The organism is Methylobacterium sp. BI1 (assembly GCF_056680125.1).
In genome coordinates this window covers 2,972,613-3,027,719 of sequence record NZ_CM155267.1, presented here as the reverse complement: position 1 = coordinate 3,027,719, position 55,107 = coordinate 2,972,613, and the positions used below count along the sequence as shown (strand labels likewise).

Annotated in this window: 52 protein-coding genes (2 of these 52 running past the window's edge); 21 read left to right on the top strand and 31 right to left on the bottom strand. The window is 73.1% G+C overall.

Translation table 11 applies throughout. The annotated features are described in order from the left end of the window. From tmk to AC1MGR_RS14215, 5 genes are all read right to left on the bottom strand, one after another. Nucleotides 1-358: the start of a dTMP kinase gene (tmk, locus tag AC1MGR_RS14235; protein WP_480232018.1), read on the bottom strand. 371 nt of this gene lie to the left of the window's left edge; the window shows 358 of its 729 coding nt (coding positions 1-358); the start codon lies at nt 356-358; its stop codon lies beyond the left edge, outside the window. Then, a complete protein-coding gene (locus AC1MGR_RS14230; protein WP_108036147.1) occupies nt 355-1,569 on the bottom strand; it encodes a D-alanyl-D-alanine carboxypeptidase family protein in 1,215 nt (404 codons plus the stop codon). The genes tmk and AC1MGR_RS14230 overlap by 4 nt, the downstream gene beginning before the upstream one ends. A gap of 171 nt (nt 1,570-1,740) precedes the next feature. Continuing rightward, nucleotides 1,741-3,255 carry a septal ring lytic transglycosylase RlpA family protein gene (locus AC1MGR_RS14225; protein WP_108036149.1) on the bottom strand — a complete coding sequence of 505 codons (1,515 nt, stop codon included), beginning with the start codon at nt 3,253-3,255 and terminating at the stop codon, nt 1,741-1,743. Between the two features lie 359 nt (nt 3,256-3,614). Continuing rightward, nucleotides 3,615-3,932, bottom strand: a complete 318-nt coding sequence (locus tag AC1MGR_RS14220; protein WP_480232017.1) for a ribbon-helix-helix domain-containing protein — start codon at nt 3,930-3,932, stop codon at nt 3,615-3,617. Further along, nucleotides 3,916-4,554, bottom strand: a complete 639-nt coding sequence (locus AC1MGR_RS14215) for a ParA family protein (protein ID WP_055949176.1) — start codon at nt 4,552-4,554, stop codon at nt 3,916-3,918. The genes AC1MGR_RS14220 and AC1MGR_RS14215 overlap by 17 nt, the downstream gene beginning before the upstream one ends. Before the next feature lie 344 nt (nt 4,555-4,898). On the opposite strand from AC1MGR_RS14215, the gene AC1MGR_RS14210 reads away from it, so the two are divergent. Then, nucleotides 4,899-5,591 (top strand): PAS domain-containing protein, encoded by a 693-nt coding sequence (locus AC1MGR_RS14210; protein ID WP_480232016.1) that lies wholly within the window; start codon nt 4,899-4,901, stop codon nt 5,589-5,591. A 42-nt stretch (nt 5,592-5,633) separates the two neighbouring features. On the opposite strand, the gene AC1MGR_RS14205 is transcribed toward AC1MGR_RS14210, so the two are convergent. Both AC1MGR_RS14205 and cobF read right to left on the bottom strand, forming a co-directional pair. After that, nucleotides 5,634-6,989, bottom strand: coding sequence for a hypothetical protein (locus tag AC1MGR_RS14205; RefSeq protein ID WP_480232015.1), 1,356 nt, complete (start codon nt 6,987-6,989; stop codon nt 5,634-5,636). 216 nt (nt 6,990-7,205) lie between these two features. Continuing rightward, nucleotides 7,206-7,967, bottom strand: coding sequence for a precorrin-6A synthase (deacetylating) (gene cobF / locus AC1MGR_RS14200; protein WP_480232014.1), 762 nt, complete (start codon nt 7,965-7,967; stop codon nt 7,206-7,208). Between the two features lie 244 nt (nt 7,968-8,211). Between cobF and AC1MGR_RS14195 the strand changes: the two genes are divergently transcribed. The 7 genes from AC1MGR_RS14195 (at nt 8,212) to AC1MGR_RS14165 (ending at nt 18,079) form a co-directional block, all read left to right on the top strand. Beyond that, on the top strand, nt 8,212-8,667 hold the full coding sequence (locus AC1MGR_RS14195) for a hypothetical protein (protein WP_480232013.1): 456 nt from the start codon (nt 8,212-8,214) through the stop codon (nt 8,665-8,667). A gap of 90 nt (nt 8,668-8,757) precedes the next feature. Then, nucleotides 8,758-10,482, top strand: coding sequence for an efflux RND transporter periplasmic adaptor subunit (locus AC1MGR_RS14190; RefSeq protein WP_480232012.1), 1,725 nt, complete (start codon nt 8,758-8,760; stop codon nt 10,480-10,482). 11 nt (nt 10,483-10,493) lie between these two features. Further along, nucleotides 10,494-13,637, top strand: coding sequence for an efflux RND transporter permease subunit (locus tag AC1MGR_RS14185; RefSeq protein ID WP_480232011.1), 3,144 nt, complete (start codon nt 10,494-10,496; stop codon nt 13,635-13,637). A 62-nt stretch (nt 13,638-13,699) separates the two neighbouring features. Continuing rightward, nucleotides 13,700-14,170: a CopM family metallochaperone gene (copM, locus tag AC1MGR_RS14180; RefSeq protein ID WP_480234799.1), complete on the top strand. Its 471-nt coding sequence runs from the start codon at nt 13,700-13,702 to the stop codon at nt 14,168-14,170. Nucleotides 14,171-14,245: 75 nt separating this feature from the next. Next, nucleotides 14,246-14,764 carry a (2Fe-2S)-binding protein gene (locus AC1MGR_RS14175; RefSeq protein WP_480232010.1) on the top strand — a complete coding sequence of 173 codons (519 nt, stop codon included), beginning with the start codon at nt 14,246-14,248 and terminating at the stop codon, nt 14,762-14,764. Then, a complete protein-coding gene (locus tag AC1MGR_RS14170; protein WP_108036165.1) occupies nt 14,761-15,855 on the top strand; it encodes an FAD binding domain-containing protein in 1,095 nt (364 codons plus the stop codon). Before AC1MGR_RS14175 ends, AC1MGR_RS14170 begins: the two co-directional genes overlap by 4 nt. Further along, nucleotides 15,848-18,079 (top strand): xanthine dehydrogenase family protein molybdopterin-binding subunit, encoded by a 2,232-nt coding sequence (locus AC1MGR_RS14165; protein ID WP_480232009.1) that lies wholly within the window; start codon nt 15,848-15,850, stop codon nt 18,077-18,079. Before AC1MGR_RS14170 ends, AC1MGR_RS14165 begins: the two co-directional genes overlap by 8 nt. 27 nt (nt 18,080-18,106) lie before the next feature. Here the strand turns inward: AC1MGR_RS14165 and AC1MGR_RS14160 are convergent, their stop codons facing one another. The 3 genes from AC1MGR_RS14160 to serA form a co-directional block, all read right to left on the bottom strand. Beyond that, on the bottom strand, nt 18,107-18,886 hold the full coding sequence (locus AC1MGR_RS14160) for an anti-sigma factor (RefSeq protein ID WP_480232008.1): 780 nt from the start codon (nt 18,884-18,886) through the stop codon (nt 18,107-18,109). After that, nucleotides 18,883-19,416: a sigma-70 family RNA polymerase sigma factor gene (locus tag AC1MGR_RS14155; protein WP_108036389.1), complete on the bottom strand. Its 534-nt coding sequence runs from the start codon at nt 19,414-19,416 to the stop codon at nt 18,883-18,885. The genes AC1MGR_RS14160 and AC1MGR_RS14155 overlap by 4 nt, the downstream gene beginning before the upstream one ends. 225 nt (nt 19,417-19,641) lie before the next feature. Then, entirely contained in the window at nt 19,642-20,889 is a 1,248-nt protein-coding gene (serA, locus tag AC1MGR_RS14150; RefSeq protein ID WP_108036171.1) for a phosphoglycerate dehydrogenase, read from the bottom strand. A 269-nt stretch (nt 20,890-21,158) separates the two neighbouring features. Here serA and AC1MGR_RS14145 point away from each other — a divergent pair, with 269 nt between their 5' ends. From AC1MGR_RS14145 to tcuC, 4 genes are all read left to right on the top strand, one after another. Continuing rightward, nucleotides 21,159-22,562 (top strand): FAD-binding oxidoreductase, encoded by a 1,404-nt coding sequence (locus tag AC1MGR_RS14145; protein WP_480232007.1) that lies wholly within the window; start codon nt 21,159-21,161, stop codon nt 22,560-22,562. Nucleotides 22,563-22,680: 118 nt separating this feature from the next. Next, entirely contained in the window at nt 22,681-23,655 is a 975-nt protein-coding gene (locus tag AC1MGR_RS14140; RefSeq protein ID WP_108036175.1) for a S1C family serine protease, read from the top strand. 62 nt (nt 23,656-23,717) lie between these two features. Beyond that, on the top strand, nt 23,718-25,136 hold the full coding sequence (gene trmFO / locus AC1MGR_RS14135; RefSeq protein WP_108036177.1) for a methylenetetrahydrofolate--tRNA-(uracil(54)-C(5))-methyltransferase (FADH(2)-oxidizing) TrmFO: 1,419 nt from the start codon (nt 23,718-23,720) through the stop codon (nt 25,134-25,136). Between the two features lie 137 nt (nt 25,137-25,273). Continuing rightward, on the top strand, nt 25,274-26,596 hold the full coding sequence (gene tcuC, locus AC1MGR_RS14130; RefSeq protein WP_480232006.1) for a tricarballylate/proton symporter TcuC: 1,323 nt from the start codon (nt 25,274-25,276) through the stop codon (nt 26,594-26,596). Here tcuC and AC1MGR_RS14125 read toward each other — a convergent pair. Continuing rightward, the gene (locus AC1MGR_RS14125; protein WP_480232005.1) at nt 26,577-27,107 is read right to left on the bottom strand and encodes a GNAT family N-acetyltransferase; all 531 of its coding nucleotides are present in this window, start codon (nt 27,105-27,107) and stop codon (nt 26,577-26,579) included. The two genes, tcuC and AC1MGR_RS14125, sit on opposite strands and share 20 nt — an antisense overlap. Before the next feature lie 162 nt (nt 27,108-27,269). Continuing rightward, entirely contained in the window at nt 27,270-28,988 is a 1,719-nt protein-coding gene (locus tag AC1MGR_RS14120; RefSeq protein ID WP_108036183.1) for an L-lactate permease, read from the bottom strand. A gap of 279 nt (nt 28,989-29,267) precedes the next feature. Between AC1MGR_RS14120 and AC1MGR_RS14115 the strand changes: the two genes are divergently transcribed. Further along, nucleotides 29,268-30,191, top strand: coding sequence for a manganese catalase family protein (locus AC1MGR_RS14115; RefSeq protein WP_108036185.1), 924 nt, complete (start codon nt 29,268-29,270; stop codon nt 30,189-30,191). 146 nt (nt 30,192-30,337) lie between these two features. On the opposite strand, the gene AC1MGR_RS14110 is transcribed toward AC1MGR_RS14115, so the two are convergent. The 5 genes from AC1MGR_RS14110 to yajC form a co-directional block, all read right to left on the bottom strand. Beyond that, the gene (locus tag AC1MGR_RS14110; RefSeq protein WP_480232004.1) at nt 30,338-31,219 is read right to left on the bottom strand and encodes a phytoene/squalene synthase family protein; all 882 of its coding nucleotides are present in this window, start codon (nt 31,217-31,219) and stop codon (nt 30,338-30,340) included. A gap of 13 nt (nt 31,220-31,232) precedes the next feature. Next, entirely contained in the window at nt 31,233-31,622 is a 390-nt protein-coding gene (locus AC1MGR_RS14105; protein WP_480232003.1) for an Mth938-like domain-containing protein, read from the bottom strand. A 9-nt stretch (nt 31,623-31,631) separates the two neighbouring features. Beyond that, a complete protein-coding gene (gene secF / locus AC1MGR_RS14100) occupies nt 31,632-32,579 on the bottom strand; it encodes a protein translocase subunit SecF (protein ID WP_480232002.1) in 948 nt (315 codons plus the stop codon). 328 nt (nt 32,580-32,907) lie between these two features. Continuing rightward, nucleotides 32,908-34,518 carry a protein translocase subunit SecD gene (gene secD, locus AC1MGR_RS14095; protein ID WP_480232001.1) on the bottom strand — a complete coding sequence of 537 codons (1,611 nt, stop codon included), beginning with the start codon at nt 34,516-34,518 and terminating at the stop codon, nt 32,908-32,910. Nucleotides 34,519-34,612: 94 nt separating this feature from the next. Next, a complete protein-coding gene (gene yajC, locus AC1MGR_RS14090) occupies nt 34,613-34,948 on the bottom strand; it encodes a preprotein translocase subunit YajC (protein WP_480232000.1) in 336 nt (111 codons plus the stop codon). 258 nt (nt 34,949-35,206) lie between these two features. Here yajC and AC1MGR_RS14085 point away from each other — a divergent pair, with 258 nt between their 5' ends. The 3 genes from AC1MGR_RS14085 to AC1MGR_RS14075 all read left to right on the top strand — a co-directional run bounded on the left by AC1MGR_RS14085 (nt 35,207) and on the right by AC1MGR_RS14075 (nt 36,812). Beyond that, complete coding sequence (locus AC1MGR_RS14085; protein WP_480231999.1) at nt 35,207-36,100, top strand: ATP-binding protein; 894 nt, start codon at nt 35,207-35,209, stop codon at nt 36,098-36,100. 138 nt (nt 36,101-36,238) lie between these two features. Continuing rightward, nucleotides 36,239-36,532 (top strand): BrnT family toxin, encoded by a 294-nt coding sequence (locus AC1MGR_RS14080; RefSeq protein WP_480231998.1) that lies wholly within the window; start codon nt 36,239-36,241, stop codon nt 36,530-36,532. Beyond that, nucleotides 36,510-36,812: a BrnA antitoxin family protein gene (locus AC1MGR_RS14075; RefSeq protein WP_480231997.1), complete on the top strand. Its 303-nt coding sequence runs from the start codon at nt 36,510-36,512 to the stop codon at nt 36,810-36,812. Before AC1MGR_RS14080 ends, AC1MGR_RS14075 begins: the two co-directional genes overlap by 23 nt. 123 nt (nt 36,813-36,935) lie before the next feature. Here AC1MGR_RS14075 and AC1MGR_RS14070 read toward each other — a convergent pair whose 3' ends face one another. Then, nucleotides 36,936-37,349, bottom strand: coding sequence for a DUF3597 domain-containing protein (locus AC1MGR_RS14070; RefSeq protein ID WP_108036199.1), 414 nt, complete (start codon nt 37,347-37,349; stop codon nt 36,936-36,938). 366 nt (nt 37,350-37,715) lie between these two features. Here AC1MGR_RS14070 and AC1MGR_RS14065 point away from each other — a divergent pair, with 366 nt between their 5' ends. After that, nucleotides 37,716-38,753: an ABC transporter substrate-binding protein gene (locus AC1MGR_RS14065; protein WP_480231996.1), complete on the top strand. Its 1,038-nt coding sequence runs from the start codon at nt 37,716-37,718 to the stop codon at nt 38,751-38,753. A gap of 19 nt (nt 38,754-38,772) precedes the next feature. On the opposite strand, the gene AC1MGR_RS14060 is transcribed toward AC1MGR_RS14065, so the two are convergent. Beyond that, nucleotides 38,773-40,335 (bottom strand): helicase HerA domain-containing protein, encoded by a 1,563-nt coding sequence (locus AC1MGR_RS14060; RefSeq protein ID WP_480231995.1) that lies wholly within the window; start codon nt 40,333-40,335, stop codon nt 38,773-38,775. A gap of 416 nt (nt 40,336-40,751) precedes the next feature. On the opposite strand from AC1MGR_RS14060, the gene AC1MGR_RS14055 reads away from it, so the two are divergent. Next, nucleotides 40,752-40,958, top strand: coding sequence for a hypothetical protein (locus AC1MGR_RS14055; protein ID WP_108036205.1), 207 nt, complete (start codon nt 40,752-40,754; stop codon nt 40,956-40,958). A gap of 38 nt (nt 40,959-40,996) precedes the next feature. After that, complete coding sequence (locus AC1MGR_RS14050) at nt 40,997-41,281, top strand: hypothetical protein (protein WP_108036207.1); 285 nt, start codon at nt 40,997-40,999, stop codon at nt 41,279-41,281. Nucleotides 41,282-41,318: 37 nt separating this feature from the next. On the opposite strand, the gene AC1MGR_RS14045 is transcribed toward AC1MGR_RS14050, so the two are convergent. The 7 genes from AC1MGR_RS14045 to AC1MGR_RS14015 form a co-directional block, all read right to left on the bottom strand. Then, the gene (locus tag AC1MGR_RS14045) at nt 41,319-42,347 is read right to left on the bottom strand and encodes a P1 family peptidase (protein ID WP_480231994.1); all 1,029 of its coding nucleotides are present in this window, start codon (nt 42,345-42,347) and stop codon (nt 41,319-41,321) included. Nucleotides 42,348-42,405: 58 nt separating this feature from the next. Continuing rightward, the gene (gene rarD, locus AC1MGR_RS14040) at nt 42,406-43,263 is read right to left on the bottom strand and encodes an EamA family transporter RarD (RefSeq protein WP_480231993.1); all 858 of its coding nucleotides are present in this window, start codon (nt 43,261-43,263) and stop codon (nt 42,406-42,408) included. Between the two features lie 169 nt (nt 43,264-43,432). Further along, nucleotides 43,433-43,882: a hypothetical protein gene (locus AC1MGR_RS14035; protein WP_480231992.1), complete on the bottom strand. Its 450-nt coding sequence runs from the start codon at nt 43,880-43,882 to the stop codon at nt 43,433-43,435. A 111-nt stretch (nt 43,883-43,993) separates the two neighbouring features. Continuing rightward, the gene (locus AC1MGR_RS14030) at nt 43,994-44,779 is read right to left on the bottom strand and encodes an amino acid ABC transporter ATP-binding protein (protein WP_480231991.1); all 786 of its coding nucleotides are present in this window, start codon (nt 44,777-44,779) and stop codon (nt 43,994-43,996) included. Further along, nucleotides 44,776-45,912 carry an amino acid ABC transporter permease gene (locus AC1MGR_RS14025; RefSeq protein ID WP_480231990.1) on the bottom strand — a complete coding sequence of 379 codons (1,137 nt, stop codon included), beginning with the start codon at nt 45,910-45,912 and terminating at the stop codon, nt 44,776-44,778. The genes AC1MGR_RS14030 and AC1MGR_RS14025 overlap by 4 nt, the downstream gene beginning before the upstream one ends. A gap of 31 nt (nt 45,913-45,943) precedes the next feature. Then, complete coding sequence (locus AC1MGR_RS14020) at nt 45,944-47,092, bottom strand: amino acid ABC transporter permease (protein ID WP_480231989.1); 1,149 nt, start codon at nt 47,090-47,092, stop codon at nt 45,944-45,946. A gap of 9 nt (nt 47,093-47,101) precedes the next feature. After that, a complete protein-coding gene (locus AC1MGR_RS14015; RefSeq protein ID WP_480231988.1) occupies nt 47,102-48,133 on the bottom strand; it encodes an amino acid ABC transporter substrate-binding protein in 1,032 nt (343 codons plus the stop codon). Nucleotides 48,134-48,365: 232 nt separating this feature from the next. Here AC1MGR_RS14015 and metC point away from each other — a divergent pair, with 232 nt between their 5' ends. Beyond that, nucleotides 48,366-49,553, top strand: a complete 1,188-nt coding sequence (gene metC / locus AC1MGR_RS14010) for a cystathionine beta-lyase (protein ID WP_480231987.1) — start codon at nt 48,366-48,368, stop codon at nt 49,551-49,553. 637 nt (nt 49,554-50,190) lie between these two features. Here the strand turns inward: metC and AC1MGR_RS14005 are convergent. The 5 genes from AC1MGR_RS14005 to AC1MGR_RS13985 form a co-directional block, all read right to left on the bottom strand. Then, nucleotides 50,191-50,784: a pyridoxamine 5'-phosphate oxidase family protein gene (locus tag AC1MGR_RS14005; RefSeq protein ID WP_480231986.1), complete on the bottom strand. Its 594-nt coding sequence runs from the start codon at nt 50,782-50,784 to the stop codon at nt 50,191-50,193. Then, the gene (locus AC1MGR_RS14000) at nt 50,781-51,122 is read right to left on the bottom strand and encodes a lipid-A-disaccharide synthase N-terminal domain-containing protein (protein ID WP_480231985.1); all 342 of its coding nucleotides are present in this window, start codon (nt 51,120-51,122) and stop codon (nt 50,781-50,783) included. The genes AC1MGR_RS14005 and AC1MGR_RS14000 overlap by 4 nt, the downstream gene beginning before the upstream one ends. A gap of 3 nt (nt 51,123-51,125) precedes the next feature. Further along, nucleotides 51,126-51,851: a glycosyltransferase family 2 protein gene (locus AC1MGR_RS13995; protein ID WP_480231984.1), complete on the bottom strand. Its 726-nt coding sequence runs from the start codon at nt 51,849-51,851 to the stop codon at nt 51,126-51,128. A gap of 28 nt (nt 51,852-51,879) precedes the next feature. Beyond that, on the bottom strand, nt 51,880-53,691 hold the full coding sequence (locus AC1MGR_RS13990) for an ArnT family glycosyltransferase (protein ID WP_480231983.1): 1,812 nt from the start codon (nt 53,689-53,691) through the stop codon (nt 51,880-51,882). 125 nt (nt 53,692-53,816) lie between these two features. After that, the gene (locus AC1MGR_RS13985; protein ID WP_480231982.1) at nt 53,817-54,944 is read right to left on the bottom strand and encodes a GlxA family transcriptional regulator; all 1,128 of its coding nucleotides are present in this window, start codon (nt 54,942-54,944) and stop codon (nt 53,817-53,819) included. Between the two features lie 58 nt (nt 54,945-55,002). Here AC1MGR_RS13985 and AC1MGR_RS13980 point away from each other — a divergent pair, with 58 nt between their 5' ends. After that, nucleotides 55,003-55,107: the 5' end (the start) of a DJ-1/PfpI family protein gene (locus tag AC1MGR_RS13980; RefSeq protein ID WP_480231981.1), read on the top strand. The gene runs 603 nt beyond the window's last position; the window shows 105 of its 708 coding nt (coding positions 1-105); the start codon lies at nt 55,003-55,005; its stop codon lies beyond the right edge, outside the window.

Sequence of the window (55,107 nt, the reverse complement as noted above, 5' to 3'; positions counted from 1 at the left end):
GGTCCAGGCCGCCGGCCGCGCCCTGATAGGCCCGGGTCGAATCGGCGAAGCGGTCGCAGAGCACGATCTCGCCCCGCGCCAGGGCCGGGCGGATCAGGGTGTCGAGGTGGTCGATCCGGGCGGCGGAGAACAGCAGCGCCTCCGCGAAGGGGCCGTAGGGCTTGGCCAGCCCGGCGAGCAGGGCCTCGCGGATGCGCTCGGCCTTGGCCGAACCGCCGGGCTCGCGCGTCGTCAGTACGGGGCGGCCGGATTCGGCCCGGAGCTGCGCGGCGAGGCGGCGGATCTGCGTCGACTTGCCGGCCCCCTCCCCGCCCTCGAAGGTGATGAAGGTCCCGCCCCGCGTCCCGGGCGCCGTCACGACTTCGCGCCGGCCTTCTCGAACGCCTTGCGGAACAGGCCGGTGCCGACCTCCCAGGCCGCGTCGAGGGCCCGCTGCGGAAGCGTGCCGGCCTCGACGGTCTCGCCGGCATAGAGCGGCTGGTCGAGGGCCTGGGTGTCGCCGCGGGTGATGCGCAGGCGGCCGACCTCGCGGCCCTGCTCCACCGGCGCGACCAGGGGGCCCTGGTAGACCACCCGGGCGGTGATCTTGTCGCCGGAGCCGCGCGGCAGCAGCACCCGCACGGCCTTCTTGGCGACGAGGGGCACGCTGCCGGCCGCGCCGCCATAGACCGAGGCCTCCGCCACGGTCTCGCCGGCGGTGAAGACCTGGCGCGGCTCGAAGGCGCGGAAGCCCCACTCCATCAGCTTGCGCGATTCCGCCGCCCGGTCGCGGGCGGTCTTCAGGCCGCTCACCACCATGATCAGGCGCTGCCCGTTCTGCACCGCCGAGCCGGTCAGGCCGTAGCCGGATTCCTCGAGGTAGCCGGTCTTCAGCCCGTCGGCGCCGATGTCGAGGGTGAGCAGCGGGTTGCGGTTCTGCTGCTTGATCTTGTTCCAGGTGAACTCGCGCTCGGCGAAGATCTTGTACAGGTCCGGGTAGGTCTCGATCAGGTGCAGGGCGAGCTTGGCGAGATCGCGGGCGGTCACCTTCTGGTCGGGGGCCGAGTAGCCGGTCGCGTTGCGGAAGGTCGAGCGCGTCAGCCCGATCTCGCGCGCCCGGGCCGTCATCATCCGCCCGAAATTCTCCTCCGAGCCGGCGATGCCCTCGCCGATGGCGATGGCCGCGTCGTTGCCCGACTGCACGATGAGGCCGCGCAGGAGGTCGGACAGCTTGATGCGGCTGTTGAGCTGCGCGAACATTGAGGAGCCGCCGCCCCCCGCTCCGCCCCGGCGCCAGGCGTCCTCGGTGATCTGGAACTCCGAGTCCATGGTGAGCCGGCCCTGCCGGATCTCGTTGAACACGATCTCGGTGGTCATCAGCTTGGCCATGCTGGCCGGGGAGAAGAGCTCGTCGGCTCCCTTCTCGAACAGCACCGAGCCGGAATCGGCATCGATCAGGATCGCGTGGGGCGCGGCCGTCTGGAAGCTCTGGGCCAGGGCCGACCCCGCCGCGAACAGGCTCAGCGCCGCGGCCAGGACGAGGCCCGACACCGCCGCGCGGCCCGTACCGTTCCGACCCGCGAGGACCATTCTCACACTCATACCCTGTCTCACGCCCTGCCCCACGCCGACCCGCTCATCGCCCCCACGATCAAGCGTGACGTTACAGGCATTCGCCGCCGAGATCGAACGCAAATCGCGCGCGCGTCCTGGTCGCGCGTCGATGCGTCCCGACGGCCACGGGCCACGGCGCCGCGCGGTTCAGCGGGCCTCGGCGAACTGGGCGCGGGTCCGGGCGGGAGCCTTGGCCGCCACCGCCGAAGCCTTGGCCGCTGTCGGAGCCTTGGCCGCTGCCGGAGCCTTGGCCACCACCGCCGTCCGCGCCGCGGGCGCGGCCTTGGCCGACGGCGTCCCCTGGGCCAGCACGGCGGCCTTGCCGGCCGGACCAGCCTTCGCGACCGCGACGGCCTTCGGCGCTCCCTTGACGTCCGAAGCGATCCTGGCCTCCGAAGCCGTTCTCGTGCTCGCCATCCGGGCCGGGACGGGCTGGACGGCGGATTTGGGTCCGGCCGCCGCCAGCCGGGCGGGGGCCGCCTTCGCGGCGGGCGCCGGGATCGCGGCGGCGAAGCGGGCGGTGGCGGCGCGGGGATCGGCCTTGGCCGGCGACGCATCGGAGCGGGCGACCTTCGCCGGCCCCTTGCCGGCCGGCGGCGATGCGGCGGCGAGGCGGGGCGCAGCGGCGTGCGGCTCGGGCCGCGCCCCGGCCAGCCGCAGCGGCGGCGGGGTCAGGCTGAGGGGCGCGGGCCGGGCGGCGGCCAGGGTCTGGTGCGGCTCCGACGATCCATGGCGCACGGGCCGGAACCCCTCGGCCCGGACCGCCGTCGGCTGCAGCGCGGCCGGGACCGCGACGGTGGCGGCGCTCGCCACCAGGATGGGGGCGGGCTTGGCCAGATGGGGCGCCGGCGCCGCCTCGGTCGCGGCGACCGGGGCGGCCTCGGCGGCGGGCTGGTCGTCGGCCTCCTTGAAGGCCAGGGCCGGGCGGCTCGCCCGGGCGAGGCGCTCGGCGGAGACCTGCGGCGTGTCCGGGCCGAGATCGGCCAGCATGATCGGCGCGGGGCCGCGGATGGCGGCGGGCTGGCCGTCGGTGCGCAGGGTGGCGAGGAGCTTGCGGTCGTCGCTGCCGGCGGTGGAGGCCTTGCCGGCATACTCGACGCGGACCCGGGCGGTGCCGCTGCGGCGGAATTCGAGCGCCTCGGCCACCTCCTCGGAGACGTCCATCAGGCGGTTGGCGTGATAGGGGCCGCGATCGTTCACCCGCACGATCATCGAGTGGCCGTTGGCGAGGTTGGTGACGCGGGCGTAGCTCGGCAGCGGCAGGGTCGGGTGCGCCGCGGCGATGGAGTGGCGGTCGAACACCTCGCCGTTGGCGGTCATGCGCCCGTGGAAGGCCGAGCCGTACCAGGAGGCCAGGCCCTCGCGGACATAGCCCTTGGCGTCCTCGCGCGGGACGTAGGTGCGCCCGGCCACCACGTAGGGCTTGCCCGAGAAGCGGCGGCCGCCGCCCTTCGGGATGACGTCGCCCTCGTTGTAAAGGCGCGGGCTGGCCTTGACGCCGTATTTCGGATCGAGGCTGGAGCCGCTTCCGGAGGCGCCGGCGAGCTTCTGGGGGTTCTGCGCGCAATTGGCGGTGGTGAGCGCCACGGCCGAGACCGCCAGCAGCCGCCAGAGCGGCAGCGGGGCCGGTCCCGGATGTCCCGGCTTCGTCTTACGCGCCATCGCGATGATCCGCCCCAGCCCCCGCCCCGATCCACACAACACGCTGAAGAGGGGTCGCCGGCGGGCGAGAGCAGGACCGGACGAGCCCCCGGGAGCGGCGCCGTGCGCCCCTCCCGAGACGGGCAAGATTGTCCGAATGCCGTAAAGGAAGGCTGAACGCGGGGGGCGTCCCGCCGAGGGACCGGGCCGGGTCCGGGGCTCGCGGTCCGAGCGGATGCGCCGCATGCGGATCACCCGCCAAGTCCCGGGCGGATCGACGGAAACTCTTCACTCAATCGGGCGCGGTCAGGCGCGATGCGCGGCTAATCCGTAACATCGAAAAGCCCCGGCAACCGCTTGCCGGAGCTCTCTTTTTCGTCTCAGCGTCCGTCCGGCTCGTTGAGCTGGTCGATCGAGCGGGCGCCGCGCTGCTTGAACAGCAGATCCAGGGCCTCGAGCATCAGGCCGTGCATCTTGGCCCGCTCCGCATGGGCGATGTCGCGCAGCTGATCGTAGACCGGCGGCTCCAGGTAGACCGACATCTGGCGGGCACGCTGCTTCAGGGTGGCGGCGGGGCGCCGCAGCGGGGGCGCGCCGGTGTCGAGCTGGACGATCTCGGCGGTCTGCTGGTGGGGTTTGCCCGATGGGATCGAGGCGGCAACGATGGAGGCGAGACTGAGTTTAGGCGGCTTTGGCATGCTTGCTCACCTGCATGCGCTTCTCGATCCAGCTCCAGAGCTTGCGCACCTCGAAGGCGGCCTGGCCCTTGGGGTTGAACTCGGTGACGCCCTGGCCGACGCCGATGGCGTCCTGGTGGTCGGTGCGGGCGACGATGTTCACGTCCGGCAGGATGCCGAGCACGGCGAGGCCGTCGGCGGCGTCGCGGATGCGGTAGGAGCGCGGCGGGGTCTGGTTCAGCACGAAGGCGAACTTCTTCTCCAGCCGGTAGATCGCCGCCAGGGTCGGCTTGAAGGCGCGCAGATCCGCCGGGGTGGGGCGGCACGGGATGATGCAGAGATCGGCCGCGCGGATCGCCGAGAGGGTGCCGGCGGAATCGACGCCGGGGGTGTCGATGAAGACGTAGTCGTAGGCGGACTCGCGCAGCTGGGCCATCACGCCCTCGATCTGCGTCGCGTCGATCTGCGCCACCTCCGGGCCCTCGGCGGTGCGATGGTCGAGCCAGTCGCTGATCGTGGCCTGGCGGTCCATCTCGAGGATGCAGACCGAGAGGCCGCGCTCCTGGGCGGCGACCGCCAGGGAAATGCAGAGCGTGCTCTTGCCGCTCCCCCCCTTCTGGGTGACGAACGTGATGGCTTTCATCCTGGCATCCCTTCGCGAGCGTCGACGAGTTCGGGTGACGGTGGGGGCGGACGGATCCGGCAGTCTGGATCGCCGGTGGACGAGGCGGTGGCCTTCCGTCCTGTGACCCAAGGATGCTGCGATCCCGGATGTCGCCCATCATGGTTAACCAACGGTTAAGCCCGGCGCGACGGCGGAATCGCGATCAGGCAATCTCAGGTTGCTATTTCGGCCAAGATTCGGCCCGAGACCCTTTCCGCACCCGAACTTCCGCTCTAGGGTGTCCGCACGCCGAGCCCTGGGCGCGGACGGCATGTCAACCTCAGGTCGTCTACACGGATCCGATCCCGCCGGTGCGGAGGCCCATGATGCGATCCCCGCCGCCGGAGACGGAGGCCGATATTCCCGGCGGCCTGCAGGCGGCCCTCGCCGCGTCGGGCGTGGTCGGCGCCTGGGTGCACGACATCTGGGCGGACCGCCTCGTCGTCTCGGCGCCGGTGGCCCGGGCCCTGGGATGGTCGCCGGAGGCGGGCGGGCGCGGCGTGCCGCTGGCGCGCCTCCTCGCCCGCATCCATGACGCGGACCGCGCGCGGGTCGACAACGCCCTGCACGCGGCGATCGCCCGGGGCGGCGCCTTCGCGGTGGCCTTCCGCACCCGCGGACCACGCCGGCGGGATCTTCGCGGGGGGGATCTTCGCGGGGGGGATCTTCGCGGGCTCGACCTGCGCGGACGCATCGAGACCGACGCCGCGGGGCAGCCGGCCCGGGCGCGCGGCATCGTCCTCGCCTGGGCTGAAGATTGGGTCGAAGATCCCGCCAAAGATCCCGCCGAAGATTCTACCGAAGATTCTGCCAGGAACCGCGCGGGCGGGAGCCGGGGCCAGCATGCGGTGAACCGGATGGCCGAGCATGCCATCGCCCTGCGCGGCCTCGCCGACGACCTCGCCGACGACCTCGCCCGGCCCGGCCTGTCGCGGCTCCTCGATCGCCTGATGGTGGAGATCGGCCACGAGCTCGCCCGCCACCTGCGGGAGAGCCCGGACGGCCGGCGGCACTGAACCCGCCCCCACCGGCTCTCGCGCCGGGACCTTGCGCCGGGATCAGCGGGGCAGGGCCGTGGCCTCCCGCGTCGGGGGGACCCGGTGGTTCGCCAGCCCCCGCAGGATCGCGCCGGCTCCGGGCCGCGCCAGGGCCCCGGCATAGGCCGCGATCAGGCCGGCGCAGTCCCGGGCGAGGCGGGCCGGAGGCGCGGGCGCGGCGCTCTCGGCGCGCCCGCCCTGCCCGGCCGCCCGGGCGAGCACGGTCGCGGCCGCGTCGTCGGCGAGAACGTCCTGCGCCGCCAGGAGGTCGCCCTCCCCGCCGATGGCGAGGCAGGCCTGCGGGTCGGCGCTCCGCATCGCCCGCAGGAGGACGCGGCCGGTCGCGACCCAGGTGGCGTCGTCGGCGCCGCGCAGGATGCGGGCGATGGCGCGCCCGGCCCCGGATCGCAGGCGGTCGAGGGCCGCGCCCTCGGGCAGGCCGGCCCGGTAGCCGTCGAGATAGGCGGCCGCGAGGGCGTCGAGGACGTCCCCACGCCCCGCGAGGCCGTTACGCCCCGCGAGGCCGCCCTGCCCCGCGAGGCCGCCCTGCCCCGCGAGGCCCCCGAGAAGCGGCAGCGCGCGCAGGATCGCCGCCCGGGCGCCGGCGGGGCTCGGATCGTCGTCCAGGGTGGAATCGGGGAAGCGGTCGGTGTCGACGAGGGCGGTGGCGACCCGCGCCCGGACCAGGCGGGCGGGCTCGGGGACCCACAGGCTGTCGGAGGCCACGGCGAGGGCCTCGGCGGCGAAGGCCGGGTCGACGCCCGCGGCCACGTAGGCCGCCCGCTCGGCCGAGGCGTCGGCCTGCACGACCTGCCCGAACAGGCCGGGATCGTAGGGCGCATGGAAGCCGAGGCGGCCGTTCGTCAGGAGGTAGCGCTCGGCCCCGCGCACGAAGGCGAGGGTGCAGGCGGAGACGCAGTAATCCGGCACGTAGGTGGCGAGGCCCCGGGCGGCGATGAGGTCGCCGATCGCCGTCGCCTCCTCCACGAGGCCGCCCTCGCTGGTCAGATGGATGCGGGTCACCGCCGGATGGGCGGCGAGGAGGGCGGCGAGGCGCGCGGCCGTCCCCGCCCCGATCTCCCCGGAGAACCGGATGTCGCGTCCCTGCGGGCCGAGGGCGATGCGCGCCGGAGGCCCGGGCACCTGGGTGTGGAAGCGGTCCTCCAGGCGCAGGGACAGGGCGGTGTAGGCCGAGCCGAGGGCCGGAAGCGCCCCGGCCGCTGCCAGAACGGCGCAAAGGGCGGAGCAGCAGGCGGCGGTCAGCAGCATCGCACAGAGCATTCGCGCCAGCCCCTGCCGCCCGGTCCCCTGCCCGCCGAACCTGTCCGCCCGAACCCCGTCCGCCGCCATCCGCAAGCCCTCCCGATCCTGGCGCACGACAGTCATCGTCGCGGCAGGACCGGCCGATTATTGCTCTCGCGAAGTCTCACGCAAACACCCTGCCAGTCCCGGGACAGTCACGCGCCGCGGCAGACTTGGAGGAAAGGGATTTTTGTTGATGTGTCCTGCCCGCAACGGGGGAGGATCACCTGTCGGCCGAGCCGGAGCCCGGACGATCCTTCCCGCGACCGGTCGACGATGTCGCAGGCGGCCTCAGTCCTGTTCGGGCGACCGCAGGAGGTAGGTGTCCATGATCCAGCCGTGCCGGGCGCGGGCGGCCTCGCGGACGGCGCCGATCTCGGCGGCGACGTCGCCGAGGCGGCCCGAGACCAGGATCTCGTCGGCGGTGCCGAGGAAGGCGCCCCAGTAGATGGTCAGGTCCGGGTCGAGGTGGTCGAAGCGGGGCCGGCCGTCGAGCATCACCACGGTGGCGTCGGCGCCCGGGGGCAGGCCGCCGGCGATCTGCCGGCCGGTGGTGATGGTGATCGGCCCGCCGATGCGGTTGAGGGGGATGCGGTGGCCGGCCGCGAGCGCCTGCACGCTGGTGATGCCCGGGATCACCCGGACGGCGAGGTCCAGGGTTCCACGGGCCAGGATGCGGTCGATGATCCGCAGCGTGCTGTCGTAGAGGGAGGGATCGCCCCAGACCAGGATGGCGCCGCAGCCCTCCGGGCCGAGCTCGCGCGCGATCATCGTCGCGTAGAGCGCCGCCCGCGAGGCGTGCCAGGCCTCGACGGTGGCCCCGTAATCGGACGGGTTGCGGTCGCGCTCGGGATCCTGCGCCTCCACGAAGCGGTAGGGCTTCTCCGTGAGGTAGCGGGCGCAGATCTCCCGGCGCAGGTCGACGAGGTCGGCCTTCGCGCGGCCCTTGTCGAGGGCGAAGACCACGTCGGCGGTGTTGAGGGCGCGGATCGCCTGGATCGTCATGTGCTCGGGGTTGCCGGTGCCGATCCCGATCACCAGGAGAGTTCTCATCGCGCGCCGTCCTCCGCTGCCGCCGTCAGGCGGTGCCGCCCGAAGGCGGTGCCTCCGGGCCGCCCGCTTAGAGCATGCGGCGGGGCAGGGGAACCGCCGGCACGAAACCCCGTGCGTTCCCAGGCCCTTAGGGAGTGCCCGGATGTCGCCGGGGTATCGCCCGGCACGCGCTGGGTGAAAACCGGCCTGTCGCCGCCCCGCTGCGTGTGCTATGCCCGCCCTCGACATGACTCGCGTCCGGCACATGGCACTCTGGCTCGCGGCGGTGATCGTCCTGATCGCCGTCGGCCTCATGCCGTCCGGTGCCGAGGCCCATGGCGGCCATCCGCACGCCGCGGGCGCCGCCGCGACCGCCCTCCCCCCGGCCGCTTCGGCCGAGATCCGGCAGCGCGAGACCCGGGCGCTCCTCCCCCAGGCTTCCCTCTCCCAGGCTTCCCTTTCCCAGGCCCCCCTCGGGACGGTCGTTGCGCTGACGGCCTCCCCGAACCGGGGGCTGACCACCGGCGCCTGCGACGGCACCTGCTGCAATGCCGGCTGCCGCAGCCCGAATTCCTGCTGCACCGGGGCCGGGCTCGCCCCGGCCGGCGACGACGCGGCCGGCCCGCGCAAGCCCGGCGACCGTGCCCTGGCGCGCGCCCTCCCCGCCCGGACGGACGTCGTCCCGGAAGCCCTCCCCGAACCGCCCAGATTCGACGCCTGACGCTGCCACGCGTCTCGGCGCCCGCGCCTCCCCAGGGAGGCGCGGGGCCGGAACGCCGTTCCGTGCTCCTCGGCGAAAGAATCCCGGTCCATGTTCCGTTTCCTCGCGACCGCCCTGCGCGCGCTCGCCCTCCTGGTCGCCCTCGCGCTCCCTGCCCTGCCCGTCCTGTCCGGGGCCGCCCTCGCCCATGAGGGCCACGATCACGGCGCGGAGCCGCCGCCGGCACCGGCCGCCACCGCCCCGCGGGCGGAGGCCGTCTCCGAGCGCTTCGAGCTCGTCGCCGTCGTGCAGGGCACCGACCTCGTCCTCTACCTCGACGCCTTCGCCACCAACGCGCCCGTCCCGGAGGCGAGCGTCGCCGTGATGACGCCCGACGGCCGGCGCAAGGCCGCCGAGACCGCGCCCGGCACCTACCGCCTCGCGGCCCCCTGGCTCGCGACCGGGGACGACCACGACCTCGTGGTCGGCGTTTCGGCCGAGGGCCGCACCGACATCCTCAACCTCGATCTCCACCTGCCCGCCCCGGCGGAGGGTCCGGCCGCCGCGCCGTCGGCCTCGAGCGCCGCCACCGGGCTGGCCGACCGCCTCGCCCGGCAGAACCCGGCGGCGCTGGCGGCCGGCGGCTTCCTGATGGGGCTCGGGGTGTTCGCCCTGGCGCGCCGGCGGCGCGCGGGCCAGGTCCTGGTCGCCCTCCTGGCGGTCGGGGCGACGCTGGTGCTCGCCCTGCTCCTCGGCGGCGCGGCGCAGGCCCACGAGGGCCACGGCTCCGACGAGACGGCGCCGCCCGTCACCCCGGCGGCGCTCACCGGCGGCACCCTGATGGAGCGGGCGCGGCGCCTGCCCGACGGCTCGGTCTTCGTGCCGAAGTCGCTCCAGCGCCTGCTGGCCCTGCGCACCGGCCTGACCGCCGAGGCCTCCGTCACCCGCAGCGTCGAACTGCCGGGCCGGATCATCCCCGACCCGAACGCCAGCGGCGTGGTGCAATCCTCCGTCGGCGGCCGGCTGGCGCCGCCGGAGCGGGGCTTTCCCCGCCTCGGCACGCGGGTGGCGCGCGGCGAGGTGCTCGCCACCGTGACCCCGCCGGTCCAGGCGGTGGACGTCTCCGACATGCGCCAGCGCCAGGGCGAGCTCGACCAGCAGATCGCCATCCTGGAGCGCCGGGTCGGGCGCTTCGAGCGGCTCTCCACCACCGGCGCGGTGGCGCAGACCCAGCTGGACGACGCCCGCTCGGAACTCGCCGGCCTGCGGGACCGCCGCAGCGCCCTCGACGCCATCCGGCGCGAGCCCGAATCCCTCGTCGCCCCCGTGGACGGCGTCATCGCCGAGGCGAACGCGGTGGCGGGCGCCATGGCGGCCCCCGGCACGGTGGTCTACCGCATCGTCGATCCGGACAAGCTCTGGGTCGAGGCCCTGAGCTTCGAGGCGCTGGCCGAGGGCAGCCGGGCCACCGCGCGGACGGGCGACGGCGGCACCCTGCAGCTCGCCTATCGCGGCACGGGCCTCGCCGACCGCAACCAGGCGGTGCCGGTCCAGTTCGCGATTCAAGGCGACGGGCGGGGCCTGCGCCTGGGCCAGTTCGTCACCGTGCTGGCCCCCGTGGGCCGGGTCCGCCCCGGCCTGCCTCTGGCGCGCTCCGGCGTCGTGCGGGCGGAGGGCGGCAGCCTCGTCTACGAGCATGTCAGCGCCGAGCGCTTCATGGGCCGCCCGGTGCGGGTGGCGCCCCTGGATGCCGACCGGATGCTGGTGGATGACGGGATCGCGGCCGGGCGCCGCGTCGTCGTCCAGGGCGCCGAACTCCTCGACCAGATCCGCTGAAGGGCCGCCCGATGTTCGAGACCATCGTCGCGCAGTCCCTGCGCAACCGCCTGCTCGTGCTGGCGCTGGCCGCCGCCCTGGTGCTGACCGGGCTCCTCGCCCTCACCCGCCTGCCCGTGGACGTGCTGCCGGACCTGAACCGGCCCACCGTCACGGTGATGACGGAGGCCGAGGGGCTCGCTCCCCCGGAGGTCGAGCAGCGCGTCAGCTACCCGATCGAGACCCGGATGAACGGCCTGCCCGGCGTCACCCGGGTGCGCTCGGTCTCGGGCATCGGCCTGTCCATCGTCACCGTCGAGTTCGCCTGGGACGCCGACCTCTACCGGGCGCGCCAGTTCGTGGCCGAGCGGCTGGCGCTCGCCCGCACCGAACTCCCCGCCGGCGTGATGCCCCAGATGGGGCCGATCTCGTCGATCATGGGCGGCATCCTGCTGGTGGCGGTGACCTCCGAGACCGCGAGCCCGATGAGCTTGCGCGAGACCGCCGACTTCACCATCCGGCCGCGCCTCCTGGCGATCCCCGGGGTGGCGCAGGTCATCCCCATCGGCGGCGAAGTGCGCCAGTTCCGGGTGGCGCCGAACCCCGCCGCCATGCGGGCGCTGGGCGTCACCCATGCCGCCCTGACCCAGGCGCTCGAAGGCTTCGGCACCAATGCGGGCGGCGGCTTCACCGATGCGGGGGCCCGCGAGGTGCTGATCCGCGCCATCGGCCGGACCATCGACCTCGACGACCTGCGCAACCTCGTGGTGGGCACCCCGGGCGGGCCGGTCTACCTGCGGCAGGTGGCGGAGGTGGATTTCGCGCCCCGGCCCCGGCGCGGCGATGGCGGCTACATGGGCAAGTCCGCCGTGATCGTCTCGGTGGAGAAGCAGCCGGGGGTCGACACCGTGCGTCTGACCCGGACCGTGGAAGACGCGCTGGCCCAGCTCGGCCCCAGCCTGCCGCCCGGAATCAAGGCCGACAAGGTGCTGTTCCGGCAGGCGGATTTCATCGAGACCTCCCTGCACAACGTGGTGCAGGTGCTGCTCGAGGCCGTCGCCGTGGTGGCGGTGGTGCTGTTCGCCTTCCTGATGAACGCGCGCACCACCCTGATCTCGCTCACGGCGATCCCGGTCTCGATCCTCGCCACGGCGGCGATCTTCTCCGCCCTGGGGCTGTCCATCAACACGATGACCCTGGGCGGCCTCGCCATCGCCATCGGCGAGCTCGTCGACGACGCGGTGGTGGATGTCGAGAACATCCTGCGCCGCCTGCGCGAGAACCGGCACGAGACCCTGAAGGGGGGGTCGCCCCGCTCGTCCTTCGCGGTGATCGTGGCGGCCTCCAACGAGGTCCGCTCCGGCATCGTGTACGCCACGGTGATCATCTGCCTGGTCTTCGTGCCGCTCTTCGCGCTGTCGGGCATCGAGGGGCGCCTCTTCGCGCCCCTCGGCCAGGCCTACATCATCGCCATCCTGTCGAGCCTTCTCGTCTCGCTCACCCTGACGCCCGCCCTCGCCTCCTGGCTGCTCCCCGGCCTGAAGACCCTGGAGGCGCCGGAGGGCCGGCTGATCCGCTGGCTCAAGGCCGGCAACGGCCGCCTCGTCGGGTTCGCCTTCGGCCACCCGCGCGCCGTGATGGCGGCGGCCGTGCTCGGCGTCGGCGTGGCGGCCTATGCCGCCACCACGCTGCCGCGGGCCTTCCTGCCGCCGTTCAACGAGGGCTCCTTCACCGTCAACCTCGCCTTCACGCCGGGCATCTCGCTCGCCGAATCGAGCCGGATCGGCGCCATCGCCGAGCGGCTGGTGATGGACATCCCGGAGGTGGACCGGGTCGGGCGCCGCACCGGCCGGGCCGAACTCGACGAGCATGCCGAGGGCGTCCATTCCTCGGACCTGGAGGTCGGCCTGAAGCCCGGCGGGCGGCCGCGCGCGGCGATCGTGGCGGACCTGCGGGCCCGCCTCGGGGTGCTGCCGGTCTCGATCAATGTCGGCCAGCCCATCTCGCACCGCCTCGACCACATGCTCTCGGGCGTGCGGGCCGAGATCGCCCTCAAGCTGTTCGGCGAGGACCTCGACGGCCTGCGCCGCACGGCCGAAGCCCTCACGGCCGCGTTCGAGACGATCCCGGGCATCGCCGACCTGTCCATCGAGAAGCAGGTCCGGATCCCGCAGCTGGAGGTCCGGGTCGACTCCGGACGCGCCGCCCTCTACGGCATCGCCCCCGGCGCCGTGGTCGAGGCGGTGAGCCGGCTGGCCAACGGCCGGGTGGTCTCGACCCTGGTGGACGGCCTGCGCCGCTACGACGTCACCCTGCGCCTGCCCGAGTCCGGCCGCTCGGTGGCGGCCCTCCGCGAACTCCTGATCGAGACACCCACCGGCTGGGTCCCGGCCCACGCGCTGGCCGACATCGCCGAGCGCGACGGCCCCAACCAGATCCTGCGCGAGAACGGCCGTCGCCGGCTGGTCGTGCAGGCCAACACCCAGGCGGGCGCGGACGGCTCGGCGGTGGCCGCCGCCATGGTCGAAACCCTGGCGCGGACCACCCTGCCCCAGGGCATCACCGCGAGCCTGGAGGGCGCGTTCCAGGCGCAGGGAGAGGCCACCCGCACCATCGGGCTCCTCAGCCTGGTCTCGCTGGCCCTGGTCTTCGCCCTGCTGGCGAGCCGCTACCGCTCCGGCGTGCTGGCTCTCATCGTCATGGGCAACGTGCCGCTGGCCCTCATCGGCAGCGTCGCGGCGCTCTTCGTCGCCGGGCTGCCCCTCTCGGTGGCCTCGATGATCGGCTTCGTGACGCTGACCGGCATCGTCGCCCGCAACGGCATCCTGAAGATCAGCCACATCCTCAACCTCGGGCTGACCGAGGGCCTGCCCTTCGGACCGGCCCTGGTGCTTCGGGCCAGCAACGAGCGGCTGGTGCCGGTGCTGATGACGGCGCTCGCCGCCGGCATCGCCCTGGTGCCGCTCCTCGTGGACGGCACGGCGCCCGGCAAGGAGATCCTCCACCCCGTCGCGGTGACGATCTTCGGCGGCCTGTTCAGCGCCACCCTCCTCGACGCGGTGCTCACCCCCGTCCTCGTCCTGCGCTTCGGCCAGGGTGCCTTCGCCCGCCTGCAGGCGGCGCAGGCCCCCGCCCCGGCCACGGCCGCGGGCGCCCCCGCCCCGGCCCTCTTCTGACCCCCCGCGAGTCCCCGACGGAGACGAACCCCATGAAGACGAACGCGATGAAGACGAACGCGATGAAGACGCGCTTGACGAAGGCCCGGACGAACGCCGCGGCCGCCTGCTTCGCCGCCCTCGTGGTCCTCGCCGTGGCGGGCGCCGCCCCGGCCGCGGAGGACCACCATCACGACGGCGACGGGCACGACCACGCCCACGGCACGCCGGGCCACCAGCACGCCGCGAAGCCCGCCGGCGCGGCCAAGGCCGGAGCCTCGCCCTCCACCAAGGCGTTCCAGGAAGCCGCCATGCGCATGCACGGCGACATGGAGATCCGGTATTCCGGCGACGTCGACCGCGACTTCGCCGCCGGCATGATCCCGCACCATGCGGGCGCCATCGCCATGGCCCGGGTCGCCCTGCAATACTCGAAGGACCCGGAGGTCCGCGCGCTGGCCGAGAGCATCGTCAAGGCACAGGACACCGAGATCGCGCAGATGAAGGCCATCCTGGCGCGCAAGGAGGCGGAGGCGAAGGCCGCCGCACGCTGAGGACGCCCCCTGGTCGGGCACCGCTCCGGTTCTATCTGGACTCCTTCCAGACAAGCCGGACGGAGGCGTCCCCGCATGAGCTTTCCCATCACGTTGACCGTGAACGGCGCGAGCCGCAGCGTCGTCCTGGAGGATGCGCGCGTCACGCTCCTCGACCTCCTGCGCGAGCGCCTCGACCTCACCGGAGCCAAGAAGGGCTGCGACCGGGGCCAGTGCGGCGCCTGTACCATCCTGCTCGACGGCGTCCGGGTGAATGCCTGCCTGGCGCTGGCCGTCAGCCACGACGGGGCGTCGATCACCACGATCGAGGGCCTCGCCGCGGGCGACGCCCTGCACCCGGTCCAGGCCGCCTTCCTGGAGCATGACGGCTTCCAGTGCGGCTTCTGCACCCCGGGCCAGATCCTCAGCGCGGTCGGGCTGATCCAGGAGGGCCAGACCGGGGGCGACCCCGAGCGGGTGCGCGAGGGCATGAGCGGGAATCTCTGTCGCTGCGGCGCCTATGCGGGCATCACGGAGGCGGTGCTCACCGCCCACACGGCGATGACGGGGCCGGACGTCCTGCCCGGCCGCCAACTCGCGGAGGATGCGGCGTGAAGGCCTTCGACTACATCCGCGCGACCAGCGTCGCCGAGGCGGTGGCCGCCGCCGCCCGGCCGGGGGCCGCCTACCTCGCCGCCGGCACCAACCTCGTCGACCTGATGAAGGGCGGGATCAGCCGGCCCGACGTCCTGGTGGACGTCACCCGCCTGCCCGGCCTCGACCGCATCGAGCGCGGCGCCGACGGATCGACCCGGATCGGCGCCCTGGTGCGCAACGCGACCCTGGCCCACGATCCCGTCATCGCCAAGCGCTACCCGGCGATCGCCGAAGCCCTGCTCTCGGGCGCCTCGGGCCAGCTCCGCAACGCCGCCACCACGGCCGGGAACGTGCTGCAGCGGACCCGCTGCCAGTATTTCTATGACACCGCCAGCGGCTGCAACAAGCGCGACCCCGGCGCCGGCTGCGCGGCGCTGGGCGGCGTCACCCGGAGCCACGCGGTGCTCGGCTGGAGCGCGCACTGCATCGCCACCCACCCGTCCGACTTCTGCGTGCCGCTGGCCGCTCTCGACGCGACCGTCGAGATCGCGGGGCCCGGCGGCACCCGCTCCGTGCCCCTGGAGGCGTTCCACCGCCTGCCGGGCGACACGCCCGAGCGCGAGACCGTGCTGGAAGCGGGCGACCTCGTCGTCGCCGTCACCCTGCCGCCCGAGGCGGAGGCCTTCGCCGGCCACAGCCGCTACCTCAAGGTCCGCGAGCGCACCTCCTACGCCTTCGCGGTGGTCTCGGCGGCGGTGGGTCTGCGGATGGACGGGGACCGGATCGGGCAGGCCCGCATCGCCCTGGGCAGCGTCGCCCTGAAGCCCTGGCGCGCCCGGGCGGCGGAGGACCTGCTGGCCGGTGCCGCCCCCACGCCCGAGGCCTTCGCGAAGGCCGCCGAGGCGGCTCTGGCCGAGGCCAGAGCCTCGGGGGACAACGCCTACAAGATCGAGCTCGCCCGCCGCATCGTGGTCCGCGCGCTCACCCTGGCGGCGGCCGGCACGCCGGACCGCGTCCCCGCGCTGCCGGCGAGCCCCTTCGCCCCGAACCCTTCCGCGCCCAATCCTTCCGCCCCCAGCCCTCTCGCCGGAGCCCCCGTGCATGCCTGAGCGTCAGCGCCACGGCGCCTCCATCGGCCAGCCGCTCACCCGGCGCGACGGCCATGCCAAGATCACCGGAGCGGCCCGCTACAGCGCGGATGTCCGGCCCGAGGGCCTGGCCCACGCCGTGATGGCGGTGAGTTCGGTCGCCCGCGGCCGGGTCACCCATCTCGACGTCGCGGCGGCGGAGGCCCATCCCGGCGTCGTCGCGGTGATGACGCCGCGGAACGCCCCGGCCCTCGCCAAGTCGCCGGACCTGAAGGACAATCCCTTCGCGTTCCGCCTCGACCTCCTGCAGAACGACGGCGTGCGCTACGCCAACCAGCCGATCGCGGTGGTCATCGCCGAGACCCTGGAGGCCGCCACCGAGGGCGCGGCCCTGCTGGCGCCCCGCTACGAATCCGAGAGCGTCAGCGTCGCCCTGGGGGCCGGCGAGATCTTCCGCCCCGAGACCATCGGGGCCGGCTCGGCCACCGACGAGGGCTCGGGCGACCTCGCCGCCGGCATGGCGGCGGCCGAGACCCGGATCGAGGCGACCTACGACACGGCGGCGCAGTACCACAACGCCCTGGAGCCCCATGCCAGCGTGGCGCAGTGGGACGGCGACCGCCTGACCCTCCACACGCCGACCCAGGCGCTCTGGATCGCCAAGGGCCGGCTCGCCGGCCTGTTCGGCATCCCGCAGGAGAAAATCCACGTGGTCTGCCACTATCTCGGCGGCGGCTTCGGCTCGAAGGGCTTCATCGCGGCGCCGCAGATCCTCGGGATCATGGCGGCGAAGCTCGTGGGGCGCCCGGTCAAGCTGGTGACCCGGCGCGAGCAGATGTTCGGCCCGGTCGGCCACCGCGCCGCCACGCGCCAGACCCTGAAGCTCGGCGCCAGCCGGGACGGCACCCTCACGGCCCTCGACCACCACACCCTGACCCTGACGAGCCGGCACGACGACTTCGTGGAGCCCTCCGGCATCCTCTCGCGCCACCTCTACGCGGCGGGGGCGATCGCCACGACGCACGCGGTCTCCCGGGCCGATATCGGCACCCCGATCTTCATGCGGGCCCCCGGCGAGGCCTCGGGCAGCGTCGCGGTGGAGAGCGCGCTGGACGAGCTGGCCCTGGCGCTCGACCTCGACCCCCTGGAGATCCGCCTGCGCAACTACGCGGAGGTCGAGCCGATCACCCACCGGCCCTTCTCCTCGAAGGCCCTGCGCGAATGCTACGCGCAAGGGGCCGCGCGTTTCGGTTGGGCCGCCCGCCCGCGCCAGCCACGCCAGATGCGCGACGCCGACGGGCTCCTGGTCGGCTGGGGCCTCGGCACCGCCACCTACCCGGCCGGAATGATGCAGGGCGAGGCCCGGGCCACGATCCGGGCCGACGGCAGCGCGCTGATCGAGACCGCCGCCCAGGACATGGGCCAGGGCGCCTGGACGGTGCTGGCGCAGATCGGCGCCGACGGGCTCGGCCTCCCGATCGAGCGGGTCGAGCTGCGCATCGGCGATTCGAACCTGCCGAACGGCGGCCTGGCCGGCGGCTCCACCGGCACCGCCACCAGCGGCACGGCGGTGGACAACGCCGCCCGGGGCGCCATCGCGGCCCTGGCGGAGCTCGCCGTCAACGACCGCGCCTCGCCCCTGTACGGGGCCGGCAATGCCGGCGTCACCGCCACCGACGGCCGCCTCGCCCGCCGGGACGACCCCGCCCGCTCCGAATCCTTCGGCGAGATCCTGGCCCGCGCCGGCAGGACCTCCGTGGAGGCCAAGGGCCAGGGCCAGGGCGACCCGGCCGCGCAGAAGACCTACGCGATGCACGCGCACGGGGCGGTCTACGCAGAGGTCAAGGTCGATCCCGACCTCGGCCAGATCCGGGTGACGCGCCTCGTGGGCGCCTTCGCGGCCGGGCGGATCATCAACCCGCACCTCGTGCGCAGCCAGTATTACGGCGGCATGATCTGGGGCGTGTCCCTGGCCCTGCACGAGCACGCGCTGCTCGATCCGCGCTCCGGCCGGGTGATGAACGGGAATCTCGCCGAGTACCACATCCCGGTGAACGCCGATGTGCCCGCCATGGAGGCGATCCTGGTGGAGGAGCACGACCCGCACGTGAACCCGCTGGGCGTCAAGGGGGTGGGCGAGATCGGCATCACCGGCACGGCCGGCGCCATCGCCAACGCGGTCTGGCACGCCACCGGCGTGCGGGTGCGCGACATCCCCATCACCCTCGACCGGCTGCTGGGGTGAGGCGGCGGGCGCCGGGGCCCCCGGCGCCTATTCGCGGATCAGCGTGCCGGAATAGACCACCGGTCCGGTCGGCTGGCCGGTGGGCGAACCGCCCGCCGGCTCGACGGAGACCGCGAAGGTGCCGCCCGCCAGCGCGTCGGCCGCGGCCGGCAGCACCCGCGCCCTGTCCAGCACCTTGTTGTCCAGCATTTTGGGGTCGGTGCCCACGAGGCCGAGGGTCTTCGGGGCCGCGCCGGCGCCGACGTACCAGAGTTCCAGGCTGTGCCCGGCCGGGGCCTGCACGCCCACAGGGCGCACCCGGGCGGTCCCGGCCCGCGTGTCGATGCTGACGAGGAGCGCCGGGGCCTCGCCGCCGCGGCTGACCACCGCGACGTAGCGCCCGTCGTCCGCGCCGGTGCCCGGGCGCGGTCCGCCGACGGCGATGAACAGCGCGAGCCCCGCCGCCAGGGCGGCCGCCGTGCCGGCCGCCAGGCGCCAGCGCCGCAGGGCCCCCTGCAGGGCGCCGAGGCGGTCGTCGTTGGCGGCGGCCCCGAGACCGCCGCCCGGGTGGAGGGGCGTCGCCGCGGCCGGACGCGGCTCGTCCGCCGCGAGCCGCCGGGCGATCCCCGGCCAGACATCCGGCCCCGGCACGACCTCGGGCGCCCCGAGGGCGAGGGGTGCCAGGCGCCGTTCCCAGGCGTCCCGCGCCGCCCGGGCGGCGGGGTCCACGGCGAGTTCGAGATCCACCGCCGCCCGCTCGGGCAGGGGCAGGGTGCCGAGCACGTACTCGGCGAGACGCAGGTCGCGCTCCTCCGGATCGGGGGTCATGGGGCACCGTCCAGGCAGCCGCGCAGGGTCGCGAGGCCGCGATGCAGCCAGGTCTTGATGGTGCTCACGGGGCGGTCGTAGCGCAGGGCGAGCTCCTCCCGGGACTGGCCCTCGCAATAGGCCAGCACGATGCAGTCGCGGTGCAGCGCCTCGAGCCGCCCGAGGCAGGCCTGCAGGGCGTTGCGCCCGAGGATCGTGCCCTCGCTGTCGTGGGGGTCGGCCAGCCGCTCCACCCAATCCTCCCCGTCCCCGGTGTCCGGCCCCTGCGTCTCGCTCCGCCGCCGCACCCCGTCGATCGCCCGGTTGCGGGCGATGGTGCAGAGCCAGGCCAGCGGCCGTCCGGCCGCCGGGCTGTAGGAGGCGGCCTTCTGCCAGATGCGCAGGAACACGTCCTGCAGCACGTCCTCGGCCATGCCGCGATCGGACTGGATACGCAGGACGACGCCGAGAAGTTTCGGGGCCGTCCGATCATAGAGGGTCCGCAGGGCGGCCTCGTCGCGCCGGGCGATCCGCGCGATCAGGTCGGCCAGGACCGCCTCGGTGCGCGCGGCCTCGTCCGCCGGGGAATCGTCACGCGGGGGACCATCTTGCGAAGGACCGTCTTGCACAGGACTTGCACCCAGGGGACTTGCACGCAACGGCTGGGCTTCCTCTGTGTCCGGCGCGCGCGGGATCGGTCCGGCGACGGCCCCCGCGGGTGGGGCCGTCTCAACACAGGTTAACCGAGGCGGCGCCCCTGCGCCACTGCGCGCGCCTCAGCGGCGCTCGTAGAGCAGGCGGGCGCGGATGGTGCCCTCCAGCGCCCGGATCTCCTCCAGCAGGCTCTCGGCATCGGCATCGGTGACGTCGGTCTCCACCACCACGTAACCGACCTCGCCGTCGGTCTGGTAGAACTGCGCCGCGATGTTCACCCCGCGCCGGGCGAAGGTGTCGTTGAGGCGCCCCAGCATGCCCGGGATGTTGCGCTGGACGTGGATCAGGCGGGTGCCGGTGGGACGGGCGGGCAGCTGCACCTGCGGGAAGTTCACGGTGCCGACCGTCGAGCCGATGTCGGAATAATCGACCAGCTTGCGCGCCACCTCGGAGCCGATGCGCTCCTGCGCCTCCTCGGTCGAGCCGCCGATATGCGGCGTCAGGATCACGTTGGGCAGGCCCTGGAGGGGGCTGACGAAGCGCTCCTGGTTGGAGCCGGGCTCCACCGGGAACACGTCCACGGCGGCCCCCCGCAGGTGGCCGTCGCGCAGGGCGCCCGCCAGGGCGTCGAGGTCGACCACGGTGCCGCGGGCGTTGTTGATCAGGAAGGCGCCGGGCTTCATCGCCCGGATCTCGGCCTCGCCGATCATGTTGTGGGTCTCAGGCGTCTCCGGCACGTGGAGGGAGACCACGTCGCTCTGGGCCAGCAGGGTCTCCAGGCTGTCGGTGGGCTCGGTGTTGCCGTGGCGCAGCTTGTCGGTCTGGTCGTAGAACACCACCCGCATGCCCATCGCCTCGGCCAGGGTCGAGAGCTGCGAGCCGATATTGCCGTAGCCGACGATGCCCAGCGTCTTGCCGCGCACCTCCTGCGAGCCGGTGGCGGACTTGTCCCACTCGCCCGCATGGGCGCCCACCGAGCGCGGCACGATCCGGCGCAGCAGCATCACGATCTCGCCGATCACCAGCTCGGCCACCGAGCGGGTGTTCGAGTAGGGCGCGTTGAAGACCGGGATGCCCCGGTGGCGGGCGGCCTCGAGGTCGACCTGGTTGGTGCCCACCGAGAAGCAGCCCACCGCCAGCAGGCGCTCGCCATGGGCCAGGGCCGCGGCGTCGAGCTGGGTGCGCGAGCGGATGCCGAGGATGTGCGTGCCCTTCAGGGCCTCGTGCAGGGCCTCCCGGTCCAGGGCCTTGGCCACGCGCACGACGTTGGTGTAGCCGGCGGCGGCGAACAGCTCGGCGGCGCTGTCGTTGATGCCTTCGAGCAGCAGGACGCGGATCTTGTCCTTCGGGAAGGAGAGTCTTTCGGCCATGGTCGTGTTCTTCTCGGATCTCGCGCCCGTGGCGGGCGGATGGGGCGCCGGACCCGAAGGCCGCGCGACGCGATCGGGACCGTGACGCCAGGGCCCGAATGGGCCGTGTGAGAGGCCAGTTCACGGGTCCGGTCAAGGCCCGGTCTTGAACATCGGGAGCGATTGTCAGGCCGCCCCCTTGACCCGGCGGGCCGGCGCCGGAATGCCGGGGCGACCCGTTTCCCGGGCCGTCCGGCCCGGGCCGGACCGCCAGCACGAGGAGCCCTCCGATGAGCCAGACGCGCGCACAGGCCGACCTCCTCGGCCGGCTGGAGGCCAGCCTCGGCCGGGGCGGCCTGCTGACGGATGCGGACGACCTGGCGCCCTACGCGGTCGACTGGCGCCGCCTGTTCCCGGGTCGCCCGGCGGCGGTGGCGCGCCCGACCCGCACGGCCGAGGTCGCCGCCGTGATGGCGGCCTGCCACGCCGCCGGCGTCGCGGTGGTGCCCCAGGGGGGACATACCGGCCTTGCGGGGGGCGCAACCCCGGACGCCTCCGGCGGCCAGGTGGTGCTGTCGCTCGCCCGCATGAACGCGATCCGCCGGGTCGACCCCCTGGGACTGACCCTGGAGGCGGAGGCCGGCTGCATCCTCAAGGTGGCGCAGGACGCGGCGGAGGCGGAAGGCCGCCTCCTCCCCGTCAGCCTGGCGGCGGAGGGCTCGGCCATGCTCGGCGGCGTCATCGCCACCAATGCGGGCGGCCTCAACGTCCTGCGCTACGGCATGACCCGCAACCTCGTCCTCGGCCTCGAGGTGGTGCTCGCCGACGGGACCGTGGTCGACGGCCTCCGGGCCCTGCGCAAGGACAATGCGGGCTACGACTGGAAGCAGCTCTTCATCGGCAGCGAGGGCACGCTCGGCATCGTCACCGCCGCCATCCTGCGCCTCGTGCCGCGCCCGCGCCACACCGCCACGGCGCTCCTGGCGGTGCCGGACCCGGCGGCGGCCCTGCGCCTGCTCCGGGCGGCCCAGGACGCCCTGGGCGACACCATCCAGGCCTTCGAGCTGATCGCGGGCGAGTCCCTCGCCCTGGTGGCCGAGCATGCCGGCCTCGCGAGCCCGATCGGGCCGGCCCCCTGGACCGTGCTGATGGAGGCGGGCTCGAGCCTCGCGGGCCTGCGCGAGGCGGTGGAGACGCTGCTCGGCGAGGCCCTGGAGCGGGGCGACGCCACCGACGGCGTGCTCGCCGAATCCGGCCAGCAGGCGGCCGCCCTCTGGGCCCTGCGCGAGCACATCACCGAGGCCGAGGCCCGGGCCGGCAAGAGCGTCAAGCACGACGTCTCGGTGCCGATCCCGGCGATCCCGGACTTCCTGGCGGCGGCGGGCGAGGCCCTGGCGGCGGGCGCCCCGGGCACCCGGCCGAACATCTTCGGCCACATGGGCGACGGCAACATCCACTACAACGTGATCATCGGACCCGGGCACGAATCGGACGCCATCAACCGCATCGTCCACGACGCGGTGGCGCGCTTCGGCGGCAGCATCTCGGCCGAGCACGGCATCGGCCAGTACCGGGTCGACGAGCTCGTCCGCCACCGCCGGCCGGAGGAGATGGCGCTGGCCCGCCGGATCAAGGGCGCCCTCGACCCGCAGGGCCTGCTCAACCCCGGCAAGGTGCTGCGCGCTCGCCCCTGAGTTAGGGCGGGGCCGGCGGACGACGCGCGGGTGTCGCGGCCCCGAGACTGTCGGAATCCGAGCCGGCGACCTATCTCCCGTCTCAACGACCCGACACGACGGCAGGAAAGACGCTCCCATGGCCTCGCCCGGAGACTGGAAGATCCCCGCATCCGCCCAGCCCAAGGCCGCCGATTACGGCTACGACCTCGAGCAGGCGCTCACCGCCGTCGTGGCTCTCTCGACGCGGGTACCGCCGGAGGCCTTCACCGCCGAGACCCTGGGCACCGAGCGGGCGGGCAACGGTGTCGTCATCGGCGAGGACGGCCTCGTCCTCACCATCGGCTACCTCGTGACCGAGGCGGACTCCGTCTGGCTCACCACCCATGACGGGCGCTCCGTGCCCGGCCACGTGGTCGGCTTCGACGCCGTCACCGGCTTCGGCCTGGTCCAGGCGCTCGGCGACCTCCGGCTGAAGCCCCTGAAGCTCGGCCGCTCCGCCCCGGTGCGCATCGGCGACCGGGCGGTGATGGCCGGGGTCGGCGGCCGGGCGCGCAGCCTCGCCGTGGAGATCGTCGCCCGCCAGGAATTCGCCGGCTACTGGGAATACGTCCTCGACGAGGCCCTGTTCACCGCCCCCTCGCACCCGCACTGGGGCGGGGCGGCGCTGATCGGGCCGGACGGGTCGCTCCTCGGCATCGGCTCGCTGCAGCTGCAGCAGGGCGGCACCGCCGGGCCGAAGACCATCAACATGATCGTGCCGATCGACCTCCTGACCCCGATCCTCGACGACCTCACCGCCCGGGGCCGCGTCGACCGGCCGGTGCGCCCCTGGCTCGGCCTCTATGCCAGCGACGGCGAGGAGGCCGTGGTGGTGATGGGGCTCGCCGACGACGGCCCCGCCGAGGCGGCGGACCTGCGCCCGGGCGACGTCATCGTGGCGGTGGCGGGCGAGCCCGTGGCCGACCTGGCCGGCTTCTTCCGGCAGGTCTGGGCCCTGGGCGAGGCCGGCGTGCGGGTGCCCCTGACGATCCGGCGCGACGGCAAGACCCTCAAGCTCTCGGTGACCTCCTCGGACCGCGAGCGCTTCCTGGTCTCGCCCCAGCTCCACTGATCCGGGGCTCCCGGATCGGGGCCTCCATTGATCGAAGTCCCCGGCGGGTTTATCCCGGGCCGATGACGGACAGCCCTATCCATATCGTCGGCGGCGGCCTCGCCGGGTCGGAAGCCGCCTGGCAGATCGCCGAGAGCGGCCACGCCGTGGTGCTCCACGAGATGCGCCCGGTGCGCGGCACCGAGGCCCATCACGGGGGCGACTTCGCCGAACTCGTCTGCTCGAACTCGTTCCGCTCGGACGACGCCAACGGCAACGCCGTCGGGCTCCTGCACCAGGAGATGCGCACCCTCGGCTCGCTGATCCTGCGCGCGGCCGACGCGCACCAGGTTCCCGCCGGCGGGGCGCTCGCCGTCGACCGCGAGGGCTTCGCCAGGGCCGTCACCGCGGCGATCGAGGCCCATCCCCGCATCCGGATCGTGCGCGAGGAGGTCGAGGGCCTGCCGCCCGAGGCCTGGGGCCGGACCATCATCGCCACGGGCCCCCTCACCGCGCCCACGCTGGCGCAGGCGATCCGTGCGTTGACCGGGGCCGAGTCCCTGGCCTTCTTCGACGCGATCGCGCCGATCGTGCACCGCGACTCCATCGACATGGGCAAGGCTTGGTTCCAGTCGCGCTACGACAAGGTCGGGCCCGGCGGCACCGGCGCCGACTACATCAACTGCCCGATGGACCGGGCGCAGTACGACGGCTTCATCCAGGCGCTCGTCGAAGGCGACAAGATCGGCTTCAAGGAGTGGGAGGCCTCGACCCCCTACTTCGACGGCTGCCTGCCGATCGAGGTCATGGCCGAGCGCGGCCCCGAGACCCTGCGCCACGGCCCGATGAAGCCGGTGGGCCTCACCAACCCGCACGACCCCACCGTGAAGGCCTGCGCCATCGTCCAGCTGCGCCAGGACAACGCCCTCGGCACCCTCTACAACATGGTCGGCTTCCAGACGAAGCTGACCTATTCCGAGCAGGTCCGGGTGTTCCGCACGATCCCGGGCCTGGAGAACGCCGAGTTCGCGCGCCTGGGCGGCCTCCACCGCAACACCTATCTCGACAGCCCGCGTCTCCTCGACGCGACCCTGCGCCTGAAGGCGCGGCCGTCCTTACGCTTCGCCGGCCAGATCACCGGCTGCGAGGGCTACGTGGAGAGCGCCGCCATCGGCCTGATGGCCGGCCGCTTCGCCGTGGCCGAGGCGCGCGGGGAGGCGCTCCAGCCCCTCCCCGCCACCACGGCGCTCGGCGCCCTGATCGGCCACATCACCGGCGGCCACATCGCGGCCGAGGAGGCCGGCGCCCCGCGCTCGTTCCAGCCGATGAACGTGAATTTCGGCCTGTTCCCGCCCCTCGACCACGCGCCCAAGGGCGAGGGCGGCAAGCGCCTGAAGGGACCCGAGAAGGCGGTGGCCAAGAAGAAGGCCCTCACCGACAGGGCCCGGGCCGACCTCGCGGCCTGGCTCGGCCACGGACCGGCGCAGATCGCGGCCGAGTAGGGAGCGCGCCGCGGCGCCCCGAACACGCCGCCCGCATTGAAACCGCTCCGCCCCTCCCCCGCCCTAGCGGCGGCGAAAAAATACGATCACGTTGGGATGAACGACCCAATGTCGAACGTATCAGGGGAGGAACTCCGATGGCGGGCCATCCGGACCACGACCAGGGCGGCTCCCGGGCCGCCGCCGTCCTGCGGGTGACGAGCGGCAACTTCCTGGAGATGTTCGACTTCTTCGCGTTCGGGTTCTACGCGTCCTACATCGCCAAGGCGTTCTTCCCCAGCGAGAGCGAGTTCGCCTCGCTGATGCTGACCTTCATGACCTTCGGGGCCGGCTTCCTGATGCGCCCCCTCGGGGCGGTGCTGCTCGGGGCCTATGTCGACCGGGTCGGCCGCCGGAAGGGGCTCATCGTCACCCTGGCGATCATGGCCGCGGGCACGATCCTGATCGCCCTGGTGCCCGACTACGCCACAATCGGCCTCCTGGCGCCCGCCCTGGTGCTGGTGGGGCGCCTGCTCCAGGGCTTCTCCGCCGGGGTCGAGCTCGGCGGCGTCTCGGTCTACCTCGCCGAGCTGGCGCCCCCGGGCCGGCAGGGCTTCTACGTCGCCTGGCAGTCGGGCAGCCAGCAGGTGGCGATCATGGCGGCGGCGGCCATCGGCTACGCCCTCAACCGCCTGCTCGCGCCGGCCGAGATGGGCGCCTGGGGCTGGCGCATCCCCTTCCTGATCGGCTGCCTGCTGGTGCCGTTCCTGTTCTACATCCGGCGCTCGCTGCAGGAGACGCCGGCCTTCCAGGCCCGCAAGGTCCACCCGCCGGTGGGCACGGTGCTGCGCACGCTCGCGCGGAACTGGCGGATCGTCGGGCTCGGGATGCTGATGGTGGCGATGACCACGATCGCGTTCTACGCGATCACGGTCTACACCCCGACCTTCGGCAAGAACGTCCTCAAGCTCTCGGACACCGACAGCCTGATCGTCACCTTCTGCGTCGCGGTGTCGAACCTGTTCTGGCTCCCCGTGATGGGGGCGCTCTCCGACCGGATCGGCCGGCGCCCGATCCTGCTGCTGTTCTCGGGCCTGACCCTGGTCACCGCCTATCCGGCCCTGGCCTGGCTGGTGGCGCACCCGACCTTCGAGACCATGCTGGCGGTGCTGCTGTGGCTGTCCTTCCTGTACGGCAGCTACAACGGCGCCATGGTGGTGGCGCTCACCGAGATCGTGCCGCCGGAGGTGCGCACGGCCGGGTTCTCCCTGGCCTATTCCCTGGCGACCGCCCTGTTCGGCGGGATGACGCCGCTGATCTCGACCTCGCTGATCGCGGCCACCGACAACAAGGCGGCCCCCGGCCTCTGGATGGCCTTCGGCGGGGCCTGCGGCCTCCTCGCCACGGCCGTGATCTACCGGCAGCGCGCCCGCGCGCCGGGCCTGGGGGCCGCGGCCCCGGTCACGCCGGCGAGACCGTGAAGATCCGGCGCCCGGGCAGCTGGCCCGGGTCGCCGGTGTCGCGAAAGCCGACCTTGCGCAGGAGGCCGACCGAGGCGGCGTTCTCGGGGCGGCACTGGGCAATGATGACGCGGTGGGGGAAGCGCGCGCGCAGCAGGCCCAGAGCGGCGGTGACCGCCTCGGTGCCGAGCCCCTGCCCCCGCGCCGCGCCGCCGACCCAGTAGCCGACCTCGACGGCGTGGTCGCCGCGCAGGTGCAGGCCGATCACCGCGGCGAGCGCCCCGTCGGCCCGCTGCCACGCGCCGAGGAAGCAGTCCTTCGTCACCTTGGCCGGGCCGATGAGCTGGCGCGCGTCCTTGAGGGTGAAGGGGGCGGGCAGGAAGTCCACCGCCCCGGTGATGGCCGGGTCGTCGGTCAGGGCGCGCAGGGCCTCGGCGTCGGACGGCGCCAGCGGCGCGAGGCGCAGCCGCGCGGTCTCGACCGGCTTGAGGTTCGCGAGGCTGTAGCGCGCGGCGAGCTTGCGAAAGAACATCCCCTGGACTTGCCCCCGCGCGGCCCCGGACACAAGCGGCATCGCGCGCGGCCGGACCCGGAGCCGGGCGGGGCCCGGGAAAAGCCGCTGGAGCCAACAAAAAACCCGCCCCGGATCGTCTCCGGGGCGGGCCCTGTCGTCGGGCGTTCGGGCGAATCACCCCTACGGGTGGATCACCATCGCGCTGAACGGGTGCACGTAGGCCTGCAGCATCACGAGGCCGCCGACGAGGCAGGCCAGCACGATCGAGTGCCAGAACACGAAGCGCAGGATCTTGCCCTCCTGGCCGAAATAGCCGGTGGCGGTGGAGGCGACGACGATCGACTGGGCGTCGATCATCTTGCCCATCACGCCGCCCGACGAGTTCGCCGAGGCCATGAGGATGCCCGACAGGCCGAGCTGCTCCGAGGTGATCTTCTGCAGGCCGCCGAAGAGCACGTTGGAGGCCGTGTCCGAGCCCGTGAGCGCGACGCCGAGCCAGCCGAGCAGCGTGCCGAAGAACGGGTAGAGGATGCCCGTGCCCGCGAAGGCGAGGCCCAGGGTGGCGTCCACGCCGGCGTAGCGGGTGAGCACGCCCAGCGCGAGCATCGCCGCGATGGTGATGAGCGAGTAGCGCAGCACCCAGATCGTCTCAACGTAGGCGGTGATCAGGCGCCACGGCGAGAAGCGCATGATCAGGCCGGAGATGAGCGCGGCGAAGAGCACGCCGGTGCCGGTGTAGGACATGTAGGTGAAGGCGAAGACGGCGGCTTCCGGATGGGCCTTGGCCACCACCGGCGGCACCTTCATGATCACGTTGTGCAGGCCCGGCACCTCGTACTTCCAGGTGAAGATCGGGTTGACGAGGCTCTTGAACCAGCCGGTGCCCCAGATCGCCACGATCACCGAGAGGATGATCCACGGGACCCAGGCCATCGCGATCTCGCGGGAGGTCGCCGTGCGGCCGCCGAGGTTCACCTTGGGCAGGTCGCCCGGGACGGCGGCGCCGAGGGAGACCGGACGGCCGCCGTTGACGTAGCCGAGGGACGGGTCGTTGCCGCGCAGGGCCGGGGAGGTCCAGATCTCCTTGGGCTGCCAGACCTTGAGGAAGGCCACCAGGGCGGCCATCGAGATCAGGGAGGCGCCGATGTCGACGATCCAGGGGTTCACGTAGTTCGAGATCAGGAACTGGGCCGCCGCGAAGGAGCCGCCGCAGACCAGGATCGGGGGCCAGATCTTGATCATGCCGCGGAAGCCCGCGAACACCCAGATCAGCCAGAACGGCACGATGATCGAGAAGAACGGCAGCTGCCGGCCGATCATGGCGCCGAGGATGTAGGGATCGTAGCCCGTCACCGAGGCGAGGCCCTGGATCGGGGCGCCGAGCGCCCCGTAGGCCACCGGCGCGGTGTTGGCGATGAGCGAGAGGCCCGAGGCGGCCAGCGGCGAGAAGCCGAGGCCGATCAGGATCGCGCCCGTCACCGCCACCGGGGTGCCGAAGCCGCCCGCGCCCTCGAAGAAGGCGCCGAAGGCGAAGGCCACGAGGAGCAGCTGGAGGCGCCGGTCCGTGGTGATGCCCGCCACCGACTGCTGCAGGGTGGCGAACCAGCCCTTCTCCACCGTCAGGCGGTAGAGGAAGATGACGTTGAGGATGATCCAGCCGATGGGGAACAGGCCGAGGGCGACGCCGTAGGCGGAGGCGCGGGTGGCCAGATCGGCCGGCATGCCGAACAGGAAGACGGCGACGCAGAAGGCCAGCACGAGGGAGAGCACGGCCGCGATATGGGCCTGTACCTTGCCGCTCGCGATCATGCCGAGCAGGGCGATGACGGGCAGCGAGGCCGCCAGGGTCGAGAGCCAGGCGTTCCCGAATGGGTCGTAGACCTGATTCCAGGTGGTCACTGTGTTCACGGGCGCCGTACTCCTCCAGGGCAACCCGATCTCATGCCGGGCCTTGTCCCCGTTGCTAGCAGAGCCGTTCGGCCGGCTCAACGCGGTTAATCATGTATTCAGAGGGTGTTGCACGAAGATCCGCCGCCGCCGCCCGGGTTCCCGCGGCTTTGTCCGCCCCGGCCCGCGACGCCGGGGCGTCCGCATTCCTGGCCGGGCGGGCGGAACATGCGCCTCCGGCGACCACTTCCCTGTCGAGACCCCGAGCGACTGGAAGCGGAGATTTAATCTATGTTTATGCGCGTCGACAAGCTACAGGCCGAGCTTCCTGCCCCGAAGCGGAAGGATCCCAACGCTGCCGCGGCCCTGCAGGAACTGCTCGGCGGCAAGTATGGCGAGATGTCGACTCTGGGGAACTACATGTTCCAGAGCTTCAATTTCCGCAGCAAATCGAAGCTGCGCCCGTTCTATAGCCTCGTGGCTGCGATCACGGCCGAGGAACTCGGTCACGTGGAGCTCGTCAGCAACGGCGTGGCGATGCTCGCCAACGGTCCCGACAACGACGGCGACGAGACGGACGGCGGCGACATCTCCAAGGCGCCCTTCGAGGACATGAAGGACATCCGCCTCGCGGCCGCCTTCCTGTCGAACGGCGGCGGCGTCACCCCGGTCAGCAGCAACGGCGCCTCCTGGAACAACGACTTCATCACCACCACCGGCAACGTCGTGGTGGACCTGCTGCACAACTTCCACCTCGAGTGCGGCGCCCGCCTGCACAAGCTGCGCGTCTACGAGACCCTGACGGACCCGACGGGCCGCGAGGTCTGCGGCTACCTGCTGGTGCGCGGCTCGGTCCATGCCCACGCCTACGCCCTGGCGCTGAAGAAGATCACCGGCGTCGAGATCGAGAAGTTCCTGCCGACGCCGAACATCAACCTCGACAAGATCCCCGAGTGCCAGAAGTACCTGCAGGAGGGCTCGCACCGCCGGCTCTACACCTTCAGCCCGGGCGACTACACCGAGATGGCCGGCATCTGGGGCAACGGCGAGGTGGCGCTCCCGGGCGACCCGCCGGGCGAGCTCAGCGTCGTCGAGGGCATGCCCGACGGCGGCAAGATCCACCAGCTCACCGGCGTGCCCTCGGCCTTCACCCCGGACTACGCCCCGGAGGAGATGTTCGAGATCGCCGCGAAGCTGACGAAGAAGGCCCGCTGAGCCGCCGGGTTCGCGGGGCAGGCTTTACGCAGGATGACGGGGCGGTCCTTCGGGGCCGCCCTTTTTACATGCGCGGGTTTCGTGTGCGGAAGATCTCGCGCGGGAAATCTCGCGCACAAGAACTCGAAGGGACGGACGATGCGGGCTCAGCCCCGGCGGGAGGCGCGCCAGAGGGTCCAGAGGCGGCGCCAGCGCGGGATCTCGACCACGGTGTTGAGGGGGTCGTAGCCCGGCCGCTCCATGGCGGCGAGGTAGGGCTCCACCAGGGCGACGGCCAGGAAGGCGGGGCGGGCCGCCGGCGCGATGGTGGCGCGGGCCGCCTCGTAGGCCTTGAGGTGGCGGCGGGCCAGCGCCCGCAGGTCGGCGGCGGCGCGCAGGAGCCCGGGGCCGCCGCGCCCGGTGACGATGTCCTCGCGGGTGACGCCGTAGGTCTTGAGGATGTCGGCCGGCAGGTAGACCTGCCCGGCGCGGGCGTGCCAGGGCAGCGCCCGCAGCAGGCCGGTGACCCCGTAGGCGACGCCGGCATGGCCGGCGGCGGCGGCCCCGCCGGGCTCGACCCCGTCGCAGAGGACGAGGGCGCCGAGGCGGATCAGGGCCGAGACGGTCTCGCCGCAATAGCCCTCGAGGTCGTTCACCCGGGGCATCGGGTCCTCGTAGAGGTCGAAGACCCGGGCGTCGATGAGGTCGACGAAGGGCTGGCGCCCGAGCTTGCGCCGCACGATGGCGTCGTCGAGGGCGGCGGCCACGGGGTTGGCCTTCACGTCGCCGCGGGCCTCGCCCTGCAGGGCGTCGCGCCACCATTGCAGGCGGATCTCGCCGGCCATCGGGTTGGAGGCGGCCTCGCGGACCCGGGCGACGGTGAGGCTGAAGGCGATGAGGGCGAAGAGGTGGGGCCGGGCGGCCGCGGGGGCGAAGAGGGTGGCGAAGTAGCGGTCGGGATCGCCCTCCCGGACCAGGGCCTCGCAGTGCTGGAAGGCGAAGGCGAGGTTGCCCTCGGCCGGGCTGGTCCGGGTGTCCGAATCCGTCATGTCCGGCAAGGCCTCATGCGACCGCGATCAGGGCGGCGGCGACCTTGCGGTTCTCCGCCATGAGGATGTTGTAGGTGCGCGCCGCCGCGCCCGTCTGCATCACGTCGAGGCCGATGCCGCCCTCCTTGAGCCAGCGCCGGAGCGCATCAGGGAAAGGCGCGATCTCGAGCCCGGTTCCGACGAGGAGCAGCTCCACCGTCCCGGCCTCGGCGAGGATCGGCCGCAGGGCGTTCCGGTCGATGCCGCGGGACTCGGTCACGTCCCAGGCCCGGATGCCCGACGGCGTGACCAGGATCGAGCCGCGATGCGACATCTCGGCGAAGCGGAAGCCGCCGTTGCCGTAGGCGTCGATGAGGTGGCGCCCGGGAACGAAGCCGTCGTGCAGGCTGCCGGGAGACGCCATGCCCGCCCCCTACTCCGCCGCCTGGGGCACGCGCCCGCCGGCCGGGCGCCCCTGCGCCTTCACGCCCGAGAGCATCAGGCCGAGATAGATCAGCACCGGCGTCGAGACGAAGATCGCCGAGTAGGTGCAGATCACGACGCCGGCCAGCATCACGATGGCGAAGCCCTTGATCGCCTCGCCGCCGAACAGCACCAGGGCGAGGAGCGACAGGAAGGCCGAGGTCGCGGTCATCACCGTGCGCGACATGGTGGAGTTGATCGAGAGGTTGAGGAGCTCCACCGTGGGGATGGTCTTGTAGCGCCGCATCAGCTCGCGGGTCCGGTCGAACACCACCACGGTCTCGTTGAGCGAGTAGCCCACGATGGTGAGGATCGCGGCGATCGAGGTCATGTTGAACTCGATGCGGCTGATGACGAAGACGCCGAGCGTCAGCACGATGTCGTGCAGGGTGCCGACGATGGCGCCCAGCGCCAGCTCCCGCTCGAAGCGGAACCAGAGGTAGAACAGCACGGCCAGCACCGAGAGCACGACGCCGATGGTGCCGGACTGCACGAGCTCGCCCGAGACGCGGGGCCCCACGGTCTCGGTGCGGCGGAACTCGTAATCGGCGTCGAAGGCGGCGTGCGCCTTCTGCATCACCGCGGTCTGGCCCTGCTCGCCCGGCTGCAGGGGGAAGCGCACCAGGACGGTGCCCTCGCCGCCGAGCTCCTGCACCTCGGTCTCGCCGAAGCCGAAGCCGTTGGCGGTGTGGCGGACGGCCCCGACATCGGCCGTCTTCGACTTGGCCTGCAGCTCCACCAGGGTGCCGCCCTTGAAGTCGATGCCGAAGTTCAGGCCGACGGTGAGGAACAGCACCACCGTCGCCACCGACAGGAACGCCGAGAGCGGGAAGGTGATGCGCCGGAAGCGCATGAAGTCGACGTGCGACTCGTCGGGCCAGAGGCGGAGCAGGCGCATGATCGGTCTTTCGGCGATGAGGTCGGCCGGGGGCCCGATGATCGCACACGCTGCTCCGGGCTCCACGTCGTTCCGGGGCGCCGCAGGCGAGCCCGGAATCCAGAACCATGGATGGCGCCCGTCCTGCCGCGCCGCTGCGTCTGGACCCCGGGCTCCGCTTCGCGGCCCCGGGATGACGCGGTGACGTGACGACCGTGCGGATCACGCGAAAACCGGATCGACCTCCCTTTGCAAGCAGTGAACGGACGGACAGCGAAATTCGGAACGGCCGAGTCTTCAGAATAGTGAGGTCTTCAGACCGACAAGGTCTTCAGGCCCAGCGAGGCCCTCAGAACGGCAGGGTTTTGGGCCGGGCCATGTTGTACCACAGGGCGATCATCATCCGGGTCAGGGTCACGGCGGTGATGACCGTCGTGAGGATGCCCAGGATGAAGACCACGGCGAAGCCCTTCACGGGGCCGGAGCCGAGGAAGAACAGGATCAGGGCGGCGATCGCCATGGTCGAGTTCGAATCGATGATGGTGGCGAAGGCCTTGTCGAAGCCGGCCTGGAGCGCCGACACGATGGAGCGCCCGGCCCGGACCTCCTCGCGCACGCGCTCGTAGATCAGCACGTTGGAATCCACCGCCGTGCCGATGGTGAGCACGATGCCGGCGATGCCCGGCAGGGTCATGGTCGCCTCCAGCACCGACATCAGGCCGAGGATGAGGCCCACGTGCACGATGAGGGCGATGTTGGCGAAGAAGCCGAACACCCCGTAGGTGGCGAACATGAAGGCGATGACGAGGGCGCCGGCCACCAGGGTGGCGTATTTGCCGGCCTGGATCGAGTCGCTGCCGAGGCCGGGGCCGACGACGCGGCGCTCGACCACGGTGAGCTTGGCCGGGAGCGCGCCGGCCCGCAGCAGGATCGAGAGCTCGTTGGCCTGGGCCACGGTGAAGTTGCCGGTGATCTGGCCGGAGCCGCCGGTGATCGGCGTGTTGATGCGGGGCGCCGAGACCACCTCGTTGTCGAGGACGATGGCCATGCGGCGGCCGACATTCTCCGAGGTCGCCTGGCCGAAGCTCTGGGCGCCCTTCAGGTTGAACTTGAAGCTGACCATCGGCTCCTGGGTCTGATGGTCGAAGGCCGGCTGGGCGTCGGTGAGGTCGGCGCCGGAGGCCATCACGCGGCGCTCGACGGGGACGCGGGCGCCCTTCTCGTCCTTGGAGGGCAGCAGGTCGACGTCGCCGGAGGGCGAATCCGCCAGCATGCGGAACTCGAGCTTGGCGGTCTTGCCGAGCTGGTCCTCCAGCTTCTGCGGATCCTGGAGGCCGGGGACCTGGACGAGGATGCGGTCGGCGCCCTGCTGCTGGATCGAGGGCTCCTTGGTGCCGCCGAAATCGATGCGGCGGCGGATGACCTCGATGGCCTGGGTCACGGCCCGGCGCGTCCGGTCGGTGAGGCCCGCATCCGTGAGGGTGAGCTGGATCACGCCCTCGGGCTTCTCGGTGACGGTGAGGGTCTGGCCGCCGCCCTGGCCCACCAGGGCGTTGGAGATCGGCTGCGCGAGCTCGCGCAGCTTCGGCAGCACCTTGGCGCGGGCGGCCTCGTTCGTGATCCGGAGCTGGACGCCGCGCGGGATGATCTGGATGCCGCCCTCCGGGGTCACGCCGCCGGCCTCGCGCAGGACCCGGCGGACGTCGTCGCGCAGGGCCGTCGTCAGGGACTTGGCGAGGTCGTTCTGGTCGACCTCGAGGAGGAGCTGCGAGCCGCCCTGGAGGTCGAGGCCCAGCACGATGGCGCGCTGGGGCACGATCCAGCTCGGGAACCAGCCCGGCAGGGAGGCCATGAAGTGGCTGCGCTGCTCGGCCGAGAAGAAGCTCGGCACGGCGAGGCTGAGGCCGATCAGGATGACGGCCAGCGTCGTGACGATCTTGGTTCTCGAGAAGCGCAGCATCCGCCGGGTCCGTCCTGTGTCCGTTTCTTCAGTGGCTTTGCGGGCCGTATGCCCGGCCCGCAAAGCCTCGCCCGCAATGCTCGGGTCGCTGCCGTCAGGCGGCCTTGACCGGCGCGCCCTTGACGCGGACTTCCGAGATCATCGCGCGCACGACCTTGACGCGGACGTTGGGCGCGATCTCGACCTCGATCTCCGAGGCCTCGTCGGCGACCTTGGTGACACGGCCGACGATGCCGCCGGTAATGACGACGGTGTCGTCGCGGCGGACGTTCTTGACCATGTTCTGATGCTCCTTCACGCGGCGCTGCTGCGGGCGGAGGATCAGGAAGTACATGATGACGAAGATGAGGACGAACGGCACCACCTGCAAGGCGATGTCCGCTCCGCCAGCGGCCGAGGTGGCCCCTTGCGCGAAGGCGGGGGTGATCAAGCGGGTGACTCCTCAAGGATAAGGCCCGCGCCGCCAGACCCTCGGTCGAGGGGGCGTCCGGGCTTGTCAAAAAGCGCGCGGACTATAGCCAGGGCCTAAGTGAAAGCAACGCCGCCCGGGTGAGGCGAATGGGTCCGCGGGGCGCGAATCGCCGGCGGGCAAGCGATTTATCGGGTTCATCGCGGCGCTCGGGCACCGTAAAGCACGACACCCGCCGCACCGGCCCCAGCGCTGGACCTTGAGTTCGAGGAACCGTCCATGACCGCCACGCCCCCCGCCGACCCGGCCGCCCTGGCGGCGTTTCTGCCGGTGCTGGAGCGGATCGCCGCCGCCCTGGAGCGCGCCGCCCCCGCCCCGCGCGCGCCCGTCGACCTGACGGCCGCCGACGCCTTCCTGTGGGGGCCGGAGCGCCGCCTGATCCCGGTGGCCCGCGTCAACCGGGTGGCGATCGGCCTGCTCACCGGCATCGACCGGGCCCGCGACACCCTGGTGGCGAACACCCGGCGCTTCGCCGAGGGCCTGCCGGCCAACAACGCGCTGCTCTGGGGTGCCCGCGGCATGGGCAAGTCCTCGCTGGTCAAGGCGGCGCAGGCCGAGATCAACGCCGCGCGGGCCCCCGGCGCCCTCCCCCTGAAGCTGGTGGAGATCCACCGCGAGGACATCGAGGCGCTGCCCGACCTGATGGCGACCCTGCGGGGCGACGCCCATCGCTGGATCGTCTTCTGCGACGACCTCTCCTTCGACGGCGACGACACCTCGTACAAGTCCCTGAAGACGGCGCTGGACGGCGGCATCGAGGGACGGCCCGAGAACGTGCTGTTCTACGCCACCTCGAACCGGCGCCACCTGCTGGCCCGGGACATGGTGGAGAACGAGCGCTCCACGGCCATCAACCCGGGCGAGGCGGTGGAGGAGAAGGTCTCCCTCTCCGACCGCTTCGGCCTCTGGCTCGGCTTCCACAAGTGCAGCCAGGACGAGTACCTGGCGATGATCCGCGCCTACGTGGCGCAACACGGCCTGACGGCGGACCCCGACCGCGTCCGGGCCGAGGCCCTGGAATGGGCGACCACCCGCGGCTCCCGCTCGGGCCGCACCGCGTTCCAGTTCATCCAGGATCTCGCCGGACGCCTGGGACAGCGGCTGGAGGGTTGAGGCGGGAGGCGTGCCGCACGACCCGGCAAATCGCCCAAAGGATGCGCATCCAGTTTATGACACGCTGACGTAGAATAGGGCGGTGGGCGCTCGGGACAGGGATTCCCTCTGTCTCGTCCACGCCACCCCCGAGGGCCGATGGGTGACGCGGAACGCACGGTCTGGGATGACCTCAAGGCTGTCTCGAACCTCGCCCTCCACGGGATCGACTTCGCCGATCTCGACACTGTCTTCGACGGGCGCTTCGCGCTGGTTGTCGAGGACACACGGTGGGACTACGGCGAGAAACGGTTCAATATGCTCGTCGAATGGACTGGGCTCGTTCTGAACGTCACGTTTGCCGTGCGGCCGCCCAAATACCGGATCATCTCGGCTCGCCTCGCGGGCCGAAAGGAGAGGAGGAGTTTCCATGCCCGTCGTCAAGCCGGCTAGGAATCCCTCGGGACGCACGGACTGGGCTGCCCTTCACGCGCGGACCGAGGCGGAGGTCGAGCAGATGGCCGTCGCAGATGCCGACAATCCCGTTACGGACGAGAGCCACTGGGCGTCTGCCACGATCGGTCTGCCGCCGGTCAAGACGGCCGTCCACGCCAGCTTCGACCAGGATGTGGTCGCGTTCTTCAAGCGCGGCGGCAAGGGTTATCAGGCCCGCATGAACGCCGTGCTGCGCCGCTACATGGAAGACCAGCAATCGGAGCGCAGCTCCGACTGAGGCGGCCCGGCTCCGAGCGTCCGCCCTCGGGCGAGGGCACGCATGAAAAAGGGCAGCGGACGATGTCCCCTGCCCCCTCGATCGTCACCCTAAGTCAGGCTACGCCCAACGTCGGATCGAGAATTAATCCTTGAGATCGGCCGGCACCTTGCCGCCGTTCTCCTCGAGCTTCTTGATGACCTGCTTGTGCAGCCAGACGTTCATCGTCGCCGAGTCTTCCTTGTCGCCGGTGTAGTGCAGCTCGTCGGCGAGCTGCTTGCGGGCGGTGAGGCTCGAATCGAGGTCGAGGAGCTTCATCAGGTCGACGATCGAGGTGCGCCAGTTCAGGGTCTGCCCATTCTTGGCCGCCATGCCGTTGAGCACCTGCTCGACGTCGACGGGACCGCCGGCCGGGGCGCCGGTGCTGGTCGGGGTCGCGGCGGGGGCGTCCGAACCGCCGGCGGAGGGCTGTGCGTTCGCCTCGGACGGCTTGGCCTGGGCATCTCCGCCGCCGAAGGGATGGAGGATCTTGCTGACGATGCTGCCGAGGAGGCTCATAACAGGGTTTCCCTCAATCTCACGTCGGCGGCCGGTGCCGCGACGGGGTGACAACGAGATGCGTCCGGCCGCGTTCCCGTAACGGGACGGATCACGGCGACGGACCGGGCGAATCCGACCGGGTCCGGATCAGGCCGGGCGGCCCCCAGATCTTCGTCGGCGGGAGATTTTTCTTCCGCTGCGCGCGCTTCCAGAAGATGAAACCGCCAGACATCCGGGGCGGAACGCCGGGATCGGAGCGGATTCTTACGCGAATTCTTGCACTGGCGCCCCGTGCGTGCCACTGCGCGGCATCCTCGTTCCCGGCCCCGCCGCGCGCCGCTCCGCCGCGCGCAACGGGCGCCCGCCCCTGACCGGAATCCCCTGATGCGCCCGACCCGCCGTTCCGCGACCTTCGCCGCCGCCCTCGCCGCCCTCGCCGCCGGCGCGGGCCTCCGCCCCGCCGGCGCGCAGACCGCCGCGCCGGTCCCGGTGCGCGTCGGCGTCATCCCGGTGATCGGCGCGGCGCCGATCTTCGTGGCCAACGGCGAGGGCTGGCTCAAGGAGGCCGGCCTCAGCCCGACCTTCACCACCTTCGAATCCGGCCCGAACATGATCCAGGCCCTGGCCTCGGGCACCATCGACGTCTACGTCGCCGGCGTCGCGCCCCTGGCCGTGGCCCGCACCAAGGGCATCGACGTGCGGGTGGTGGCCGCCACCGCCGTCGAGGAGATGGTGTTCGTGGCGAGCCCGAAGCTCGCCCCCTACTTCGCCGACGGCGCCGACAAGGCGGAGGCCTTCGCGAAGTTCCGGGCCAAGGAGGGCAAGGCCGCCCGCCTCGCCACGCAGCCGGCGGGCTCGGTGCCCAACACCACCCTGCAGCACTGGCTCTGGCAGGTGGCCAAGGCCGACAAGGCCAATGCCGAGGTGGTGGCCATGGGCATCGACGCCACCCAGCAGGCGATGCTGGCCGGGGCCGTCGACGGCGCCTCGATCCGCGAGCCGGCCCTCACCATCGTGCAGATGCGCAACCCCGGCATCAAGCTCATCGCCACCGGGGGCGAGATGTTCCCCGACCAGCCGGGCACCGTGGTGGGCGTGTTCGGCGCCTTCGCCGACAAGAACCCCGCCGCCGTGGAGGGCCTGGTCAAGGCCGTGGTGCGCGCCGTCGCGCTCCTGAAGAGCGACCCGGCCCGCGCGGCCAAGCCCGTGGAGGCGGCCCTCGGCAAGGGCATCACCGACACCGCGACCATCACCAAGGCGCTGACCTCCCCGGCCGCCCGGTTCACCGCCGATCCGCGCCAGATCGTCGAGGCCACCAAGAAGATGCAGGCCTACCAGGTCTCCATCGGCACCCTCGACAAGGACGTGCCCCTGGACGGCCTGTTCGAGCCGAAGTTCTACGAGGCCGCCACGAAGCGCTGAGGCGGCGCCCCCCGAGGACCTACTCGGCCGCGAACAGCCCGGGCAGGCCGGTGTCCGGATCGGCCGCCGCGCTCCCGGGCTTCGCCTCCAGCGGGGCCTTCGGGTCGCCCGGCCCGGTCTCGCAGGCGAGCGCCGGCAGGGCGACGATGCGGTTGCCGCGGTAATCCATGCGGCACACGATGGTGCCGCGGGTCTCCACGTAGGCGAGGAGGCGCCGGGCCCGGCCCGGCGAGCGGCTGCCGATCGCCCGCGCCAGGGCCTCGTCGCCGGGACAGGGCTCGCCGGCCAGCGCCGCCCGGGCGAGGAGCAGGAACAGGCCCTGGACCTCGTCCGGCAGGGTGGCGGCGACCCCTTGCGCCTCCTCCCAGCGCCCGTCCGCCTCGTCCGGGGCGACGTCGGCCCCGTCGAACCCGGCCCGGGCGACGCCGAGGCGGCGGCGGAAGGCCGCCAGGCTGATCGCCTCGCCGTCGAGGCCGCGCATCCGGCAGCGCACGAGGAAGTCCTGGTAGACCACCGCCACCGGCTGGCCGCCGGCATCGGGATCGGCGGCGATGCCGCGCAGCACCGTATCGAGCCCGGCGCGGATCTCCTCTTCGCTGAGCGGCGCGGGTGCCTCCACCGGCTCGGGCCGGTAGGCGCTGAGCTCGCGCATGAGGTCGGCGGGGGTGGCGCGCGGCACCGGCGGCGTGCGCGGCGCCGGGGCCCAGGCCTGCGCCGGCTCGTCGGGCGCGCGGGTGAGGATGAGGGCGCGCAGGTCCGCATCCGCCGGGGCGGGCAGCGGCACGAGCTTGGGCGAGCCCGAGCGCGCGGACGTGGTCACCGGCCCGATGCGCAGGGCCAGGGGCCGCCGGCTGAGCGCCGGGCCGAGGGCGACGAACTCGCCCCGCGACAGGTCGCGAAACCGCTCGGCGCCGCGCCGGTCGAGGCCGAGGAGATCGGCGGCGCGTGCCATGTCGATGTCGAGGAAGGTGCGGCCCATCAGGAAGTTGGTGGCCTCGGCCGCCACGTTCTTGGCGAGCTTGGCCAGGCGCTGGGTCGCGATGATGCCGGCCAAGCCCCGCTTGCGGCCCCGGCACATCAGGTTGGTCATGGCGCCGAGCGAGGCCTTCCGCGCCTCGTCCGAGACGTCGCCGGCCGCGGTGGGGGCGAAGATCTGCGCCTCGTCGACCACGATCAGGGCGGGGTGCCAGTGGCTGCGCTCGGCCTCGAACAGGCCGCCCAGGAAGGCGGCGGCGGCGCGCATCTGCGCCTCCATGTCGAGGCTCTCCAGGGTGAGCACCACCGAGACCCGGTGCGCCCGCACCCGCGCGGCGATGGCCTGGAGGTCGGCCTCGCCGTGGGCCCCGTCCACCACCACGTGGCCGTAGGCCTCGGCCAGGGTGACGAAGTCGCCCTCGGGGTCGATCACCACCTGCTGCACCGCGCCGGCGCTCTGCTCCAGCAGGCGCCGCAGCAGGTGCGACTTGCCCGAGCCCGAATTGCCCTGGACCAGGAGACGCGTGGCCAGGAGCTCCTCGAGGTCGAGGCGCGCGGGCTCCGCCCCCGGCCCCATGCTCAGACCCATCTCGATGCCGACCGTCATGCCTGCTCCGGCTCCCGCCCCGGGGCTCGGTCCCCGGCGCTCCCTCACGCTCTCGCACGAAGATCTTAACACGCGCGTCCGCCGGCGGGTCCGGCCGGCGGGGGTGGCGTCCACAGGCCAGGGGCCGCACCACCGGGGGCGCCGAACCCCGGCCGAACCCGCTTCGTTCCTGTTTCGTTCGAAACGTCCGAGAAAGTGCGAATGTTTTGTCCTAGGCTTATGGACCTATGCCTTTTGTCCTAGGCTCTTTTCCTTATCGCTCGGTCGCCGCCACGTCGTCCCGGGAACGAAACAGAAACTCCGGCGCGGGCCCCGGCCGCCTTCCCGGCCGGCACCCTTCCCGACCGGCACTAAGTTGCAGAGGATGGCGGGCGCGGCCCTTGCCGCACGGGGAGCCCGCCCCAGGTAATCCGGTCATGAACCCGATCCTCGTCGTCGCCCTCGTCTGCGCCTCCACCGTCCAGGCTCCGGATTGCTCCCGCGAGACGGCCCTCGACATCATCACCGGCCCGGCCCACACCCTGCAGGAATGCCTGGTGCAGGGACCGGTCCTCGCCGCCAATGCCGGGCATGGCGGCGAGACGGGCACCTACGTGAAGACGCGCTGCGAACCGCGGCGCTGAGCCGCGCGCCGGGACGCGGGCCGGGAACGGAGCAGCCGATGGACGATGTCAGCCCCGAGCGCGCGGTGATGATCCGCCTGCGGGCCCGCCTCGCGGTGGTGGAGCGCGCGGCCTGGTTCGGCCTCGTCCAGGCCATGCGCACGCAGCCGGCCGAGACCGAGGCCTATCTCGCGGCCGAGCGGGCCAAGTGCGCGGAGGGCTTCGGCCAGCGCGGCTGGGCCGCCGACCTGACGGAGGCCGAGCGCCGCATGCTCGGCGCCGAGGTCGATGCGGGGCTGGCCGGCCTCATCGCGGATGCCAAGGCCGAGCTCGGCCAGAGCTGAACGCGATCCGGCCTGCGCCGGACACGTCCGCCCCGCCTCATCCCCCGAACCGGTCCGCCCAGGCCGGCGGCCCGGCCCATCCGGGCGGCACCGTCGCGCGGTGCACCCCGATCGCCACCGCGCGGGCGAGGGTCCGCGCCGCCGCGTCGCCGAGCCGCGCCAGGTCGAGGACCGGGTCGGCGAGGGGAACCCGGCCGGTGGCCACGGCGAAGACGGCGTCGCCGTCCAGCGGCGTGTGGACCGGGTGGATCGCCCGGGCGAGGCCGTCCTGGGCCATCACGGCGAGGCGGCGCGCCTGCGCCTTGGTGAGGACGGCGTCGGTGGCCACCACCGCCAGGGTGGTGCTGGCCCCGGGCAGCCCCGTGCCCGGAAAGGTTTTGCGCGGCCAGTCGAAGGCGTCGGCCGGCATCGCGGCGGGACACCCGAGGCCGCCGAACTCGTCGCCGACCTCGTAGGGGGCGGCCCAGAAATGCGGCCCCGCCCCCACCGTCACCCGGCCGAAGGCGTTCACCGCCACCAGGGCGCCGACCCGCAGGCCCGAGCCCGCGCCATCCCGCAGACCGTCCACGAGCGCCGAGGCCGAGCCGATCCCGCCCTTCAGGTCGGCGGTGGCGGCCCCCGTGCCGGCCCCGACGGAGCCGAGGGCGAAATCCCGCGTGGCGGCGCAGGCCGCCGCGTGGCCGAGGTCGCGATAGGGCGAGAACCGGCCCCAGGCCTTGTCGCCGCCGTTGAGGAGATCGAACAGGATCGCGGCCGGCACGATCGGGACCCGGGCCGGGCCGACGGGAAAGCCGCGCCCGGTCTCGGCGAGGTGGGCGACGACGCCCGAAGCCGCGTCGAGGCCGAAGGCCGAGCCGCCGGAGAGGACCAGGGCGTCGATGCGCTCCACCGTCCGCTCGGGGTCGAGGAGGTCGGTCTCGCGGGTGCCGGGGCCGCCGCCGCGCACGTCGACGCCCGCCACCACGGGTTCGTCGAAGAGGAGCGCGGTGACGCCGCTGGCGAGCCGCAGGTCGGTGGCGTGGCCGACCCGGAGGCCGGCGATGTCGGTGATGCGGTTGGTCAGCATGATCGCGTCTCCCGGTCGATCCAGGATCGCACGCGGCGAGGGGTTCGGGCGAGGGCCCTCAGCCGCCCCGCGCCCGCCGCGCGGCGCGATAGGCGTCGACGGCGTAGATCGCCAGGGCCAGCCAGATCAGCCCGAACAGCACCGCCCGGTGCGGCTCCAGGCGCTCGCCGTAGACGAGGGTGCTGAGGACGAGGAGGCAGGAGGGCGCGAGGTACTGCATCAGGCCGAGGGTGGCGAGGGTGAGCCGCTCGGCGGCCGCCGCGAACCAGATCAGCGGCAGCGCCGTGGTGGCCCCGGTGAGCAGGATGAGGCCGGCCCGCACGGGGTCGCCCTGGATCACCGGCGGCGCGAAGGCCACGAGGTAGACCAGAGCCACCGGCAGCAGCACCAGCGTCTCGGCGGCGAAGCCCACCATGGCGTCGACGCCCACGACCTTGCGGGCGAGCCCGTAGAGCGAGAAGCTGCCGGCCAGCGCCAGCGAGACCCAGGGCAGGCTTCCCGCCAGGGCGACCGCCAGCAGCACGGCGCCGGCCGCGAGCGCCACCGCGGCGGCCTGGACCGGGCGCAGGCGCTCGCCCAGCACCACGGCGCCGAGCGCCACGCTCATCAGCGGGTTGATGAAGTAGCCGAGACTCGCGTCGAGCATGTGCCCGGACTGCACGGCCTGGAGGTAGAGGAGCCAGTTCACGCCGATCAGCCCGGCCGAGAGGACGAGGAGCCCGTGCCGGCGCACCAGGGGGAAGGGGGTGCGGATCCGGCGGCGCAGGGCCACGAGCAGGCCGGCGACGAGCAGGCTCGACCAGACGATGCGGTGGGCCAGGATGCTCGGGGCCGGCACGGCGTCGAGCAGGCGGAAATGCACCGGGACTACGAGGCCCCAGCTGAGATAGGCGCCGAGCGCGTAGATCAGACCCACAGGCCGCCTCCCCTTGCCGACCCTTGGCCAGTCCTCGGCCCGCGCGGGACCGGGCGCGGCTTATAGCAGGCGCTCGGGGGCGCGCCCGTGCGCGATGACGCATGGCGCGGGCGCTCGGCGGGCAAGGGGCTCGGCGGGTATGGCGCGCTCAGCGCCCGTGCAGGTGACGTCAGCGCGTGCGCGCGAGGGTCACGGCGGGGTCGCCGCGCATGAGGGCGTTCAGGCGCTCGGTGTCGAAGCCGTCGGCGGTCTTCCGGGCCGGTTTCGGGGCCGGCGCGGCGGCGACCTTGGCCACGGGCTTGGCCGGGGCCCGGCCCGCGGTTTCGCGACCCGGGGTGTCGCGGGTGGTGGAGGCCTTGGGCACGGGAGGCCGGGTGACGGTCTGGCGGGCGACGGCGTCGCGCCCGAGGATGTCGCTGATCGAGGGGCCGGCCTCGGCCGGGAGCGACCCCGTCACGGTGGGCTCGGGCGGGCGGACCCGGGCGAGGGCGGCCACCGACGCGGCGGGCACCGCGGCCCGGGGCGCCGGGTGGTCGAGCCGGTCGACGCAGGCGAAGGCGATGACCAGGGCGCTGCCGCCGAAGATGCTGCCGACGACGATGTTCCGCAGGATACGCAAGGGACGGGCTTCCCGGATACGCGAGTACCAGGCTGGATTTAGCGCATCGGCGTTAACGAACCCGAGCCCGCCGGATGGCGCGGCGTCCTGCGCCGGCACACCTTTTGGCGCTCACAGGAGGCGCGCGAGGAAATCCCGGGTGCGGGGATGCTCGGGGCGGTCGAAGAAGGCCTCCGGCGGCGCGACCTCGACGATCTGGCCCTCGTCCATGAACACCACCCGGTCGGCGACCCGCCGGGCAAAGCCCATCTCGTGGGTGACGCAGAGCAGGGTCATGCCGCGCTCCGCGAGATCCGCCAGGGTGTCGAGCACCTCCCCCACCATCTCGGGGTCGAGGGCCGAGGTCGGCTCGTCGAACAGCATCACCGCCGGGTCGAGGCAGAGGGCGCGGGCGATGGCGACCCGCTGCTGCTGGCCGCCGGAGAGCTGGCCGGGCAAGCGGTCGGCCAGGTCCGCGATGGCGAGGCGGGCGAGCTCGTCCCGCGCCCGCGCCTCGGCGGCCCGGCGCCCGATCCCGCGGCCGTGGATCGGCGCCAGGGTGCAGTTCTCCAGGACGGTGAGGTGGGCGAACAGGTTGAAGTGCTGGAACACCATGCCGACGCGGCGCCGCACCGCCGGGATGCGGGCCGGGGTGAGGTCCTGGCCCTCCACCCGGATCGTGCCGCCCTGGTAGGCCTCGAGGCCGTTGACGCAGCGGATCAGGGTCGACTTGCCCGAGCCCGAGGGGCCGCAGATCACGATCCTTTCGGACGGGGCGACGGTGAGCGAGACCGCGCGCAGGACGTGGGCGGTGCCGAACCACGTGTTCACGCCGCAAAATTCGACGGCGGGCGTCTCTGAAACAGGGGCCCCGGAAACAGGGGCCTCGGAAACAGGGGTCTCGGGACCGGCGCTCATGCCCGGCCCCGCTCGCCGGCGGCCAGCCGCCGCTCGATGAAGGCGGCGTAGCGCGCCATGGAGAAGCAGACCGCGAGGTAGAACAGGGCCGCGAAGGCGTAGGCGGTGGCGGGGATCGTCGGCGCAGACCAGCGTGGATCGGCACGCGCCGCCTCCAGCACCCGGATGAAATCGGCGATGCCCACGATGGAGACCAGCGTCGTGTCCTTGAACAGGCCGATCAGGGTGTTGACGATGCCGGGCACCACCACCTTGAGGGCCTGGGGCAGGACGACGAGGCGCAGGACCTGCCACCGCGTCAGCCCCAGGGCCAGGGCCGCCCGCCCCTGCCCCTCGGGGATCGCCTGCAGGCCGCCGCGCACCACCTCGGCCATGTAGGCGGAGGCGAACAGCGCGATGCCGACCAGCGGGCGCACCAGCCGGTCCACGGTCAGGTCCCCGGGCAGGAACAGCGGCAGCATCACGTTGGCCATGAACAGCACGGTGATCAGCGGCACCCCGCGCCAGAACTCGATGAAGCCGATGCAGGCGTAGCGCAGCACCGGCAGCTCCGAGCGCCGCCCCAGCGCCAGCAGGATGCCCAGCGGCAGGGACGCGACGATGCCCACCAGCGAGACCACCAGGGTCACCAGGATGCCGCCCCACAGGCTGGTGGCCACGGGGGCGAGGCCGAGGACAGGGGTCCCCGAGAGGAGCCCGTAGGACAGGAGCGGGCCGACGCCGAAGACGAACACCGCCCCGAGGCCGCGGCGCGGCGCGTCGAGCCACAGCATCCAGGCCGTGCCCAGGGCCACGAGGCCGAAGAACAGGGTCGGGCGCCAGCGCTCGGCCGCCGGGTAGGAGCCGTAGACGAGGTAGTTGATCTTGGCCCCGATGAAGGCCCAGCAGGCGCCGACCGGGTGCCCGGCGACCTCCGGCCGGCAGGCCTCGCCCGAAGTCCCGTGCCAGACCGCGTCGGTGACGAGGAAGCGGACCACCGGGGGCAGCAGCAGCGCCAGCCCGGCCAGGATCGCCAGCGTCGTCAGGGTGTTGCCGGGGCCCGGGAACAGGTTCGCCCGGAGCCAGCCGACGGGGCCGCCGGTCCGGCGCGGCGGCGGGGCCGGGGGCAGCAGGGTCTCGCGGATCACGGTCATCGCGTCGCCTGTCTCATCGCCTCACCTCGGCTCATCGGGATGCGGGCGCCGCGCGGCGGTTGTGGGCGTTCATCAGAGCCGCGAGGCCGAGGCTCAGGGTCAGGTAGACCGCCATGGTGATCGCCACGACCTCCACGGCCTGGTTGGTCTGGTTGAGCACCGTGCCCATGAAGACGTGGACGAGGTCGGGATAGCCGATCAGCACCGCCAGGGACGAGTTCTTCGTCACGTTGAGGTACTGGCTCGTCAGCGGCGGCACGATCACCCGCATGGCCTGCGGGATGGTGACGAGCGCCAAGGTCCTGGCCCGGCTCAGGCCCAGGGCCGCCGCCGCCTCCCCCTGCCCCCGGTCCACGCTGTTGAGGCCGGCGCGCACGATCTCGGCGATGAAGGCCGCCGTGTAGGTGGAGAGCCCGAGGAGCAGGGCGGCGAATTCCGGCAGGATCGCGAGCCCGCCCTCGGGGCCGAAGGGGCCGGGCGCCGGCCAGGCGATCCCGACGGGGTGCCCCGCGCGGGCGAGCCCGATCCAGGCCAGGGCCGGCAGGCCGAGCACGAGGGCGAGGGCCGGCCCCGCGACCGGGCCGGGTTCGGCCCCGGCCTCGACGCGCCGGGCCACGCGGCGGCCCCAGGCGATCGCCGCGCCGATCCCCGCCGCGAAGGCCAGGGGCACGAGCCAGGCGAATCCGAAAAACGCGGGGCGCGGCAGGACCAGCCCGCGCTGGCTGAGATAGGCCCCGCCCCAGGCCGCCGGGTCACGGGCCTCCGGCAGCGCCACCCGCACGGCCACGTACCAGACCAGGAGCTGGAGCAGCAGCGGCAGGTTGCGCAGGGTCTCGACATAAGTGGCCGCCAGGGTCCGGACGAGCCAGTTCGGCGACAGCCGGGCGATGCCGACGGCGAAGCCGATCACCGTGGACAGCCCGATGGCGAGGCCCGAGACCAGCAGCGTGTTGAGGAGCCCGACCCAGAAGGCGTCGAGATAGGTCGAGGTCGCGGCCGCGTAGGGGATCAGGCGCTGGCCGATGTCGAATCCGGCGGCACGGCCGAGGAAGCCGAAGCCCGCGGTGATGCCCTGGCGCGCGAGTTTTTCGGAGGCGTTGGTGACGGCGAGGTAGGCCAGCCCGGCGAGGGCGAGCGCGACGAGGGCCTGCAGCGCGAGGGCGCGGACGGATCTAGGCACGCGCGGCCCTCACCGGATCGGCGGCCCGTATTGCAGGCCTCCGTTCGTCCAGAGGGCGTTCAGCCCGCGCGGGATCTTCAGGGGCGTGCCGTCGCCGAGGTTGCGGGCGAAGACGTCGCCGTAATTGCCCACGTGGTGGACGATCCGGTAGGCCCAGTCGCCGGTCAGCCCGAGGCCCTGGCCGTACTTGCCCTCGAGGCCGAGGATGCGCTTGACGTCCGGGCTCAGGGTCTCGCCCCGGAGCCGGTCCACGTTGGCCTGGCTGATCCCCGCCTCCTCCGCGTCGATCATGGCGTAGTGGGTCCAGGCGACGAGGTCGCGCCAGGCATCGTCGCCCTGGCGCACGCCCGGCGCGAAGGGCTCCTTCGAGATCGCCTCCTCCAGGATGACGTGCGCCTCCGGGTGCGCGGTCTTCAGGCGCTCGCCGTAGAGGGAGGACTTGTCCGTGGAATAGGCGTCGCAGCGGCCGGATTCGTAGGCGCCCAGGGTCTGCTCGCTGTTGGCGAAGGTGACCACCTGGTAGGTCAGGCCCCGGGTGCGGAACCAGTCGGCGGTGTTCAGCTCCGTGGTGGTGCCCTGCTGCAGGCAGATCGTGGCCCGGTCGAGCTGCCTGACGGCCGTGATGGCCAGGGACTTGCGGACCAGGAAGCCCTGCCCGTCGAAGAAGGTGATCACCGGAAAGTTCATCGCGGCGGTGTCCCGCGACAGGGTCCAGGTGGTGTTGCGGGCGAGCACGTCGATCTCGCCCGATTGCAGGGCGGTGAAGCGCGCGGCCGAGGATTGCGGGATGAAGCGCACCCGGTCGGGATCGTCGAAGATGGCCGCGGCCAGCGCCCGGCAGAAATCCACGTCGAGCCCGTGCCAGCGCCCCTGCCCGTCCGGCATGCTGAAGCCCGCCACCCCGCCGCTGACCCCGCAGACGAGGTGCCCGCGCGCCTTGACCTGGGCGAGGGTGTCGCCCTGCGCGAGCGCCGCAGTCCGGGTCAGCGCCGGAGACGCGGCGAGCAGGGCGGCGAGGAGCGGGATCGACAGGGATCGCATGCGCGCATTGCAGGGCATCGCGCGCCGGGGTCAAGCCGGGACAACCCCGGCCATCCGCCCCAACCCCGTCATTCCGGGGCGCCGCAGGCGAGCCCGGAATGACGGGTTGGGTTCGACGGCGCGCGTGGTTCCGCCTCCGACCGTGCCGCCCCCGGCTTGACGCCAACGCGCGCGCCGGGCTTCGGTCGCGGCAGGCTCATCCCCTTGCCTTGCCCCTTGCCCACCGGTGCCGATGTCGAACACCCCTCCCCGCGATCCCGCCCGCTTCGGGGCGAGCACCCGCCTGGTCCATGCGGGGCGCGATCCCTCCGCCCAGCACGGCTTCGTCAACACGCCGATCTATCGCGGCTCGACCGTGCTGTTCCCGACCTACGACGACCTCCAGCACCGGCGCGGGCGCTACGATTACGGCACCTCCGGCACGCCGACCACGGATTCCCTCACCAGCGCCTGGAGCGAACTGGCGGGGGCCGCCGGCACCGTGCTGACGCCGTCGGGCCTCGCCGCCCTGACGGTGGCGCTGATGGCGGTGGTCTCGGCCGGCGACCACCTGCTGGTCAGCGATTCCGCCTACCGGCCCACCCGCATCTTCTGCGACGGCGTGCTGAAGCGCTTCGGGGTCGCGGTCGAGTACTACGATCCCCTGATCGGCGCCGGCATCGGCGCCCTGATGCGCGACACCACGAAGGCCGTGCTGGTGGAGGCGCCGGGCTCGCAGAGCTTCGAGATGCAGGACGTGCCGGCCATCGCCGACATCGTGCACGCGCGGGACGCGGCCGTGATCATGGACAACACCTGGGCGACGCCGCTGCTGTTCCCGCCCCATGCGCGGGGCGTCGACATCGCGGTCGAGGCCGGGACCAAGTACCTCTCCGGCGGCTCGGACCTGCTCCTCGGCCTGACCTCGGCCAACGCCCGATACTGGCCCGCCCTGCACCGGACCTTCGAGCACTTCGCCATGTGCCCCGGCCCGGAGGACGTGTTCCTGGCCCTGCGGGGCCTGCGCACCATGGCCCTGCGCCTGCGCGAGCACGGGGCCCAGGGGCTCGCCATGGCGCAGTGGCTCCAGGCCCGGCCGGAGGTGGCCCGCGTGCTCCATCCGGCGCTGCCCGACGATCCCGGCCACGCCATCTGGACCCGCGACTTCTCCGGCGCCTCGGGCCTGTTCGGCGTCATCCTGAAGCCCGCCCCGGAGCGGGCCGTGGCGGCCATGCTCGACGGGCTCGAGCTGTTCGGGATGGGCTTCTCCTGGGGCGGCTTCGAGAGCCTCGTCATCCCGTTCGACTGCAAGGCCTACCGCACCGCCACCCGGTGGAATCCCGGCGGACCGGGCCTGCGCTTCCACATCGGCCTGGAGGATGTTTCGGACCTGCAGGCGGATCTCGACGCGGGGTTCGCGCGGTTGCGCGCGGCCCTGTGAGCGACCGCCGGCCCGGCATCGCCATCGAAAGACCTTGACAATATTCCTATTCCGTGGTTCAGTCCGGGCACTCGCCTCCCACGCGGGAGGCCCCCCGGCGGACCGGGTCGGGGGGCTCGGGGGGAGGAGACGGCGCCCCGCGTCGATGGCCCGGTTTCGCCATCGCCCCGGGCCGCATCGGCGACGCAAGGCGTCTCGGACGGGAAGGCCGCACGGCTGCAAGGCCGCACGGCTGCACCCGGTCCCCTGAGGCGCACCGAGAGATCGGACGGTCCGCCCACTACGAGGCGGGCTCGGGGCCGCGTGCCCTGATCAGACGGCCGCCGGACCGCGCCGCCCGCACGGGCGCCGGAGTCCGGAGGAGGGCTGCCACCAGCCGGGTCGCCGGTGCCGAGAAGACGTCGTGACGAAAAGGATCGGTCCCGCCAGGGGCCGGGCCGAGGGACGCCGGGGGACCGGCATACCTGTTCCCAAACGTGGTCTCGCGGCGTCCCGCGTCTCCCGTTTCGCCGGGCGCCCGTTGCGCCCGGTCCTCTTGGGTCATCCCCCGCGCCGGCACCGGCGGCGGGGCCGCGGTCGCATGGCCTGCCCGGAAGCGGGCCCGGGCCCGCATGGTCAACCTGAGAGCGGCGGGATCTCAGGGCGCCAGCCAGACCCCGCGCCAGCCGTCGGCCCGGTCCCAGGCGGCCCGGCGGTGGCCGCGCCGGTCGAGGTAGAGGAATTCGAGGCGGGCGAGGGTGACCACCACGGCGCAGAAGTTCGGCCGGCCGAGGGTCAGGGCCGTGTCGGGGTCCGGCAGGGTGTAGGCATCGCCGGCGGGCAGGCGCGCCCCGGGGGCGGGGTCGGCGCCGTAGCAGACCCGGCTCATCGCCATCGACCCGGCCCAGGCGGCCTCCGCCAGGGCGTCGTCGGTGTGGAGCGTCGCGGGGCCCGAGGCCCGGATCTGGATCTTCGACGCGGAATCGTAGCCGTGCAGGGCCGCGATCCCCGAGGCCGCGAGTTCGGCGGCCTTGTCGGAGCGGCGGTCGCAGTGGAAGCGCAGGGCGCCGGCCACCGGGTCGGCGGCGCGCAGCACCACCGTGCGCACCTGGGGCTGCCCCCGCGCGTCGACGGTGGCGAGGGCCGGCATGTGGAAGGCGTTGCGGCGCAGAGCGGGCCCCGCTTCCAGCAGGCGCCAGACCTCGGCCCGGGCCGCGTCGAGGTCGTCGTGGAAGGGCGGCAGCGGCGTCATCGCGCCGGCGCGCCGAGGCGCGCGGCGCGGCGCTCGCGCAGGATCAGGACGACGTTGCGCAGGTAGATGAAGGTCGAGAGGGCCTGCCCGAAGATGATCACCGGCTCGCGCCGCACGAGGCCGTAGACCAGGGTCATCAGGCCGCCCGCGATGGAGAGGAACCAGAAGGCCAGCGGCATCACGCTCTTGCCCGCCCGCTCGGAGGCGAGCCACTGCACCACGAAGCGGGCGCCGAACACCGCCTGGGCCAGGATGCCGAAGACCAGCCAGGCATCGAAGCGGGTGACGAAGACGTCGTAGACGTAGCCGCGCACGTCCTCGGCGAGCTGGATCAGCATGGCTCAGGCTCCCGTCACGTCCGTGACCCGCGGGGTGACCCGCTTGCGCCGGATCAGCCACCACACCCCGGCGAGGTCGAGGAGCCCGACCCAGAGTCGGTCGAACAGGCCGTATTTCGAGGTGCCGGTGAAGCGCGGCCGGTCGACCACGTCGCGGTGGACCACGCCGAAGCCCTCGCGGGCGACCAGCGCCGGCATGAAGCGGTGCTGCCCGTCGAAGAACGGGAGCGTGGTGTAGACGTCGCGGCGCACGAGCTTGTAGCCGCAGCCGGTGTCCCGGGTGGCGTCCTTCAGGATGCGCACCCGGACCCCGTTGGCGATGCGCGACTGGAGGCTCTTCAGCCGCCCGTCCTTGCGCCCGACGCGCTGGCCCTGGGCGAGGCCGACCCGCGCGCCGCCCGCCTCGATGGCCTGGAGCAGGGGCTCCAGGAAGGCCGGGTCGTTCTGGCCGTCGCCGTCCATCAGGGCGCAGACCGGCGCCCGCGCCACCGCGATGCCGCTGCGGATGCCGGCCGCCTTGCCGGCGGTGCGGTCGTGGGCCAGCACCCGCAGCCAGGGCCGCCCGACCTGCGCCGCCGCCAAGGCCTCGGCGGTGCCGTCGGTGGAGCCGTCATCGACGTAGATCACCTCGAAGGGCGCCAGGGCGGCGCAGGCGGTCTCGAGTTCGGCGACGAGGCTCGCGATGTTGCCGGCCTCGTCCTTCACCGGGATGATCACGGAGAGGCGCATGGGTGTTCGATCCGAGAGGGTCAGGGCGTCACCGCGCCGGTATCGTGGCGTAGGCCGAGAGGTCGACCCGGCGTCCGCCGTTGATGTTGAAGCCCGAGACGGTCCCGACCCGGTTCGGCACCAGCCCGGCCGCCCCGGCGGCGGCGGCGAACTCCGCCGCGAACCGGCCTTCCACGTAGACGAGGCGGCAGGCCTCGCCCGCGGGAGATCCCGAGATCTCGCGCGAACCGTCGCTCTTGGGGGAATCCGGGCCCTTCAGGAAGTCGACGGCCTCGGTGCCGGTGCCGAGCATGGCGAGGTCGGTGCCGATCAGGAAGACGAAGCTCGGCTCGCGGTAGCCCAGGCTGGCGACGCGGGGATGCGGACAGGGCAAGGCATCGCGGATCGCCGCGAGGCGGGGCGAGACCTTGAGGGCGGCCATCACCGGCTGGGTCAGGCCGAACACGGCGGGCGAGAGCAGCATCGCCGCCAGGATGCCGAGGCCGAGGGCGCGCTCCGGCAGGCCGCGGGCGAAGGCGTGCCAGGACAGGGCGGCCACGGCGCTGGCGCCGAGCAGCAGGGGCAGCCCGGCCCAGGGCAGGGTCCGGTCGTAGGCGAAGGCGAAGGCCGAGAGGCCGAGGGTGAGGCCGACGGGGATCAGCACCACGAGCCCGGCGGTGAGGCGCGCGCCCCGGCGCTCGGGGTGCAGGGCGCCGGCGGCCAGGGCCCGCACGGTGAGGATGGCGATGGCCGGCATCAGTGGCAGCACGTAGTGGGGCAGCTTGGTCGGCACGATCTCGAACAGGATCCAGGTCGGCACGATCCAGGCGAGGAGGAAGGCGATGGCGGGCTCGCGCCGGTAGCCCCAGGCGAAGGGCGCGCTCAGCGCCGCGAAGGCCGCGCCGGGCCAGAAGGTGCCGAAGAACGCGATCAGGTAGGCGCCGGGCGGGGCGAAGTGCTTCTCCGAGCCGCCCTGGACCTTGCTCAGCATGTCGTGGCCCACCGCCTCGCCGTAGAAGGCGCCGCCGCTCTTCCAGGTGATGGCCGCGAACCAGGGCGCCACGATCAGCAGGGTGAGCGGCAGGCCGAGGCCGGGCCGCAGGGCGCCGAGCCAGCGGGCGGAGCGCCACCGGACCGAGAGGATCAGGGCGGGCAGGCCGCAGAACAGCGGCACCATCGGGCCCTTGATCAGGATGCCGAGGGCGAGGCCGAGCCAGAAGGCCAGCACCGTGGCGGTGTCGAGGGGGGCCTGGACGCCGTGCCCCTCGATCGCGCGCCCTCCGGCGCGGTCGCGCCGGAGCCAGGCCCGGGCGAGGCCGCCGAAGGTCGCCACCGCGCAGGCGCAGAGCAGCGCGTCGGTCTTGGCCAGGCGCGCCTCGGCCGAGAGCACGACGCAGGCCCCGAACAGGGCGGCGGCGAGGACGGCCCCCCGCCGGGGCAGGAAGACCAGGGCCGACCAGTAGGTCAGGAGCACCGCCCCGATGGCGCCCAGCAGGGACGGGATGCGGTAGAGGCCGATGGTGGTGCGGGCGTTCGGCACCCCGAGCGCCTCGGCGGCGCCGACCACGGCGGCCTGGGCCCAGTAGATGCCCACCGGCTTCTTGTGCCGGGCCTCCGCCTGGAAGCGGATGTCGACGAGGTCGCCGGTCTCCAGCATCTGCTTGGAGGCCTGGGCGAAGCGCGGCTCGTCGCGGTCCATCGGCTGGAGCGAGACGATCCCGGGCAGGAAGCAGACGAGGCAGAGGGCCACCAGGAGGGCGCAGGCCCGGGCATGGCTCCGCGCCGCGGCGGACAGGAGGGTGTCCGGGAACGCGAAGGCGTCCCCGCGGGCCGGGCGGGGCACGGTGAGGCGGTCGGTCATGCGGGCGGATGGGCCGTCAGGGGGGACATACGCGGCTCCGGACCGGCACCCGGCCTCAGGAATCCAGTCGATGATTCCGGCCGATGCCGCGACGGCCGGCGGTGTCGATGATGCGGCCGGGAATGTCAAATCCCGGGTTCCGCCGGATCGCCGCTCGCCGCGCCCGGCGCCCCCGGCTTCGCCCCGGCCCCGGCCGCGCGGAAGCGCTGGCGGTAGGCCGCGGGCGCCACCGCCACGTGGCGGAGGAAGCTGCGCCGCAGGGTCTCCTCGGAGCCGAAGCCGCAACGCGCCGCGATGCGCTTCACCGGCAGCGCGGTCTCGGCCAGGAGCCGCCGGGCCGCCTCGACCCGCTGGCGCTCCAGGGCGCGGGCGGGGGTCAGCCCCGTGGCCGCCCGGTAGTGGCGGGCGAAGCCGCGCGGGCTCATGCCGGCCGCCTCGGCCAGGCGCGGCACGGTGAGGTCCTCGGCGAGGTGGTCGGCGATCCAGGCCTGGAGGACCTCGAAGCGGGCGCCTCCCGCCGCCGGCGACAGGGCCTGCTGCGACAGGACGGTGCTGAACTGGGCCTGGCCGCCCGGACGCTTGAGGAAGACGACGAGGTGGCGGGCGACCGCCAGCGCCGTGGCCCGGCCGAGATCGGCCTCCACCAGGGCCAGCGCCAGGTCGATGCCCGCCGTCACCCCGGCGGAGGTCCAGACCGCGCCGTCCCGGATGAAGATCGGGTCCGGCTCGACCCGGGCCTCGGGATGGCGCTGCGCGAGCGCGTCGCAGCGGGTCCAGTGGGTCACGGCCCGGCGCCCGTCGAGGAGGCCGGCCGCCCCGAGCAGGAAGGCGCCGGTGCAGACCGAGGCCACCCGCCGGGCGCGGGGGGCCCGGGCGGCGACCCAGGCGGGCAGCCCCTCCGCGATCGCCCCGTCGACGCCGCGCCCGCCGGCCACCACGAGGGTGTCGACGGGGGCCTCCGCGGGCGGCAGCGGCTCCGTCGCGAGGCCGAGCCCGGCGGAGCTGCCCACCGTGCCGCCGCCCGCCGCCACCACCCGCAGGGCATAGGGCGCCGGGCCGTCGCTCGCGAGGTCGTTGGCGCTGGCGAAGAGGTCGTTGGCCGTCGCGAAGACCTGCAGCGGGCCCGACACGTCGAGGAGCTGCACCCCCGGGAAGGCGAGGATCTCGATGCGACGGGGTTCGTGCCAACGGGGTTCGTGGCGACGCGGCCCGCCGGCGCGGACGTCTGGCAGGAAACGAGGGCTCTTCGTCATCTCGGCCAGAGCCTGCCGGGCTAGGGTCGTCCTGTCCAGACAGCCGGAGACAGCCCCGATGCCCCTCGAGATCGGCCTTCTCACCTTCCCCGACGTCCAGCAGCTCGACCTGACCGCGCCCTACGAGGTCTTCGTCGGGATCCCGGAGGCGCGGGTCCACCTC

What these genes read in the sequence shown, in the direction of transcription:
- AC1MGR_RS14230 (WP_108036147.1), bottom strand. Translation starts at nt 1,569, where the DNA reads ATGGTCCTCGCGGGTCGGAACGGTACGGGCCGCGCGGCGGTGTCGGGC.
- AC1MGR_RS14225 (WP_108036149.1), bottom strand. Translation starts at nt 3,255, where the DNA reads ATGGCGCGTAAGACGAAGCCGGGACATCCGGGACCGGCCCCGCTGCCG.
- AC1MGR_RS14220 (WP_480232017.1), bottom strand. Translation starts at nt 3,932, where the DNA reads ATGCCAAAGCCGCCTAAACTCAGTCTCGCCTCCATCGTTGCCGCCTCG.
- AC1MGR_RS14215 (WP_055949176.1), bottom strand. Translation starts at nt 4,554, where the DNA reads ATGAAAGCCATCACGTTCGTCACCCAGAAGGGGGGGAGCGGCAAGAGC.
- AC1MGR_RS14210 (WP_480232016.1), top strand. Translation starts at nt 4,899, where the DNA reads ATGATGCGATCCCCGCCGCCGGAGACGGAGGCCGATATTCCCGGCGGC.
- cobF (WP_480232014.1), bottom strand. Translation starts at nt 7,967, where the DNA reads ATGAGAACTCTCCTGGTGATCGGGATCGGCACCGGCAACCCCGAGCAC.
- AC1MGR_RS14195 (WP_480232013.1), top strand. Translation starts at nt 8,212, where the DNA reads ATGGCACTCTGGCTCGCGGCGGTGATCGTCCTGATCGCCGTCGGCCTC.
- AC1MGR_RS14190 (WP_480232012.1), top strand. Translation starts at nt 8,758, where the DNA reads ATGTTCCGTTTCCTCGCGACCGCCCTGCGCGCGCTCGCCCTCCTGGTC.
- AC1MGR_RS14185 (WP_480232011.1), top strand. Translation starts at nt 10,494, where the DNA reads ATGTTCGAGACCATCGTCGCGCAGTCCCTGCGCAACCGCCTGCTCGTG.
- copM (WP_480234799.1), top strand. Translation starts at nt 13,700, where the DNA reads ATGAAGACGCGCTTGACGAAGGCCCGGACGAACGCCGCGGCCGCCTGC.
- AC1MGR_RS14175 (WP_480232010.1), top strand. Translation starts at nt 14,246, where the DNA reads ATGAGCTTTCCCATCACGTTGACCGTGAACGGCGCGAGCCGCAGCGTC.
- AC1MGR_RS14165 (WP_480232009.1), top strand. Translation starts at nt 15,848, where the DNA reads ATGCCTGAGCGTCAGCGCCACGGCGCCTCCATCGGCCAGCCGCTCACC.
- AC1MGR_RS14160 (WP_480232008.1), bottom strand. Translation starts at nt 18,886, where the DNA reads ATGACCCCCGATCCGGAGGAGCGCGACCTGCGTCTCGCCGAGTACGTG.
- serA (WP_108036171.1), bottom strand. Translation starts at nt 20,889, where the DNA reads ATGGCCGAAAGACTCTCCTTCCCGAAGGACAAGATCCGCGTCCTGCTG.
- AC1MGR_RS14145 (WP_480232007.1), top strand. Translation starts at nt 21,159, where the DNA reads ATGAGCCAGACGCGCGCACAGGCCGACCTCCTCGGCCGGCTGGAGGCC.
- AC1MGR_RS14140 (WP_108036175.1), top strand. Translation starts at nt 22,681, where the DNA reads ATGGCCTCGCCCGGAGACTGGAAGATCCCCGCATCCGCCCAGCCCAAG.
- trmFO (WP_108036177.1), top strand. Translation starts at nt 23,718, where the DNA reads ATGACGGACAGCCCTATCCATATCGTCGGCGGCGGCCTCGCCGGGTCG.
- tcuC (WP_480232006.1), top strand. Translation starts at nt 25,274, where the DNA reads ATGGCGGGCCATCCGGACCACGACCAGGGCGGCTCCCGGGCCGCCGCC.
- AC1MGR_RS14125 (WP_480232005.1), bottom strand. Translation starts at nt 27,107, where the DNA reads ATGTTCTTTCGCAAGCTCGCCGCGCGCTACAGCCTCGCGAACCTCAAG.
- AC1MGR_RS14115 (WP_108036185.1), top strand. Translation starts at nt 29,268, where the DNA reads ATGTTTATGCGCGTCGACAAGCTACAGGCCGAGCTTCCTGCCCCGAAG.
- AC1MGR_RS14110 (WP_480232004.1), bottom strand. Translation starts at nt 31,219, where the DNA reads ATGACGGATTCGGACACCCGGACCAGCCCGGCCGAGGGCAACCTCGCC.
- AC1MGR_RS14105 (WP_480232003.1), bottom strand. Translation starts at nt 31,622, where the DNA reads ATGGCGTCTCCCGGCAGCCTGCACGACGGCTTCGTTCCCGGGCGCCAC.
- secF (WP_480232002.1), bottom strand. Translation starts at nt 32,579, where the DNA reads ATGCGCCTGCTCCGCCTCTGGCCCGACGAGTCGCACGTCGACTTCATG.
- secD (WP_480232001.1), bottom strand. Translation starts at nt 34,518, where the DNA reads ATGCTGCGCTTCTCGAGAACCAAGATCGTCACGACGCTGGCCGTCATC.
- AC1MGR_RS14085 (WP_480231999.1), top strand. Translation starts at nt 35,207, where the DNA reads ATGACCGCCACGCCCCCCGCCGACCCGGCCGCCCTGGCGGCGTTTCTG.
- AC1MGR_RS14080 (WP_480231998.1), top strand. Translation starts at nt 36,239, where the DNA reads ATGGGTGACGCGGAACGCACGGTCTGGGATGACCTCAAGGCTGTCTCG.
- AC1MGR_RS14075 (WP_480231997.1), top strand. Translation starts at nt 36,510, where the DNA reads ATGCCCGTCGTCAAGCCGGCTAGGAATCCCTCGGGACGCACGGACTGG.
- AC1MGR_RS14070 (WP_108036199.1), bottom strand. Translation starts at nt 37,349, where the DNA reads ATGAGCCTCCTCGGCAGCATCGTCAGCAAGATCCTCCATCCCTTCGGC.
- AC1MGR_RS14065 (WP_480231996.1), top strand. Translation starts at nt 37,716, where the DNA reads ATGCGCCCGACCCGCCGTTCCGCGACCTTCGCCGCCGCCCTCGCCGCC.
- AC1MGR_RS14060 (WP_480231995.1), bottom strand. Translation starts at nt 40,335, where the DNA reads ATGACGGTCGGCATCGAGATGGGTCTGAGCATGGGGCCGGGGGCGGAG.
- AC1MGR_RS14055 (WP_108036205.1), top strand. Translation starts at nt 40,752, where the DNA reads ATGAACCCGATCCTCGTCGTCGCCCTCGTCTGCGCCTCCACCGTCCAG.
- AC1MGR_RS14050 (WP_108036207.1), top strand. Translation starts at nt 40,997, where the DNA reads ATGGACGATGTCAGCCCCGAGCGCGCGGTGATGATCCGCCTGCGGGCC.
- AC1MGR_RS14045 (WP_480231994.1), bottom strand. Translation starts at nt 42,347, where the DNA reads ATGCTGACCAACCGCATCACCGACATCGCCGGCCTCCGGGTCGGCCAC.
- AC1MGR_RS14030 (WP_480231991.1), bottom strand. Translation starts at nt 44,779, where the DNA reads ATGAGCGCCGGTCCCGAGACCCCTGTTTCCGAGGCCCCTGTTTCCGGG.
- AC1MGR_RS14025 (WP_480231990.1), bottom strand. Translation starts at nt 45,912, where the DNA reads ATGACCGTGATCCGCGAGACCCTGCTGCCCCCGGCCCCGCCGCCGCGC.
- AC1MGR_RS14015 (WP_480231988.1), bottom strand. Translation starts at nt 48,133, where the DNA reads ATGCGATCCCTGTCGATCCCGCTCCTCGCCGCCCTGCTCGCCGCGTCT.
- metC (WP_480231987.1), top strand. Translation starts at nt 48,366, where the DNA reads ATGTCGAACACCCCTCCCCGCGATCCCGCCCGCTTCGGGGCGAGCACC.
- AC1MGR_RS14005 (WP_480231986.1), bottom strand. Translation starts at nt 50,784, where the DNA reads ATGACGCCGCTGCCGCCCTTCCACGACGACCTCGACGCGGCCCGGGCC.
- AC1MGR_RS14000 (WP_480231985.1), bottom strand. Translation starts at nt 51,122, where the DNA reads ATGCTGATCCAGCTCGCCGAGGACGTGCGCGGCTACGTCTACGACGTC.
- AC1MGR_RS13995 (WP_480231984.1), bottom strand. Translation starts at nt 51,851, where the DNA reads ATGCGCCTCTCCGTGATCATCCCGGTGAAGGACGAGGCCGGCAACATC.
- AC1MGR_RS13990 (WP_480231983.1), bottom strand. Translation starts at nt 53,691, where the DNA reads ATGACCGACCGCCTCACCGTGCCCCGCCCGGCCCGCGGGGACGCCTTC.
- AC1MGR_RS13985 (WP_480231982.1), bottom strand. Translation starts at nt 54,944, where the DNA reads ATGACGAAGAGCCCTCGTTTCCTGCCAGACGTCCGCGCCGGCGGGCCG.